Origin of the sequence: uncultured Arthrobacter sp. (assembly GCF_947495145.1) — a bacterium.
Classification (GTDB): Bacteria; Actinomycetota; Actinomycetes; order Actinomycetales; family Micrococcaceae; genus Arthrobacter_D.
The window spans coordinates 1-45650 of sequence record NZ_CANLXP010000026.1 but is presented as its reverse complement, the minus strand read 5'-3'; the positions used below and the strand labels follow the sequence as shown (position 1 = coordinate 45650).

The window sequence follows — 45650 nt, the reverse complement described above, 5'->3', positions numbered from 1 at the left end:
TTTTTCCTGATCAGACGGGCATTTCCCGTTTAAAACGCCGAGTGGCGCTCAACCCCACCGGTGGATTCAGGCTAAGCGACGGTCGAGGGCTTCACAGGTGCCGGGTGTGGGTGGACGGAACGTGGGCATCCACCGGGATTGCCGCTCGGGCTGAAATGGCGGTCGAGGAAGCACTGATGCGGGCCGCCGCCATCGTTCAGTTCTCGGCTGATTCAGCGCCTGGGCATGCCACCGCGACTAATCCGCCGCGCGGCGTTGCGCCCATGCTCACCTCCTCGAGGGACGAGATTCTCGCCTGGGCGGCAAAGCACCCGCACCGGATCGCATATCTCACACCGTCGGGCTCCGAATACTGGGGCCGGGTCGGGCTCTATCCGGTGGTGGCAACGTGGCTATAACCCAGAGCAACGTCCTGGAGCCGTCCCAGGATCTGAACGGCGTGCCGGAACCGGGCGCGTCAGGCGACGGCGACGTAATGGCCCTCTACTCGACCGGTGAGACGCGGATACCGGTGAACGGCGGGATCCTGTTCTGCCGAAGCGTGGGTTCCGAAATCCGAATTGGACCGTGGCTCCCCAACGGCGAATCAGGTTGCGCCGCCTGCATGGGCCTATGGCGCAAGGACACGAGCGGAATTGACGACGACGGCGCGCTCCCTCCCGATGGTCGGCACCTTTGCTGGCGCCACACCGCGGCCGGCCTGATCGAGTTTGCGCTTCGCGACCCGAAGAGTTTGCGGCTGCGATCGAAGATTCTTGAACTGGAAACAGGCATGGTGAGAATCAGTTCTTTTCTTCCTCATCCTCACTGCCCGGATTGTGCTTCACAGGAGCTATCGTCCAGTGCGGTCGCCTTGGATCTTGTGGCAGGTCAACCGACGGTCGGTGGAATGCTCCGCACCAGATCGTTTGACCGGTCAATGCTGCGGGAGGCACTTTTCGACTCCCGGTTTGGTCCTGTAGCTCACGCTTACCGGGACGAGGAATCACCGTTGTCTCTTGTAACCTGCGAGACGGTGGTTCCCGGCACCACACGTCGTGAGGGAGGATACGGGCGCTCCACCCGCTTCACTTCCAGTGAGATACCGGCCTACCTGGAAGGCTTCGAGCGTGTTCTCGGCGGTCACCGGATGCCTCAGACATCGACGGTCATTGGGAGCTACACCCAACTTGCAGCTGACGCGATAGATCCTGCCACCTTGGGCGGTCATGCAGAGGACGCGATGAACGATCCCAGGTTCCGTCTGCACCGTTATTCACCTGATCTGGTCACGTCATGGGTATGGGCGTGGTCAACCCGTCAGGATCGCCAGGTACTCATTCCAGAGCATGTTGCCTACTGGCATGGTGGACGGGGACATCCCAAGTTCCTCTACGAATCTTCCAATGGTTGTGCTGTGGGCGGGACGTTTGAGGAGGCTGCACTCTATGGTCTGTTCGAAGTTATTGAACGTGACGCGTTTCTGCTCGCTTGGTATTCGCAAACGAGATTACGGGAGATCCGGCTCGATACCGTGCCGGATGTAGGGCACATAAGTGACCTGATAACTGAACGCGGATTGACCCTCACGGTGCTGGATATGACCTCCGATTTTGGTGTTCCCACAGCGCTCTCGGTTATCACCGCACCGGAGGCGCTGGTGAATCAGGGACTGGCTCCTGCGTTGAGTCTTGCATCCGGTACACACCCCGACGGTCGAAAGGCCATCGGCGCCGCCATCGAAGAGGCTCTTACCAACGCGTTGATGTATCCCAAATGGGTATCGATGCGAGCATCGGTGAGCGTCGAGCGCTGTCGTCCAATGCTGCATGATTACGCACTGGTCGAGACGCTTGAGGACCACACCGGGATGCACGGACTGAGCGAGGCACGAGCTCTTTCGGAGTTCCTGCACCAGCCTTCAGGACAGATCGACGCCGATCAGTTCGCGGCTCCTTACGTGCAGCCGACCGAGCTCAGTGCCGAACTGGCTTTCAGGGTGAAGGCCGTCCACGATCTGGGACTGGACCTTCTGGTCGTGAACCAATCGGCGCCTTTTGCAAGCAGCACTTTGGGAATAAGCGCTGCGAAAGTGATTGTGCCTGGATCCATTCCGATGACCTTCGGGCACCTGAATCGAAGGCTTGAAGGCCTCCCCCGACTCGCCTCAGCGGCGACCCTCTTGAAAGGAGGCGTTCCATGGCAGCACGCAAGCCGGATTTCTCCCATCCCGCACCCCTTTCCGTAGCGCCCGCACAGGCTGCAGCAACATTGTTGCGCTTCTATTTGCAGTCCTTCGGCAAGAAAGTGTCGGTGGTCGAAACACTCTTTTCCGTGGCGGAGCCGCCGGAAGAGCTGTCGCCGCAGTCGGCTGGAAGCGTCAACGCGAGAGGTACATTGCTCGACTCGACCGCCTGCTCGGCTCTTAGGGTTGCGACCCCCGGACAAGTGACGGGCGCTGCTGACCCCGCTTTCTCGGACTCCGCCCTTATTCACGCCGCTGCACTGGAAGCGACGCGTATCCGCCGGATAGCAGCTGCCGACCGTTATCCCATACACCGCGCTTATCCGTCACCACGGGGGATGTTCGGCGCCGATGTCGAAGTGGCGATGCCCGGAAGCCCGGCCAGCTCTCATCGGTTGGACCCGGTATCCGAATCGCTGGTACCCATCCGATCAGAGACACCGGTTACGGCCCGTAGCCGGCCGACTCTCTCAGTCACCATACGGCCCGACCGGTATCCCGCTCCCTACGGAACACTGCGGCCGTCCCTGGCGCTGCTTGAAGCAGGACACCTATTGGCCACGCTCGGCCTGACGCTGCAACACGCCGGCTTCAGCATCGAAACCACGTTTGGTCCGCAGACACCCCAAGGAACTGCTGGCCACGCTTCGCGGACGGCAGGAAGCCTGAAAGCCCATGCGCGGCGTACCGGCGGCGCAGCTTCAGACAGTGCGTCGCCCACCGCGATGGCGATCAACAATTCCGCTGCTGCTACTCTCGCGGGCCTGGCGTCCCGGGGCGGACTGCTCGACCCGCGCGGGCTTCCCCCGGTCACTTTGAAGGAGTGGCTGGATCGCCGCTCCAGTGGATCCTCCAGACACAACCTGGTGACCAGCGGAGCGATCGAAGACGATCTGAATCAATTTGTCTGGGGACTGTTGAAGGAGTCACTTGCTCAGGTGGCGCATCTTCTCCCGCATCGCGCTGCGATCAGGCTGTTCCATTTGAGTCTTGAGAACAACGACATGTCCAGCAAGAAGGTTGTTGAAATATCCGATGATGGGCCTGCGCAGGCGAGGGGCGTCGGCGAATTCGATGCCCCTTTCAGTTCGGGCAGCGGATTCGTATGGTGTGTCGATTTCCCTGCGTGGGTGGAGCACTACGGTGCTGGCGCCGACGTCGTCGTACATACCTTATTGGGCTGGCTGTGCCAATGGGGATGTTTGGGCGCCGCGGCGGCGGGGCACACTGCCCGGCCGGCCCGAAACTTCGATGAAGCCGAATGGGCTGCTGCCCTGCGGCTTCCATTGAACGTTACTCCCGCTTACCAGCTCTGGATACGCCGGCCGGAGCTGCACGAAACACGCCGGAACGTTTGGACAATGCAAGGGAGCCCTCAGTGATCAACAAATGGTCCAGCACCTACTTCTACTGCCACCTTTCCGTGGAAGACACTGACTCACTGATTGCCCGGGAAGTCGGGCCGTTGGCTGATGCAATGGTGGCGCGCGGAGAAGCGGATGACTGGTTCTTCCTCCGGTACTGGCATGGAGGGCCACATCTGAGGATTCGCTTCCGCAATGTCAGCGAGCACGCGCTGCTGTCCTACGAGGAATCCCTCCAGGTAGCGCTGCGGCGCTCAGCGGCTGTTGATATTGATCCGGATCGCTTCGCATCGAACTTCGGCACCCAGGACCCAACCCGATGGCGGGCCCACGGCGAAGTGGTGCGGTCCGACTACGAACCCGAGATTGAGCGCTATGGGGGAACGCAGGGATTGGCCGTGTGCGAGAGGGTCTTCTCGCTGAGCAGCCGGATAGCGGTCGGGATACTCGCATCCACTGACCGGCGCCAGGCTCTGCTGATCGGACTCGACCTGCTCCTGATTGCGCTCGCCGTGTCGGAAGAGGAGGACCTGGACGCGGTCCGGTCCGTACGGGGCTACTTCGCTGCCTGGGATTTCCTGCAGGAATCGATTACCGACGGACAGGTTGCTCGCGCGCTGGCCGAAAAGCTCTACGCAGCCTCACCCAGTCGTTGGAACGCACGACGGGATCAACTGGATTCTGTAGCTGAGAATCAGCCGGAGTCAACCCACGGGCGCTGGAAAAGTGGGCTGCTCACCGCCTTGCAGCGCCTGCGCGAGCTGGAAACCGAAGGACTGCTGGTTACAGACCGGCGAAGAATCATGTGGTCCCTCGTACACATGATGAATAACCGGCTCGGACTGAGCGTGGCGGACGAGCGCACCATCAGTTGGCTCGCGTCGAAGGCCTTCCCCCGCTGGACAAGTGAGGCGGACTATTTCCCTATCGGGATTACTGCTTCGGATCATTCGTACCTGGAATCAAGCAAGTACATCAGGAGCGAGATGGGTGGCGGGCACGGTCCGCGGCAAGCGTCGGTCGCTCCTCTGCACCGCCGTGATAAGGGGGGGAGCCGGCCACCGGGAGCAGGCTCGGTGACGCTGCCTCCCGTTCAGAATCTGGAGGCGGGGCTGCACGATGCACTTCAAAACCGTCGGAGCGAATACGGCAACTACGGACAGACGTTAAACCTGAACGAGCTGGGTGCGCTGCTCGGAAACGCGGTTGGCATCGCGCCCGAAAGAAGGATCACCCTCCCGGACGGGCACCTCACCTTCCGCACTTACCCCAGCCCCAGCGGGGCCTATGCCACCGACGTACTGGTTTTCGCGTACGCGGTATCCGGGCTGGCGCCGGGTACCTACGCCTATGACGCCGTCAACCACTCTCTGCATTATGTTTCCCCTGGCTCCGGCCGGTCCCTTCTGGCCGCGGCATCTCCCTTCTTCGTCGAAGACCCCGCAGCGACGGCAGCGATCGTCGCAGATACGGTCCCCGCCGTCGTCGTGTTAGCAGCGGACATCGGCCGATTGCGACCCAAGTACGGCTTGCGTGCTCTGCGCCTGCTCCTTCTGGAGGCAGGCCACATGTCCCAGAACCTTGCGCTCTGCGCCGGGGTTCTCGGGCTCAAGTCGTTGCCGATCTCTGGTTACGCCGACGACGTTCTGAACGCCGAACTTCATCTGGATGGGGTGGACCGCATCGTAAGCGCAATGCTTCCGGTAGGAACCCGGTCCTCCGCCCTGATCGAAGACCCAACATCCATGTTCGAACAGCACGATGAGAGGAACAACAATGAAACACGAATACACAGCAGTTGAAGCGCGGTCCTACGAGCTCGCGGCGGTATCGGGAGCAGCCAGTGCAGTACTGGGGCTTGGCACAGGAATGCTCTTCAAGAATCCGGGTATCGGTGCGGTGATCGGCGCGGGTATTGGATTGCTGGTTCGAGCACTGGTGGTCAACAGGATGGTTCATGACCGCCGGTGAAGTACTTGCCCCATCACCAGCCGCCGGAACCGCCGCGCGGGGGGAAAGCCGGCGGCTGGTAGCGCAGGTATCGGGGAAGTACGTCGGACTGTACAAGAACCTGCATTCTTTACCGGAACCGTCCGGCAAGGAGTTCCGTACGGCCCGGACGGTCGCCGCTCGACTCCGCAATCTGGGGTTGCGGGTCCACGAGCGGGTGGGAGGTTCGGGCGTAGTGGGAATCCTTCAGAACGGACCGGGTCCCACGGTGGTGCTCGGGGCTGAACTTGATGCGTTGCCCTGCAAGGAGGCGACGAATCTGCCTTATGCTTCCACCCAGTCCGGCAGCGCCGTGGGGGATGGTGGAGTGATGCACGCTTGTGGGCACGACGCTCATATGGCAGCGCTATTGGGGGCAACCGAGGTCCTTGGCCGGTTGCGAACGACGTGGTCCGGAACGCTGGTGGTGCTTTTTCAACCGGAAGAGGAAACCGGGCGGGGAGCGCTCAGCATGATCCACGCCGGCGTTCTGGATCTGTTCCCGGCACCGACGGTGTTTCTTGCCCAGCACGTGAGCCCTATGCCTGCTGGTTCCATCACCTTGAAGCCTGGTCCAACCACTTCTGCAGGCAATGGATTGCGCGTGACTTTGCATGGAATCGGTGGCCACGCAGCCTTTCCTGAGCATGGACTGAACCCGCTGAGTACGGCTGCGCGCCTTGTCCTGAGCCCGGAAAAGCTTTCCCAGCGTCACGTGGGAACCAGCATCGTCAATATCGGGGCAGCCCATGCCGGAACGGTGGACAACCGCATCCCGGATTCAGCTGAGTTGCACCTCAGCATTCGGTCGCGCTCCGCCGCGGCACAGCAGGTGGTACTCGGTGAGGTGCGGGCGGCGGTGTCACTGGCCACGCAGGGCCAGCGAAGTCTGCCGGCGGAAGTAGTTGAAACCGCCGTATTCCCAATGCTGGAAAACTCTCCAGGCAGTACGAGTCGCCTTTACGAGGCTTTCTACCGGGCGGGGCTTCCGGTGTTCCAGCTGGAAGAAGCGTCGTGGGCCAGTGATGACTTCGGGGCGTTCGGCACGGCAGCGCAATGCCCTTCGGTGTACTGGTTCTGGGGAGCGAGTGATCCTGCGTTGTTCTCTTCCCACGATTTGGAACTTCTTCGAACAGGATCGCTGCCTGCCAATGTTCCGGTGAACCACTCGACGCGATTTGCTCCTGAACCGGTGCTGACCGTCAGCTCGGGAATCACGAATCTGGTGACCGCCGCGCTCGACTGGACGTCCGGTTGAGACAACCGATGCCTGTTACCGCTGCCCGTGCTGCGCCTCGCGAGATCGGAGCCATCGCTCCAGATCCCGCGGCCTGGTGAAGCGAAGGACGGGCAGCCCGGCGTCCTGGTACTCCCGGATCCTCCGGCGCTTGCCGGCGAAGGACGTGAAGTGCCAGCGGATGATCGAGTCGTGTGCGATGACCCGGCGGAAGCTCTCCGTGTTCCCGTTGCAGACCTCTTCCCGCAGGAGCATCCGCCGTAGAGTCCTGCGCACCAGACGGAAAAGTGAAATCCAGCGTGGGTAATCGAGGACGATGATGGCTTCCGCGCGTGGGATCAGGAGGTCCGACCATTTGCCGTAGAAGCTGTCCAGAACCCAGACGTCCCGGGCAGCGATTTCCTCGATCAAGCGGATCTGGTCGGCCTGGTCCCGCTCAACCCAGCCGGGCAGCCAGCCAATGTCGGAGTCGACGGATGTGAGGGGCAAGCCTGCCGCGGCCGCATAGCGCGCCGCCGCCGTCGACTTTCCGGACCCGGTGACACCAAAAAACACCACGCGTCGAGGGGCTGCGGGAATCACGTCACCATCTTTGCACCAGGCGGAGTCCACACCGGAGGATGGACCGTTTCTGCTGATCGGATGCGGGTGGAAGACTGGGGAGGTGGCACATCTTGACGTTTCGAACATTGACTATTTCCTTTCCGACGGCCGCCAGTTGCTCAACGGGGTCACCTTCAAGGTCGGCGAGGGCCACAAGACTGCCCTGATCGGCCCCAACGGCACCGGCAAGACCACCCTCCTGCGTATCGTCGCCGGTGATATCGCCGCGGACGAGGGAGCCGTCACGCGCTCCGGCAGCATGGGCATCATGCGCCAGTTCGTGGGCCAGGTCCGCGACGACACCACCGTCCGAGACCTGCTCGTCTCCGCTGCGCCACCGGTGCTCGCAGCGGCTGCGAAGAGGATCGATGACGCTGAGCTGGCCATGATGGAGCACGACGACGAACCCACCCAAATGCGCTATGCCCAGGCAATCGCTGACTGGGGAGACGCCGGCGGCTATGAGCTCGAGACCACCTGGGATGAAGTCACGATGGCTGCGTTGGGCGTTCCGTACGATCGCGCACAGTACCGCGCGGCGTCGTCGTTATCCGGAGGTGAGCAGAAGCGGCTCGTCCTGGAGGCGCTGTTCTCCGGCCCGGACGATCTGCTCCTCCTCGACGAGCCGGACAACTACCTCGACGTGCCCGGCAAACGCTGGCTTGAAGCGAAGCTCAACCAGTCCAGCAAGTCGGTACTTTTCGTCAGCCACGACCGTGAGCTGCTCGACAATGCGGCCACCCGTATTGTCACGCTGGAACCCGGCGCACTTGGCGCGTCGAGCTGGGTGCACGGCGGAGGTTTCAGCACTTACCTGCAGGCCCGGACCGACCGCAATGCACGCTTCGAGGAACTGCGGCGACGCTGGGATGAGGAGCACATCAAGCTCAAAGAGCTCGTGAACATGTACAAGAACAAGGCGGCGTTCCGCTCGGACATGGCCAATCGCTACCACGCTGCCCAGACCCGTCTGGCGAAGTTCCTGGAGGCCGGGCCGCCGGAAGCGATCCCGATCGAGCAGAACGTGAACATGCGGCTCAAGGGCGGACGCACAGCCAAGCGGGCCGTCGTCGCACAGAAGCTGGAGCTGACCGGGCTGATGAAGCCGTTCAGCACCGAGATCTGGTTCGGTGACCGCGTCGGAGTGCTGGGCTCCAACGGGTCCGGCAAATCGCATTTCCTTCGCCTCCTCGCCGCCGGCGGCACCGACCCGGACAAGGAACACGAGCCGGTGTCGGAGGTGAGCATCGCACCGGTGCCGCACGCCGGCGTCGTGAAGTTGGGTGCGCGCATCCGGCCCGGCTTCTTCGCCCAGACGCATGTGCGCCCTGATCTGCTGGGCCGGACGCTGCTCGACATCCTGCACCGCGGCGATGACCACCGGTCCGGACTGGGCAGGGAAGCGGCGTCGGGAGTATTGGACCGCTACGGGCTGGCCGGGCAGTCGGAGCAGCTGTACGACTCGCTTTCCGGCGGGCAGCAGGCACGGCTGCAAATCCTGCTGCTCGAATTGTCCGGCGCCACCCTGCTTCTGCTCGACGAACCCACCGACAACCTCGACCTCCACTCAGCGGAGGCGCTGGAACGCGCCATCGACGCTTTCGAGGGAACCGTGCTGGCCGTGACCCATGACCGTTGGTTCGCACGCAGCTTTGACCGCTTCCTCGTCTTTGGCGAGGACGGCAAAGTGTACGAGTCGGAAACTCCTGTGTGGGACGAAGGTCGGGTGCAGCGGTCCCGCTAGCTCCGGTATTCCCTCCGACTTGTCCACAGCGGTGGCGGGCGCTTGAAGCAGGCATAGTTGCAGGCGCCGCCGGTCGAGTATCCCTGTCACGTCCGTCACACCCGGCGCCGTTTGTAGACCGCGTCGATCCCGGGCACATACGGTTTAGAGGTGCAGAGCAAAGTCAATCCAGCCATGTGGGCAACCTTCGCAATTTTCGGGCTCAATGGCCTTGTCTTCGCCAGTTGGGCAGCCCGGATCCCTTCCGCGTCCGATTCATTGGGATTGAGCGACGGCGAGACGGGCGCGTTGTTGCTGGTTGCCGCGATCGGCTCCATGATTTCTCTACCGTTGTCCGGCGGTATAGCGGCGCGCATTGGGACCGCGAACACCGTCAGGGTGGGCGGAATCGCCGCCACCATCGCGGCGTCCACTATCGCCGGGGGGCTTGTTGCGGAGTCGGTGGCTCTGGCCGCAACCGGTCTGTTCATCTTCGGTCTGGGCATTGGGCTCTGGGACGTGGCGCAGAACCTTGAGGGCGCCGAGGTTGAACGCCGTCTTCTGCGCACCATCATGCCAAAATTCCATGCCGCCTTCAGCGGCGGTGCCTTCGTTGGAGCGCTCGCCGGAGCGGGCCTGGCCGCCGCGGGGGTCGAGCTCTCATCCCATCTCGCCGCAGTCGCGGTTCTGGTGCTGGTCATTTCGCTGTGGATTCCCCGCTACTTCCTGCCCGAGCAGGCCCATACCGAGAAGCACGACGACGACACCCCGGCACGTACCGGATTCGCCGCCTGGAAGGAGCCGAGAACGCTCCTCATCGGCTTGGTGGTGCTAGGCGCAGCGCTCACCGAAGGTGCAGCAAATGACTGGGTGGCGAAGGCAACGGTAGATGGTCTTGGCACCAGTGAGGCCGTCGGTGCGCTGATGTTCGGCGTCTTCGTCGCTTCAATGACACTTTTCCGCTTCATCGGCGGCGGATTCATCGACCGTTTCGGGCGGGTGCGGGTGCTGCAGGTGAGCCTGGCGTCGTCGTTGGCCGGATTGGTGCTCTTCGTCTTTGCTCCCAATGTGTTCCTCGCCGGCGTCGGAGCGGTTCTCTGGGGTACGGGTGCGGCACTGGGCTTCCCGATGGGCATGTCCGCCGCCGCAGACGAACCGCGCTTCGCGGCCGCCCGGGTATCTGTTGTGTCGACGGTCGGCTACATGGCGTTCCTTGCCGGGCCGCCGCTGCTCGGCTTTCTCGGCGATCAGGTGGGAATCCGCAATGCCCTCCTCGCCGTCGGGGTGGCCGTGCTGGCGTCGTTCCTCGTGGCACCGGCTGCGGCTGAGCGCCCGGCGGGTGAGCCGGAAGCAAGCCGCGCCCGGTCCTGAATGCTTTGTCTTCAGAGCGCTGAGGACCGACAGAGCGCTGAGGCCCGACGGAACGGAAGATGGGCGGACAGCTCCTAGGAGCCGCCCGCCCCGCTGTTAGTGACGACCGGAGCGGCCGGGATCGGCGTCATTCCTGTGGTCGGTATCGTTTCCCCGGTCCGCACCGCGCCGACGGTCGTTGTTCGACACCTCCGGATCAATCTCGTCTGCGTGCCGGGTGTGCTCGTCGGTTTCCCGACGCAAACCCTGTGCATCGGACTGGCGTTGCTCTGCTTCCTGGCGCAACCGTTCGGCGTCAACCTCGGCCTGCTGGGCGTCGGCGTCGGCGCGGGCTGCCCGCGCCTCCCTCTCCCGCGCTTCGAGGTCCTTGGCATGCGCTTCTTCACGAATCTCATTGGCCCGATCGTGATCCTTCCGGCGCTTCTCCTGATCGTGTGCGTGCTTGCGCTTCCGTCCGAGGAAAACGATCAATCCGATGATGAGCAGCACCACGAGGATCCCGATGATGATCCATACCCAAGTCATTGTGTCCATTGCCTTCGCCTTCCTAGAGAGGGGCTTCCATGTTTGTGCATGGCGAGCGGCGCCCGAAAGGGACGTCCTTTAGTAACTCTCGACCTGTGCATGAAGGTCGTCAAGGGCTGAGGCTGGAGGCGGAAGGCTTTCCCTGTCCCGCAGAGATACTCCCTCAGGACGACGTCTGCGAGCAGTCCGGTAGCTAGGCTCGATACCGCTGCCCTGCCTGCGGCGGCGGACAAGGGCACGAAGGAAAGAAGCAGATGAACCAGCCGATCGAACAGTTCTCAATAACCCAGAAGATCACCCTGATGGTGAACCGCTACGAGGTTCGGGCGGTCGACGGAAACGGGAAGCCCGGTGAACTCATGGCGCTTGCCCAGCAGAAGCGGGCTGCCTTCAAGGAGGAGGTCCGGTTCTTTTCTGACGAATCGAAGAAAACGGTTCTTTTCTCCTTCAAGGCCCGCCAGCGACTGGATCTGGGAGCAACCTATGACGTTCTCGATGCCCAGGGGAACCCGCTCGGCAGCTTCCGCAAGAGCTTCGGTGCTTCCCTCCTGCGCTCAACCTGGCATTTGGACGGCCCGGGCATCGAGGCGATCGGAAGCGAGCGCAGTCAGGGCGTCGCCATCGCCCGCCGAATCTGGGAGATGGTGCCTTTCCTTGACGCCATACCGGCGCCTTTTCTGTTTCACTTCGACTTCCGCGACCCGTCCGGCCAAATCGTCCTCACATCAGAGCGGCGCGCTTCGCTGCGGGACCGTTATGACGTGAGCGTTCCCGGCGCGCGGCTCGATTGGCGGGTTGCTGCGGCGATGGCTGTTGCGCTCGACGCCCTGCAGTCCCGGTAGCGGACAGGAACTGTCCGCAATCCTCTTTCTCCCGTACTTCCACAAACCTAGGGTTGACCCATGACGATCATCCAGGCCGAAGGCCTGAAAAAGACATACACATCGAAGAGCGGCCCGGTGCATGCACTCGCGGGTCTCAACCTTTCGGTCCCGCAGGGGACTGTGAAGGCTTTGCTCGGTCCCAACGGAGCGGGCAAGACAACGGCGGTCAAGGTACTCACCACCCTGATCAAGCCTGACGAAGGCAGGGCACATATCGACGGCATCGACGTCGTGAACAATCCGAAAGCTGCCCGGCGGATCATCGGAGCATCCGGCCAGTACGCAGCGGTTGACGAGAACCTCACCGGTTTCGAGAACCTGGAGATGGTGGGCAGGTTGTATCACCTGGGCGCGAAGACCGCACGCAAGCGGGCGCAGGAACTGATTGACCAGTTCGAGCTGACGGAAGCGGGCAACCGTCCGGTCAAGGGCTTTTCCGGTGGCATGCGCCGCCGCATTGACCTCGCCGGAGCCCTCGTCATCAATCCGAAGATCCTGTTCCTCGACGAACCGACTACCGGCCTGGATCCTCGCAGCAGGCTCGCCCTCTGGGAGATCATCACGCAGCTCGTCAATGACGGCACCACCCTCCTCCTCACCACGCAGTACCTGGAGGAAGCCGACCATCTGGCGGACAACATCGCCGTCATCGACGGCGGCAGGGTCATCGCTGAGGGCACGTCGGATGAGTTGAAGGCGCAGATCGGCGGTCATCGGGTGGTGGTCACGCTCGTGAACGAGGCCGACGCCGGATCGGCACGGGAAATTCTCGCCCGCCACGGTGACGGCGCTCCAACGGTGAACGACCGCACTCTGGAGGTTTCCGTCATTGAGGGCCCCCGCGCGCTGCAGTATGTGCTCTCGGACCTGGGACAGGCCGACATTCAGCTGCATGACGCCGGAATGCGCCGGCCAACACTTGATGACGTGTTCCTCACTCTCACCGGCCACAGAGCCGAAGACGAGCCCAGCACCAACGACTCCGAAATGGAGAAAGCCAAATGACCGCGCTCAGCCAACCCACCTATGAGAGCGTCGGTTCACCCTTCGCTCAGCTGCTCTCGGATGGCTGGATAGCAACGCGCCGCAACCTGATCAAGATCAAGCGCGTCCCCGAAATCCTCGTTTTCACCATCCTTCAACCCATCATGTTCGTGCTGCTGTTCAGCCAGGTGTACGCGGGCGCAATGAACGTACCCGACTACGTGAACTTCCTGATGGCCGGAATTTTCGCCCAGACCGTCATCTTCGGTTCGACGTTCTCGGGAGCTGCCATGGCACAGGACCTGAAGGACGGCATCATCGACCGCTTCCGCACTCTGCCCATGAGTCCGGCAGCTGTGCTGATCGGGCGCACCAACGGCGACCTCGTGATCAACAGCATCTCCATGATGATTATGATGGGAACCGGCTGGTTGGTGGGTTGGCGGGTCACCACCTCGGTGTGGGGTTTCCTGGGTGGCGTGGCGGTCCTGCTTCTGTTTTCCTACTCCTTCAGCTGGGTGATGGCCGTTCTCGGCATGAGCGTGCGCAGCCCGGAGGTCATAAACAACGCGTCCTTCATGATTCTGTTTCCGCTGACCTTCATCTCAAACGCCTTCGTCCCGATCCACACCATGCCGGAGGTGCTGAAGAACATAGCGGAGTGGAACCCGGTATCAGCCCTCGTCGAATCGGCGCGGATGCTGTTCGGAAACACCAACCCTGAGTTCCCTGAGCCAACCGCGTGGACTCTGCAGAACCCCATCATTACTGTGATCATCGGGATAGTCGTAATGCTTGCCATCTTCGTGCCGCTCTCGGTAACCAAGTTCAAGTCGATCAGCTCCCGCTAAGGCCAAACGACGACGGCGGCAGCGGCTTACGCTGCCGCCCCGCCGCGCGCGCGGGGCGACAATGGAGACATGCTCCGCCACGCCGCCGTCGTTCTTTGCCTGCTGTTTCTTCCGGCCTGCACAGCAGCGCCGGCCCCGGGCCCAACAAGTTCGGCACCCGCGCGCGCAGCTACAACCGCGGCCCCTGCCGCGCCCGCCTCCGCAGTTCCAACTGAGACCGCAGAGCCTACTGAGACTGCAACTCCGTCTCCGTCACCACAGGAAGCCTTGGTCCTCGCTACCGACGCGGCAGGAGCGGATCTTCTAGTCATCAATCCCGCAGACCCCGGCAGCCCTCTCGAGCAGCGGATCCCCGTCGGCGCCGCGCCCTGGGATGTCTACGTGGCGAGGAACCAGGCATTCGTCTCCACTGCGGTTGGGGTGGCCGTCGTCGACCTGGCTGAGCGGCGTCGTACTGCTCTGATTCCATACGCCAACCCTGCTGACCAGATCACGTATGGCGAGTACCGCGCCGGCGGCACGGGGATCGTCGCCAGCGCTGACGGAAGCACCGTCTATGTGGCAGTGCTGCGGACAGACGGCAGCTCGGTTCTGGAGAAAATGGATGTCACCGCAGGCCGGACCGTCGGCACTGTCGAAGTCGGATTGCGCCCCTTTGACATCCTGCTCTCCGCCGACGGCTCAGAGGTCTACACGATCGACCATGATTCGTTCTCGGTCCACGTGGTCAACGCTGAAACGCTCGCTGCGCGACGGATCGAGGTGGCGCCGTTCGGCACGCAGGGCGGCCTCGCCTCCTGGGAGAAGCCGCACTACGGCGCAATTGACGACGCCGGGAACCTTTTGCTGCCCTATCAGGGACTGGCGCTCGCCGTCGTTGATCCCGGGTCAGGTGTTGTCACTGTGGGGGACATGACCGCCAACTCGCATCAGCACGGAACAGCAGTTGTTGACAACACCCTGCTCGTGGTGGGGACTGGATTTTTCGGCAATGCGACCGGATCACCGAATCTGACCGTTCGAAACACCGAAACGAACGCTGAGCGAATCGTGCCGCTGGACCGGTTGCACGAAACAGTCGTGCCCTGGGTCGATCCTGAGTCGGACCGGACCTACGCTCTGCTCTCCGGCGGCTACACGCGGGAGGGCTTCTGGTCGGGGATCACCGTCGTAGACCTCGAAACGTTCGAGCAGCAGGAACTTGCTGTGCCTGGCAGACCTCAGTCGCTGGCCGTCATCGAAGAGTAATTGCTACTACGATTGTTCGAATGGGGCGTAGGGTCGGCTTCCTTCAGTGATTTGCCTGTTCAACGCAGTCAGTCGCCGGACAATCGCCTTGCTGTCCTGCGCAACCGACTTGGGCCAGCCATAACAAGCAGCCACCGCCTCGTCGAGTTGACGGTGCAGCTTCTTCAGGTCGGCGTAGGCGCCATCGTCCACTAGGTTGTAGAGCTTGGTGAGACCGAAGTTTTCAGCGGCGCAGATCGCCTGACGGCGAGCGATAATGTGACGGCTGAGGTCTGCGACAGCTTCTCGCCGTTCGGCGGTAACAGGATCAGGCCACGGAAAGGTCGCGAACACCGACGTCGGTGTGTATCGAAGGCGGGTTTCGAGCGTCGACGACTGGTGCCAAGCCCAGGCATCATGAACGCGGGATGTCAGTACACCCATCGAATAGTCGTCGTCGAATGCGAAGACGTTAGTCAGGTCGCTCGGGCACGTCCATGGTTCTTGCCATGTGAAGAGCGTTCGCTTGCCGACTCGGACTCCAGCGGCCCAGCGGCACTTCACCGAGAGTAGCGCGCGCATCTCCCCTCGGGCGCGGCCGAAAAGCCACCACTTTTCCCGGAAGCCTTTGTCACGATTGCCATCACGCTCCGGTTTTACCCTTTCCCGGACGATTCTGAACGCCCCCGGATATTTGCTCGCGTGTTCCAGCGGCATGACACCGAAGTCGATGATCCAGCGGCGCGGTCCTTGTGCAGGGTCTTCGGTAATGTCGTCGCCGGTTAAGTAGGGCCGCACAACGTCGCGATAGCCGGCTTCCGAAGAGGCAAGCAGCGCCTTCGCTTCATCGTTCGAGATGATGAAACCCGCCCCGACAGGGATGGGCCCCTGAAAACACTTGCCCTTATTCGCGTGAAGAGCTTTCGGCTCCCATCCACCAGCCGCTTCTTCACGTAACGACGGGTTAATGCCGATCACCGGCTCGCCATCGAGATTGAACCCCGCCACCGGCTCGTCGGGCTGCTTGACCCAACTAACGATGCTCACATGCACCTTGGCATCGCCGGGCCACTTCTGGCTCGACACCGCATCAGTGATCACGCCGCCGTTTGCGACAACGTACTCGAGGGATGCTGACCGAGCGCGGTTCTGCGACACCGAGTTCGTTCCGACCAAACCAGCCCGTTGACCAGGCAAAAGATGATCCTGCGCTTTGCGGTACCAGTACACGCACAGGTCCTTGATACCGATCCGGAATCTTTTCTCCAACCACTTCAGGTACTCGTCGCCTAGAGCTGACCGTAGATGTTGAGATCCATAGAACGGCGGATTACCAATGATGACGTCCACCTCTGGCCACTCCACAGCAAGCGCGTCCGCACGCTTCACCGTCGACATATCAACCAGCGGCAACGGATTCTCTGCTGGCCCGTAAAGGTCGATCATCTGACGCTGACCCATCCAGAGCGTCAACCGGGCAATAAGCACCGCGATGCCCTCAATATCCAGCCCGTACAGATTACCGAGCGGGTAATAGGGCAGGGCACCGGTAGGTTTTGGCAGTCCGGTGGCTTGCGCCGTCGTCGTGATCCTGTCTTTCAGGGCCCTCTCAAGGCCACGGAGTTCACGGTAAGCGACGTACAGGAAGTTGCCGCATCCACAGGCAGGATCGAGCACCTTGAAGGCACAGAGCTCGTCGAGAAGTTCAACTCCCTCGCTTGGCGTAGCTACCGCTTCAATCCGCTCCCGCCAGGGCCGGATGATGGTTGGCGTGACTATCTTCATGATGTCCGCTTCGTGGGTGTAATGCGCGCCGAGTTCTGACCTGCGTTCCTCGCCAAGCACGCCCTCCAGGAGGGATCCGAAAATGGTGGGATCGACCTTGCGCCAGTCGAACTGCGCGGCGTTGTCCAGCATGACCAGTTCGTCGCGATTCAAAGACACTGAGGCAGGTTTCGCAAACAGATCGCCATTGACGTAGCGCGTTCCCGCGAGGTCGCCGGTGCGGTTGTGATTGCCCTTCTGGTTCAGGACGTTGAACAGGTACCCCAATTCGGCCGCTGAATTCCGACCGGGAGCCGCGATGAGTCCCTTCACGATCTTCTGCAGCGGATAGCCCTCGATCATGCCAAGGTCTTCTGCGAAGAGACACCAGATCGACTGCAGTACAAAGCGCTGAATCTCATCGATCGGGGCGGCGCTGCGGTCTGCCAGCGACGTGAAAAGGGACGCGACGTGTTGCGCGGCTTCCCGGGTCAGCTGGCGGTGATGTTCGGCAAAGACCGGCTCAACACTGGTGTCCGCGAGGAACAGGAGGGAATCATATTTGTCGGGGAGTTCCGCGAGGGCAAGCTTCAGGCGCGGTTTCGCCGGAAACCGGCCCGGCTCCCAGATCTCGAACTCGTGGAAATTGCTGATGACCACCCACCGCGCTGCCGGCACGCCGGCGTCGTCGTCAGCTGACTCAAGCCAGTATTTCTGGACCTGCTCGCGGGCTGATTGCACCGCAATGCCGGGTTTCTTCATCTCGACAATGAGGGTGGCCGGCCAGTGCAGATCCATAAATCCGGCGGAGCTCTTGAAGTCCTCAAACTTCGCTCCGGCAGTCTGGCGGTTGGAGCCGTAGCACTCGAACAGCTCATTCAAGAAGGTTTGGGCTTCGGCTTTTTCACTGCCCAGGTAGGTGCTCCACCTGGCCGAGAACTGAACCAGTGCCGCCCGTATTTCTTCACCGCTGCGCACTCAAGCGCCCCCAATCGCCGTCGCTGTTTAGATTGTGTGCCTGAAGCCCTACAGAAGCCTTAGCGCATCCTGCCGGTAATAGGCGTCCTGCATAAGCCGCTTGCGTGTCTTTTCGAGAGCAGCGATTGCATCATCCAACGCGAGCTTCGAGTTGGACTCCGCCTCATGCTTGGCAGCCACGGCGCGGGCCTTCTTGGCGCGCGACAGAGAATGTTCGATGTTCAGCAGGACGTCTGAGACCTCGCTCATCACCTGTTCGTGGGCAGCCTCTTCGTGAGAACGGTGAGCGTTTGCTGCGGAGCCGTTGGCCATGCTCTGGTTACCTCTCCAGTCACTTACAGGTACATCGGAAAATCGACGTTTGTGTTGTTCCAGCATAGGCGGTGCAGGGCCGAGAAAACCGGCTTGTCCACAGATCGATCCGGGTCCGGTCTCCAACAGCCCCTCATCCTTTCGACGTACCAGCGCAGCGGGAAGATCATCCCACTGGTCGGCGCCGTGGGGCCGGAATCTCCGTAGTGTTGAAGTATTCCGAAACCCTCCCCTTCCCCAAGGACGCCCATCATGATTGAGGCAGTAGAACTGTCCAAACGCTATGGCGCAAAGACTGCCGTAGACGGTATCTCGTTCAGCGTTAAGCCCGGCCGTGTCACCGGATTCCTCGGTCCCAACGGCGCAGGCAAGTCCACCACCATGCGTATGATCGTCGGACTCGACAACCCTTCGGGCGGCGACGTGCGTGTCAATGGCAAGCATTACGCTCAGCATTCGGCCCCACTCCGCGAGGTAGGCGCCCTGCTCGATGCGAAAGCGGTCCACACCAAGCGCTCGGCCTATAACCACCTTCGCGCGATGGCTGCCACCCACGGCATTCCCAACAGCCGCGTCAAGGAAGTCATCGACATGACCGGCCTCGGACCGGTTGCCAAGAAGCGCGTCGGTGGCTTCTCGCTCGGCATGGGCCAGCGGCTCGGCATTGCGTGCGCACTGCTTGGCGATCCGCACACTGTCATCCTCGACGAGCCGGTTAACGGACTCGATCCGGAGGGCGTGCAGTGGGTACGGCACCTCGCGAAGGGCCTCGCATCCGAGGGCCGCACCGTGTTCCTTTCCTCCCATTTGATGTCTGAAATGGCTCTCACGGCCGACCATCTCATCGTCATCGGGCGAGGCCGGATCATCGCCGACGCCCCGATCAGCGAAATCCTCGACGGGCATGGTCACAGCCGCGCCCGCGTACGCACCGACCGGCCGGGGGAGCTGGTGAGGGCACTGGCCGCCGACGGCGTTTCCAGCCAGCACCTTGAGCCGGAACTCCTCGAAATCACCGGGGCAGACTCCCGCAGAATCGCGGAAGTGGCCCTCGCCCGCCAGATCCTCATCTATGAGCTGACACCCTTGCAGGCCTCGCTTGAGGACGCCTACATGCAACTCACCAGCGACGAGGTCGAGTACCACTCGCACACCCTGACGCAGACTTCTGACACGGCCGGCTCCAAGGAAGGAAAGTAACCATGGCACACACAGCCACTGCACCGGCTCCCGGGAACGCCGAAACTCCCCACGGCACTACCCGCGGTTCCGGCGTGAACTTCGGGCGCGTGCTCAAGTCGGAGTGGATCAAGGTCACCACTGTCCCGTCGACCGTGATCCTGCTGTCCTGCACGCTGATCGTCATGGTGGGCCTCGCAGCGCTCGCCGCCTGGGGCATCAGCACTGCTCAAGGCTCAATGGCGGCAATGGCAGAGCAGGACCCGCAAATGGCGGCCCAAATGGAGGCCCAGGGCGGAATGGACGCTGCTGCCCTGACCGTTCCGTCGTCCGGCTTCATCTTCGGCCAGCTCCTGATTGCTTCCCTGGCGGTAGTCCTGATCGCCTCCGAGTGGGCAACCGGGATGATCCGCTCCACCATGGTTGCAGTCCCCAAGCGGATCCCGGCCCTGTTGGCGAAGAACCTGGTGATCGCCGTCATCGCGTTCGTTATCGGCACCGCTTCGGCTTTCATCTCCTACTTCATCTCGCAGCCCATCCTTGCGGTTGAGGATTTGGACTTCGCGATCACTACGGACGGCGTGCTGCTCAGCATCATCAACACCGGCGCGGCACTTGCCCTTATCGCTGTCCTGGCCATGTCGATCGGGACCCTGCTGCGCAATACGGCCGGCAGCATCGTGACGATCATCGGCTTCCTGTTCGTCCTGCCGATCCTCATCGTGACCCTGTTGTCCAACCTCGCCGACTGGATTCCGGACGCCGCCCGGTTCCTTCCCGACGCCGGTGCCACGCAGATGATCGCCCCCGAAATCGCTGACGACGCCTTCAACCAGTGGCAGGGTGCCCTCGTACTGGGGGGCTGGGCATTGGTTCTCCTGGTGATCTCGCTCATCGTCACGAAGCAGCGCGACGTTTAGCCGGCTGCTGCAACGCGCCCAATAAACTCACTCCATGAGTGAAAAAACCTTGGTGAAGGAGATGGCGGAACGAACGGCCGCCGTCTCCTTCACCGAGATCAACGCCCGGCGTCTCGGCCCAATTCGCCGGTACTTCCGGGAGCATCCACGGGTCATGGATGCCGTGGTAGTCCTGGTCTTCCTTGCCACCACGCTGCCCAACGTGGTGTTCGCCGCGCAGCTGCCGAGCGGCTGGTGGAGCCTGGCACCCGCTGCGGTGGCTGCCCTTGCCCTGTTCTTCCGCCGGACCAACCCTCTGGTGGTTGTGGCGCTGATAACGCTGCAGGAACCGGTCATCCTCCTGATTTCGGAGGGCCGGGGAAGTGTTGGCATTGCCATCTTCTTCGCGCTGTATACGGTGGCCGTTAAGTTTCCCCTGCGGGTAGCCGTCTGGACTCTTGCGGGAGCAGCAGTAATTTCGATTGTTCCCATGTGGTTCGCGATGGGAGACCTCCTTCCCGACGAAGCTCCGTTCCTGATCTGGGTAATCACGGCATTCGTCATCACCTGGTACGTCGTGGCCGTCGGCGTGGGATTGACCATCCGGCGCGAACGGCTGCACGAAAATGAGCTGCGCGAGTGGGCCGAGCGGAATGCGGAACTCGCCTCCGCCAATGAGCGGAACCGGATCGCCCGCGAGATGCACGACGTCGTTGCCCACTCGCTGTCGGTGATGATCGCGCTGTCCGACGGTGCCGCCGTCGTCGTGAAGCGCGATCAGGACCGTGCGCGGGAGGTCCTGACAGAGCTTTCCGCCACCGGGCGAACAGCGCTCGCTGACATGCGCAGGGTGTTGGGAGTCCTCCGCGAAGGGCCTGACGCCGCGCCGCTGGCGCCGCTGCCGGCCGGTGGTTCACTCGCCGGCCTCCTCGAGGGTTTCCACGCCGCCGGGCTGCCCATCCGGGTGCAGCTGAGCGGGCCCGGCCTGCCCGAGGACGCCGCCTTCCAGATGACCATCCACCGCATTGTCCAGGAGTCGCTGACCAACGTGCTGCGCTACGCAAAGGCAGTGACCACGGTTGACGTTTCGATCGCCCGGTTGGGCAACACTGTGAGGGTGCGCGTATCCGACGACGGCCGGGGAGCCATGGAAACGGTGCCTTCAGTAGGCACGGGGCAGGGGATTGCGGGCATGCGTGAGCGCGCAGCCATCTACGGCGGTACGGTGAGTTGCGGACCGGGACCGTCCGGCGGCTGGATTGTTACCGCCGAAGTGCAGATTCCCGTTGAAAACCGTCAGGAGACATCCGCGTGAGCGAACCGACCAAGGTCCTTTTGGTGGATGACCAGCCGCTGCTGCGCATGGGATTCCGGCTGATCCTCGAAGGTGAGGCGGACATGCACATCATCGGCGAGGCTTCCGACGGCGCCGAAGGGGCGCGCCTGGCTGAGCGGTTGGCGCCCGACGTCGTCCTCATGGATGTGCGCATGCCGGTGATGGACGGAATTGAAGCGACGCGACGGATCATCGCCTCGGGTGCGTGCGCCCGTATCATCATCCTCACCACCTTCGACCTCGACGAGTACGCTTTCGCCGGTCTGCGGGCAGGCGCATCGGCTTTTCTCCTCAAGGATGTCGCGCCCGATGAACTCGTGCATGCAGTCCGGGTTGTTGCCAGCGGCGACGCCGTTGTTGCGCCGCGCATCACCCAGCGGCTGCTCGAGGAGTATGTGCGCTCCCGCCCCGACACTCCGAAGCCTCCGCGCGACCCCCTGCTGCAGGATCTGACGCCGCGTGAACTGGAGGTTCTTGGCGCCATCGCGGAAGGCTTGTCCAACGCCGAACTCGCGCACAGGTTCTTCCTGTCCGAGGCCACCGTCAAAACCCATGTGCGCCGAATCCTCACCAAACTGCACCTGCGCGACCGCGTCCAGGCTGTGGTCTACTCCTACGAGACGGGCCTGGTAACGCCGAGTCAGGGACTCGATTTCTGAGCTTCCCGGCTGGTGGCCGCCTTCGGTCCTCTCCAGCCGGATGCCGGCGCTTTGCGCGGCACCTGCGGCCAGTAGGCTTGCAGTCATGACTGCCGCTCACGCCCACATTGCAGACCTCGGCTCCTACGTCAGCGCCTCGCCCTCCAGCTTCCACGCAGCCCATGAGGGCGGCATGCGCCTGCAGGCGGCGGGATTCACCCGGCTGCACGAGGAGGAGGCCTGGGCCGGTGGGCCGGGCCGGTTCTACGTGATCCGCGACGGCGCGCTGATCGCCTGGATCACTCCGCCCACCGCAACGGAGACCACCGGTTTCCACATCCTCGGCGCGCATACTGACTCACCCTCCTTCAAGCTGAAGCCCAAGCCAACCATCGGACGCCACGGCTGGCTGCAGGCCGGCGTCGAAGTCTACGGCGGTCCGCTGCTGAACTCCTGGCTGGACCGTGAGCTGGCGCTCGCGGGCCGGTTGGTAACTCACGACGGCGCGGAGCACCTCGTACACACCGGGCCCCTCCTGCGCTTCCCCCAGCTGGCCATCCATCTCGACCGCGCCGTCAACGACGGCCTGAAGCTCGACAAGCAGCAGCACATGAACCCGGTCTGGGGCCTTGGAGATCCGGGCCGCGCGGACCTCCTGCAGCTCCTCGCCGTTGATGCCGACCTCGAAGCGGCGGAGATCGGCGGCTTCGACGTTGTGGTTGCAGACACCCAGCAGCCCCGGGTGTTCGGCGCGGACGGCGAGTTCTTCGCCTCCGGAAGGCTGGATAACCTCTCCTCTGTCCACGCCGGGCTCACTGCCTTGATTCACGCGACAAACAACGACGCCGGCAACGCGCCCATTGCTGTGCTGGCCGCCTTTGATCATGAGGAAGTCGGAAGCGGGTCCCGTTCGGGAGCGAGCGGACCGTTCCTTGAGGACATCCTGCACCGCGTCTCGGCGGGTCTCGGCGCCGGTGAAGAGCAGCGGCGGCGGGCCTTTGCGTCGTCGTTCTGCGTGTCAGCAGACGCCGGTCACGCCGTTCATCCCAATTATGCGGAGCGCCATGACCCGGCGAACCACCCGGTCCTGAATGGCGGACCGCTGCTGAAGATCAACGCGAATCAGCGGTACACCACTGATGCTCCCGGCGCTGCCTACTGGGCGCGGCTGTGCAGGGATGCCGATGCTCCCTACCAGGAATTCGTGTCCAACAACGTGATGCCGTGCGGATCCACTATCGGGCCACTGACCGCGACGCGGCTTGGGATCAGGACGGTGGACGTCGGAGTTCCGCTGCTGTCCATGCATTCCGCCCGTGAGCTGTGCGGCGTCGAGGATCCGTACCAGCTCACCCGGGCCGTGCAGCGGTTTTTCACCGTTTCCTGACCCGCGCGGGTTGTCCACAGGCGGTTCGGAGGCACGTTGTATGTCCGGTAGTATTGATGAGTCCGTGTCGACGTGGAACCGCTGGGAATTGGCGGATCCCGCGGGCGGATCAACGCTAGAGAACCTCCTGTTGCGGAAAGACCGCGACCGTTTAGCCCAGAGGAGGTGGGTTCACAAATGCGTGCATATGAACTGATGGTAATCATCGACCCCGATGTCGAGGAACGTACCGTTGAGCCAACACTTGAGAAGTTCCTGAACGTCGTTCGTAACCGCGAAGGAACTGTGGACAAGGTAGACATCTGGGGACGTCGCCGCCTTGCCTATGAAATCAAGAAGAAGGCCGAAGGCATTTACGCCGTCGTCAACTTCACCGCTACCCCGGCTATTGCAGCTGAACTTGATCGCCAGCTTGGTCTGAACGAGACCATCATGCGCACCAAGATCATCCGCCCCGAGGAGCAGAAGGTTTCCGCCGAGTAATTTCGGCTATCAAACCAGGCCCGCTTCGGTGGGCACGTGACCGTAGGAGGCACCATGGCAGGCGAGACCACTATCACGGTCGTCGGTAATCTCACCAGCGACCCGGAACTTCGTTTCACCCCGTCAGGCTCTGCAGTGGCTAATTTCACCATTGCGTCAACGCCGCGGACCTTCGACCGTCAGTCCAGCGAGTGGAAGGACGGCGAAACGCTGTTCCTCCGGGCGTCGGTCTGGCGTGAAGCGGCTGAGAACGTCGCGGAAACCCTCACCAAGGGAACCCGTGTTGTTGCTCAGGGCCGCCTCAAGTCACGTACTTATGACACCAAGGAAGGCGAGAAGCGCACCGTCATGGAGTTGGAGGTGGACGAAATCGGTCCATCCCTGCGCTACGCATCCGCCAAGGTAAGCCGTACCCAGCGCTCCGGCGGTGGGGGCGGCGGATTCGGTGGAGACAGCGGCGGCGGCTTCGGCGGCGGTGGCGGCTCAAACCAGGGTTGGAACGGCGGCGGTGGAGGTCAGCAGACCCAGCAGCCGGCACAAGATCCCTGGGGCGCACCGGCCGGCGGAAACTCGTCCGGTTGGGGCAACGGCCCGGATTCATCCGAACCGCCCTTCTAACCTTCAGGGAGCGTCGCCGCAGTGGAGACGCTTCCCATCATGTAATTCCCATCCCGCAGAACCGTTCTGCGGGCTCCACCAGACATAAGGAGCACCACGATGGCTAAGGCTGAACTTCGTAAGCCCAAACCAAAGTCCAACCCCTTGAAGGCCGCTGACGTCACCGTCATCGACTACAAGGACGTAGCACTGCTGCGTAAGTTCATTTCCGACCGCGGAAAGATCCGTGCGCGCCGCGTTACCGGCGTGACCGTGCAGGAACAGCGCAAGATCGCCCAGGCAATCAAGAACGCCCGCGAAGTTGCTCTCCTGCCTTACTCCGGCGCAGGCCGCGGCTAAGGAAAGGAACACACCATGGCAAAGCTTATTCTGACCCAGGAAGTCACCGGTCTGGGAACCGCAGGTGATGTTGTCGAGGTGAAGAACGGTTACGCACGTAACTACCTTCTGCCCCGCGGCTTCGCTCTCACCTGGACCAAGGGTGCCGAAAAGCAGGTGGAGTCGATCAAGGCTGCACGTACTGCCCGCGAGCACGCTTCACTGGAGGACGCTCAGCGTCAGGCTGCGGCCCTCCAGGCGAAGCCTGTGAAGCTGACCGTCAAGGCCGGCGAGTCCGGTCGTCTCTTCGGAACCGTCAAGGCCGATGATGTCGCCAAGGCTGTCGAGGCCGCTGGTCTCGGCGCCATCGACAAGCGCAAGGTTGAACTGCCGGCACACATCAAGTCGGTTGGCAGCTACCAGGCAAACGTTCGTCTGCACGAGGATGTTGCTGCTGTCATCGATCTGGACGTCGTCGCAAGCTAAGTAGCCAGGGGTCCCCGGACGAGCGGAGCGAGTTTGGGGAAGGCAACTTAGCGCTAGCACTGCTGATGAGGCCCTCGTTCCCTCGCGGGAGCGGGGGCCTTTCGCGTGCCCGAATCAGGCCTGTGTGAAGTTCTCGCTCACCATGTAGCGGTGACCCAGATTGATGAGCTGTTCGAGGACATCAAGGTCGACGTCGTCGAGTTTGTTGATGTAAAGGCACGCAGCGCCGGTCTTGTGCTGTCCGAGCTTCCCCAAAAGCTCATCCGCTCCCGGGGCGTAGGTGAGTCCGTAGAGCGCGAGGTTGGCACTTCGTGGGGAGAAGCCGACGGCGAGGGCATCTCCTTCGCGACCGGTCGCGTACTTGTAGTGGTAACTCCCGAAGCCGACCATCGAGGGTCCCCACATCACAGCCTCCTCCCCGGTGATGCGCCCCATCAGTGCCAGGAGATGCTCACCATCCTGCCGCCGTCGTTCGTTGCCTACTGAGTCGATGTAATTCGCGGGGGAAGCGGTAGTGGGCGCAGTCTTGTTATCAGCCATGTACGGAAGTATCTCAGGAGCGTCTGCGCGGTGGAGCGTTGCTCAGGCGGCATATCTTCCTCGAGTGGAGTATTCCCTGTGGCGTACGTTGGCCCGCGGTCCATCAGGCACCCGGCATAGAGGGCCGTCACTACTTCTATTCGCCGTGACGTACGCCATAGCTGAGCCACTCCTTGCTGTGGATAGAGGGTGCATAAAGGCGCCGCCGTAGGGCCAAAATCCCCTCCTGTCAACACGAAAGCAGGGGGTGAACGTTGGGCCGAGAAAGTTTTTCTCCACAGGCTGTTTGGAACGTCTTGCCTAGTCAGACCATGGTTACGGTGGTGAATCGTCGCGAATCCACATAGATATCCCCAGTGTCTTCACACAACACGCCGGACAAATGCCTATTTATACACACCCCCTGTGGATAACTCACTTGGCAGCGGGGTCGACGAGCATTACCGTTGCGGGGTATCCCATACCGCAAAGACTGTCGGTGGCGGCTGGTACCTATGGTTATTCAGCTCGGATCCACCGTCTGCCCTACAGGCGCTCGGTGTGGGGTTCGTGAAAGTTTCGGGAAGGAAGGCCGCACCAGTGTCTTTGGCTCATGCGGATTCATCACAGGACACTCGCTCGCCTGAGTTCTCTCGAACTCCTCCCCAGGATCTGGTCGCGGAGCAGTCCGTCCTTGGTGGAATGATGCTGTCCAAGGACGCTATTGCGGATTGCGTCGAGGTGCTGCGGGGTGTGGATTTTTACCGCCCCGCCCACGAGAGCATCTATGAGTCGATCATCGATCTCTATGGGCGCGGTGAGCCTGCTGATGCTGTCACCGTCTCGGACGAGCTCACCAAGCGCGGAGAGATTTCCCGCATCGGTGGTCCGGCTTACCTTCACACACTGATCCAGTCCGTTCCTACTGCTGCCAACGCCGGCTTCTATGCGGAGATCGTGCGGGAGCGTGCTGTCCTGCGCCGTCTGGTTGATGCCGGGACCAAGATCGTCCAGCTCGGGTACTCCAATGACGGCGAGGTGGATGACATTGTCAACGCCGCCCAGGCCGAGGTTTATGCGGTAGCGGAGCGTCGTACGGCCGAAGATTATGTGCCGCTCAAGGACATCATCGAGGGCACGGTCGACGAGATTGAGTCTGCCGGGCACCGCGGTGAGGGTATGACCGGGGTACCGACAGGTTTCTACGAGTTCGATGAACTCACCCAGGGTTTGCACGGCGGACAGATGATTGTCATCGCAGCCCGGCCGGCAATGGGCAAGGCGCTGGCTCTTGATACCCCGCTGCCGACGCCTACGGGCTGGACAACGATGGGGGACATATCGGTAGGCGATCATGTAATCGCCGCTGATGGCACCCCGACGAAGGTCGTGGCAGCTACCGAGATAATGCAGGGCCACCCGTGTTTCGTCGTCACTTTCGACGACGGCTCCACAATCATTGCCGACGAAGAACACCAGTGGCTGACAGATACTCGAGCGTCGCGTAAGTCCGCTCAAGCGGCGTCCGTTGGTCACCGCGGCGTTCGTAACCAGCGGATCTTCCCCGCAGTTCGGACCACAAAGGAGATCGCGGACACGCTCCGGTGTAACACCGGCGACAAGCGGCTCAACCACTCAGTGCGCAACACCCGTCCGCTGGACTTGCCCCACACCGAGCTCCCGATTGGTCCGTACACGCTGGGGGCGTGGCTCGGAGACGGAGCATCCGCGACCGCTCGGATTACCACCACCGATGACGAGGTGCTCCTCCGTATCGGCGGCGAGGGATACGTGACCAAGCAGATCACGGACATCACCTACTCTGTACGCCTTCCTGAGCAGTACATTTTCCATGGTGTTTGTGTCGTTTGCAGCCGCCCGTTTGAAAACAAGGTTCGCCATGTTCGAACCTGCTCACGCTCGTGCGGTGCTCGAGCAAGTGCTGTATCGGACCCGGTTCCTCCTAGCGTTTGCATGGATTGCGGTGTGCAATGTGCTGGCGGTTTGCGTTGTATGGCGTGCCGTAACGGCAACGGATCTTTGCAAGCCCAGCTGCGCACGCTCGGAGTGCTCGGGAACAAGCACATCCCCGCCCAGTACCTTCGAGCCAGCGAGGCACAGCGGCGCGCTCTTTTGGCCGGTCTGTTGGATACGGACGGCACCATTACCGCGAATGGCTGCGTGCAGTTCGCGGTCACACACGAACGCTTAGCGAAGGATTTCCGCGAGCTTGCCCTTAGCCTTGGCTATCGGACCGGCTGGTGGGAGAAGCCGGTTAAGGGTCGTAGCGCTTCGTCATCGACGTGCTTTGTCATCACGTTTTCAACTGATGACACGGTGTTTGGACTCACCCGCAAGCAGATTCTGCACAAAGAGCGAGACTGCCGGTCCACGCCGAAGCGGACTCAGCGGTTCATCACCTCGGTGGAACGCGTCAAGTCGGTCCCCGTTCGGTGCATACAGGTAGCGAATGAGGAGCACCTATATTTGGCGGGCCGCTCCTTCATACCTACGCATAACTCGACGTTCGCCTTGGACTGGGCCCGTTCGGCTGCCATCAAACACAACATGACGACGGTGTTCTTCTCCCTGGAAATGGGCCGGAACGAGATTGCCATGCGCTTGCTGTCGGCTGAGGCCACGATCGGGCTGCAGGACCTGCGCAAGGGCACCGTGAAGGACGAACAGTGGGGCAAGATCGCGACCACGATGGGCCGTATGAATGATGCCCCGCTCTTCATCGATGACAGCCCGAATATGTCCCTGATGGAGATCCGGGCGAAATGCCGTCGCCTGAAGCAGCGGCATGATCTGAAGCTCGTTGTCCTGGATTACCTGCAGCTGATGTCGTCTGGAAAACGAGTCGAGTCCCGCCAGCAGGAAGTTTCGGAGTTCTCACGCGCACTGAAGCTGCTGGCCAAGGAGCTGAACGTTCCGGTCGTTGCTCTGTCACAGCTCAACCGTGGCTCTGAACAGCGCACGGACAAGCGGCCGATGGTTTCGGATCTTCGCGAATCGGGCTGCCTCACTGCGGATACGCGAGTGCTGCGTTCGGATACCGGTGCTGAAACCACCATGGGTGAGCTGTTCAGGTCCGGCGCCCGGGATGTCCCGGTTTGGTCCTTGGATGACAGCCTTCGATATGTCGAGCGCCACCTGACTCACGTATTCTCTACCGGGATCAAGGAGGTCTACCGTCTAACGCTTGCCTCCGGTAAGACGATACGAGCCACCTCAAACCACCCATTCTTCACATACGACGGCTGGCGTGCACTGGGTCATCTGAAGGTCGGCAACCGACTGGGCGTTCCCCGCCATGTCAACGGGCCTTCGGAGCGGACGCATTGGGACGATTCTCAAGTCATCCTGCTCGCCGGTAGCGTGGGCGAGTTTCTTCCGGAAGAAGTCTTCGCTCTGCCCAAAGCGCAGATCTCCCTTTTCCTGAAACACCTGTGGGCGACCGACGGCTCGGTCACCGCGAACAGGGCCGGTACCGGAGGGCGCATTTATTATGCGTCCACCTCACGTCGGCTCATTGACGACGTCGCCCGGCTGCTCCTCCGCTTCGGTATCAGTGCGAGGGTGAAAACGGCGACGGCAAAGGGCAACTACCGCCCGGGCTATACGCTCGTTGTCTCCGGCGGCGATGATCAGCGCCGGTTCCTTCAGGAGATTGGGGTTCATGGTGCTCGTGCTGCATCTTGCGACCGGCTGCTGGAGATCATTCGGGACAAAACGGCCAACACCAACGTGGACACCGTTCCACTGGAGGTCTGGGACGATGTGAAGTCTATTCTCGCCGAGAAGGATATGACGCACCGCGAGTTCCAAGCTGCCCTTGGGACCCAATACTGCGGATCGACGCTCTATAAGGCCGCTCCCTCCCGGCAGCGATTGGCAAGAGTCGCGGCTGTCTTGGACTCAGCAGACCTTGACGTCATGGCCGTCAACGATCTCCTTTGGGATAGCGTCGTCAGCATCGAACCGGACGGTGAGGAAGAGGTCTTCGACGCGACGGTCCTTGGAAACCACAACTTCGTCGCCAATGGGATCGCCGTTCACAACTCGATCGAGCAGGATGCGGATATGGTCATCCTGCTTCACCGCGATGACGTCTACGACAAGGAGTCACCGCGGGCGGGCGAGGCTGACGTGATCGTCGCGAAGCACCGTAACGGTCCCACGAAGACACTGGTGGTCGGGTTCCAGGGGCACTACTCACGGTTCAACAACATGGCGGCAGATACCGGCGGTTTCTAGGACCCGCACCGGCCATTAGGGGAGACGACTGGGCTTCAGCCGGTGAGGAACGCCGGCTTGTGCCGGATCGAGTTCCACGGGACTCACGAGGACTGCTGGGCCCCGGTGGAGAACACCTGAAGTGAGCGGCTGGCACCGCACGCCGCCACGGCCGCGCATCGCCGCATGGGCTCCGGGAGCGAGCATCCTGTCCATCCACACAGAGGGGTGGGCAGGCCTGCCGCCGCGCAGCGTTACCTGGTCTCCACCGGACTCGAGCGTGAACTCCTGGCCGACAAGCGGAGCAAGTTGCGCACCCCTCAGGATGACGTTGCGCCGCGTCAGCAACGGATCAAAAGAATCCTCGCCCAGTTCCGCTGCGATCGCTTCCAGTGCTTCAACCGAGAATACGGTTACGGCAGCGTCCATATGCGCCGCCTTGCCAAAGAACCGGTCCCCGACGATGCCCTTGCCTGCCACAACTTCGACCTGCCCAGCATCCGATGTTGGCACGTCTGCTGCGCCATCACGGGCGCGACCGAAGTAGGCATGCTGGCCAGACACGAGTAGGTGCAGGATCTCGACGTCGTACCGGTAGACGCTCATTCACTCAAACTAATGCCTCCAGCAGCTGGGCGCAGCCCGCCTAGCCACCAGCCACCGACTGGATGATCATCACCTCTGACCCCGGGGTCACGAGTGTGGAAAGACCGTCCGCCCGCCGCACATCCTCGCCGTCCACGTAAACATTCACATAGCGGCGCAGCGCTCCGGTCTCATCGCGGATCCGGCGGGCAAGGACCGGCCGCCCGTCGGCCAGCGTGTCCAGCACCGCAGACACCGGAGCGGACGCAGCCAACGGAATCTCCACCAGGGACCGGTCCTCAACCAGCGGCCGCAGCAGCGTAGGAATCAGTACCGTAACAGGGCTCATTGTGTTCCTACCGGCGCAGGAGAACCGACGACGACGGCGGCACGCACACACAGTACGTCCGGCAGATGCGCTGCCACTTCAGTAAAGGATTCCCCCTCATCCGCGCTGGCATAGACAGAGCCGCCGCGAGTCCCGAAGTAGACGCCGACGGGATCCGCGGTATCCACGCTTGCGGCATCGCGCAGGACTGCGTTGAATTCGGCGGAAGGCAGGCCGTTGTCGAGGCGGGACCAGGTGGCGCCGGCGTCGTCCGTTCGGTGCACGGCGAGCCGGGCATCCGGCGGGATGCGTTCCCCGTCGGCCTTCAGGGGGATAACCCAGGCTGTACCGCCGCGCCGGGGGTGCGTCAGCATGACGAAACCAAAATCGGCAGGCAGCCCGTCCGCGATTGATTCCCACGTCTCCGCGCCGTCGTCGCTCCGGTAGACACCGTGATGATTCTGCGCGTAGAGGCGCTGCGGGTTCTCTGAATCCCGCGCAATCTTGTGAACGCATTGACCGAATTCCGGGTTGGGGTCGGGCATGAAGTACGCCGAAATGCCCTTGTTTCGCGGCTCCCAGGACTGCCCGCCGTCTGTGGAGCGGTAAACGCCACCGGTACTCATCGCTACGTGCACCGTGTCATCAAGCGGGCTCGGTATGACGGTGTGGGCGGCCGCTCCGCCGAAACCGGCACCCCACTCGGATCGATGGGGGTGGTCCCAGAGCCCACGGTTGAGCTCAAAGTGCTGGCCGCCGTCGGTCGATTTCCAGACGGAGATGGGCTCGCAGCCGGCCCAAACCACTCCCGGCCTGTCCTCTGAATCCGGCTGCAGCTGCCAGATCCGACCCAGAGCCGTTTCATCCGATTCGGCGAATTTGATTGCGCCCTGCTCCGGTTCGGACCAGGTGGCGCCGAGGTCGTCCGAGTAGACGACGGCGGGGCCCCAGTGCCAGTCCATCATGCCAACCAGGATTCGCGTTTTCCCGTTCCGGGTATCAATCCCGACGCTCGGGATCTCGGACATGAGGTGGTGGGGTTGTGAAAGCGTCCAGTTCTGCCGGTCGGTGCTGGTTGCGAGCCACAAGCCCTTTTTGGTGCCGATGGCAATGAGGGTGGTTTCCATGGGTACTCGATTCGCGAAGTGAGAGAACGCGGTTGCCGAGCCACACCGGACACAGACGGCACCGCATGTAAACACTGTAAACAATGGCACAGCACTCCCCGGCTGTACAGGGGTTTGCTGGGTATGCTTCTGTGCCATGGCCGTGTACATCGATCCTCCGCTCTGGCCGGCGCATGGCACGGTTTTCTCCCATCTGATCTCGGACGTCTCACTGGATGAGCTGCACACCTTCGCCGCCCGCGCCGGCATCTCCGAACGCGCCTTCGATCTGGATCACTACGACGTCCCTGCCCGGCGATACCGCCAGCTCGTTGACCTCGGCGCCCGGGAGGTCGACGGCGGAACGCTGGTGCGCGTACTGGTTGCGAGCGGACTTCGTGTGCCTGCACGACGCCGCCCGGACAGCCTTCGCCGGGCGCTTCAGGCGCGGTGGGATCAGACCCTGCCCGGCGCCGCCGGGCTGGGTAGAGAGCTGCTGAACCGGTGGTCGGAACCGCACCGCCGCTATCACACCCTTGAACACCTGCTCGATGTCCTGGAGGCCCTCGATTCCCTGTTCAGCGAGGACGACGACGGCGACACCCGCCTGCTGGTCCGTCTCGCCGCATGGTTCCACGACGCCGTATACGACTGCCGGGCGGGGGAAGACGAGGAAGCATCGGCGGTGCTCGCCGGAGCTGCTCTAGAAAGTCTCATCGAGCACCCCGACGAGGTGCGGCGGCTGGTATTGCTCACCGCTTCGCACCTCCCTGAGCAGGGCGATCGGGCAGGGGAGCTGCTGTGCGACGCCGATCTGGCCGTGTTGGGTCGCGCTCCGCATGGGTATCGCCGCTACCTGACGGCGGTCCGACAGGAGTACGCCCACGTGCCGGAATCCGATTTCGCGCGAGGCAGGGCCGCCGTCGTCAACCGTCTATTGGACCTGGATCCGCTCTACCGCACAGCTGAGGGAAGGCGCCTGTGGGCGGCCAATGCCCGGCACAATCTGCAAGCCGAGGCAGCTTCCCGGAGCTGAGTCGACGTACGGCCGGGTCATCGTGGCACAATTTGTTGACAGTGTTCACATTTGTCCCGCCGGTCAAAACGTGAGGAGGGAAAGTGGCGCAGCGCAGTACCTATCGTCACGGAGACCTGCATCGCGCACTGGTGGCCGCCGGCACTGAACTGGCCCGCGAGGGCGGGCCGTCCGCCGTCGTGCTCCGCGAGGTCACACGCCGCACCGGCGTCACTCCCAATGCCGCGTACCGGCACTTCGCGGACAAGCGGGCACTCCTGCACGCGGTATCGATGGCGGCGCAGGCGGAACTCGCGCGCTCAATTGAGGATGAGCAGTCGACAATCAACCAGAACGACGACGACGGCGTGGTTGCCAAAGCGCGCCTCCGCGCCGTGGGTGCCGGGTATCTGCGTTTCGCCCAGACCCAACCGGGTCTTTTCCGGACGGCGTTCGCGGAGCATGCGGACCTGAGGGATGCGGCTGTTTCTGACTCGGCGGGGGAGAGCGGGTTGACCCCTTTCCAGTTGCTGTCGGCGGCGCTGGACGGTCTGGTGGAGGCGGGCGTGCTTTCGGCGGAGCGGCGTTTGGGTGCTGAGTTCCTGGCGTGGTCGTCGGTGCACGGGCTCGCCATGCTGGTCATCGATGGTCCGCTTCGGGGTCTTGACGTGGAGCAGCGGACCTTCGCAGCTCGCCGGCTGCTGGAAATGGTGGAGAAGGGACTGTGACCCTGCGGGGGGCGCTTCAGCCTTCCTGCCCCCGGCGGGCAGCACGAGCACGAGTCCGATACCGCAACACGTGTCCCCGGGCCAGCAGGGCGATGGCGATCACCACGATCACAGCGCCGATGATCAGCAGCACCACTGAACCCTGGTCGACGGACTCACCGCGAGCTGCCGACCTGGAAAAACCGGAAATTCCCTGTGGCACGAAAAGGGTGCTGAGAAGTAGGAGCACACCGCCGGCGATGAAATGCTTGACCTCAGCCTTCACGGACATCTCCTCATCTCGTTGAACAGGTATCCAGCCTAGCTTTTCAGAGCCAGGACCGGACTATCCCATTCTGTCTGACGCAGCGCCTACGCTGGTTCCGTGGCAACCACCGTCCCCGACCGCCGGCAGCTCGGCCGCTCCATTCTCCGGCTGGCTGTACCTGCGCTCGGCGCGCTCATTGCCGAGCCGCTCTTCCTCCTGGCAGACTCCGCAATCGTCGGACACCTTGGGGTGAACGAGTTGGCTGGACTGGGCCTTGCCTCAACGGTGCTTCAGACCGCCGTCGGGCTCATGGTTTTCCTCGCCTACTCGACCACGCCTGCGGTTGCGCGGTTCCTCGGCGCCGGCCGGATGCAGGATGCGCTCGCAGCAGGACGCGACGGCGTTGGGCTGGCTTTCCTGCTGGGAGTCGCCCTATCGGTTCTCGGCTGGATTCTGGCACCGGCGCTCGCCGCCGGAATGGGCGCCGAGGGCGAGGTGCACCGGTTCGCCGTGGACTACCTCCGGTTTTCGATGCCCGGGCTCACCGCAATGCTCGTCGTCCTGGCGGCGACGGGCGTCTTGCGGGGCCTGCAGGACACCAAGACACCGCTGGTGGTTGCGGGTGCAGGCTTCGGGGCCAACATCGTCCTCAACTATCTTCTCGTCTACGGCGCGGGGCTTTCGGTTGCCGGTTCCGCACTGGGAACGAGCATTGCGCAATGGGGCATGGCCACCGTCTATCTGGTGATCATCTACCGTTTCTCGCGCATGAATTCGGTCACGCTACGCCCCACCTGGCGTGGAGTCCGGGCCACCGCACGGGTGGGATCGTGGCTCATGCTGCGGACCGCCAGTCTCCGCTTCGCAATTCTTGCCACTGTGGTGGTTGCGACATCGCAGGGCCCGGTGTCACTTGCGGCCCACCAGTTGGTGATGACAATTTTCACCTTCCTTGCGTTCGCGCTGGACGCCCTCGCCATCGCGGCGCAGGCGCTCATTGGGAAGGAGCTCGGTGCCGGCAACCGGGCGCTCGCCCACGCGCTGACACGGACCATGATTCGATGGGGCGTGGCGTTCGGCGTCCTGACGGGGCTTCTGCTTGCCGCCGCCGCACCGTTCCTTGACTGGATCTTCACGGCCGACGAGGGCGTGCAGGCCGCGTTCACGGTGGGTCTCTGGGTGCTCGCGGCAGCGCAGCCCATCTGCGGGTACGTTTTTGTTTTGGATGGTGTGCTCATCGGGGCAGGCGATGCGAAGTATCTGGCGATTGCCGGCGTCGTGAATCTTGTCTTGTATGTTCCCCTGCTGGTGCTCGTGTTCGCCGCCGGGCTGACGGGCCTGCCAGGAATTGTCTGGCTGTGGGCGGCATTCGGAGTGGGTTACATGCTGGCGCGGGCGCTGACCCTCGGATGGCGGGTGCGGAACGACCGCTGGATGGTTACCGGTGTCGCCTAGGACTAAACTTGCATCGTCCGGCAGGTCCACAGGAGGCAGTATATGAGCGCAGAAACGGCAGGCATGACCGCGATGCCCGCACTCTGGCGCGCTTTCCTGGTGCATGTTGCTGTAGCAGGCGCATTCGGCCTGTTGACGATCTTCTGGGGGCAGCCCTCGGTTCACGTGATGTCCGTTGCAGGAGGCCTTTACTTCCTCGGGTTGGCGGTTGCCGTCTACCTCACCGAGCAGAGCCTCCGCGTGCAGGGCGCGATGCCCGCCTGGCTCACCCGGACAGTGCCGGTGTTCCTCGCAGTCGCCGGTCTGCTGAATCTGTGGATCCATCGTGACAGCATGTTCGCCCAGACCGGTGCGCTGGCGCTGATCCTGATGGGTGTGGTGTACCTGATCGTCTGGGCCAGGAACCGCCGGAAACATCCCGCTGCCCGGGATTTCCTTCTGGTCGGTATCGTGACCACGCTTACCGGCGTACTGCTGCCGCTGTTTCAAGCTCTTGGGGCGCACGCCCTGCTGGGGGTGGCAGGCGGCGGCGCGGTGATCAGCGCCGTCGTGCTTGTTCTTGCGGCGCTCAGCTATCGGCACGATGCCCGCGAGACCGCCGGTCCGGTGTCTCAGGCCAAGCCGGTAAACTAGATTTCTACCATTCGTAGAAGATATTGAGGAGAAGGAACCGTGTCCAAGCAGGTCAAGGGCGTCAAGGGTCCTCTCATTTTTTCGGCCGTTCTTGCGGCGATTGCCGGTATTGCGACCATGGTCTTCTCCACCGGCGGGGGCACGCGTGAGTTACGCGTTGACCTGGGCCTTACCGCCGCGGGTATCGCTTTCATTGCTTCCCTTGTGATCAGTGCGCTGTTGCTGATGACCGAAAAGCCCAACGACGACCACCTCGGGAAGGGCACCGGGATCAACCGGTCGTCATCGAAAATTCCCGGTGGATCAGCCAACGTCGACGAACACGGCAACCCCCGCGGCGCCAAGCCGAAAACCGACGACGACCCGCGTTAACCTGAGGAGACCACCATGGCTGTTCCCGAGATCAACGTCCTGGCCGTCATCATCGCCACGCTCTCAACCATGGTAGTGGGCACCATCTGGTACACCCCCAAAGTGTTCGGGAACTACTGGATGCGAACCGCGAAGGTGACTCCGAGCGGAGACGGCAAGGATGCCGTCAAGCCGATCCTGATCACTCTGGTTGTCAGCTTCATCAGCGCCTGGGTGCTGGCTGGCAGCGCCGCAATTGCCCAGGAGTTCTACGGCGGCAATTTCCTGGTCAACACGCTCATTACCGCGGTCATCCTGTGGGCCGGGTTCACCGCTTCGCGGTTTGCCACGCATGACGCCTTCGAGGGCCGTCCCGCCGGGTTGACCATACTCAACAGCGTCCACGAGCTGGTTACCTTCGTGGTGATGGCACTCGTGATTGGTCTCTTCGGTATCAGCGGCGCCTAGGGCCGGCACAATCTGTACCGCTGATCGTTAACATGGACGCATGGCGCCACAGATAAACATCACCGGTGACAGCGAGGCCGATCAGCTGCTGTCCAATGATCCGCTCGCCCTCCTGGTAGGGATGCTCCTCGACCAGCAGGTCGCCATGGAAACGGCTTTCGCCGGGCCGGCCAAGATCAAGAGCCGGCTGGGTGCTTTTGATGCCGGCACCATCGCAGATTACGACGCCGACGCTTTCGTTGAGCTGTGCCGCACCCCTCCGGCGGTGCACCGCTATCCCGGAAACATGGCGGGCCGGATCCAGACACTCTGCCGCACTGTAGTGGAAGAGTGGGGCGGTGATGCCTCGCAGATCTGGATGCGCGGCGAACCGGACGGTCCAGAGGTACTGCGGAGGCTGAAAGGCCTGCCGGGCTTTGGGGTCCAGAAGGCGCAGATCTTCCTTGCACTGCTGGGGGAGCGCTGTGGTTTCGAAGGCTCCGGCTGGCGGGAGGCAGCAGGTTCCTATGGTGAAAGCGGCTGCTTCCGGTCCGTGGCGAACATTGTGGACGCGGAATCCCTCGCGAAGGTGCGCGAGACCAAGCGCGCCGCCAAGGCTGCCGCCAAGCAGAAGTCATGACCGTAAGCCTTATTGACTCATAACGGACTACCGGCGTAGCGTCATCACCGTAGAGCTACTTTGGTTGTGACGTGATGAGGAGATCCATGAGAAGCGGTACAGCTACGGGACTGTGGTTCGCGCTTCTGTCGGCCGCTTCCTTCGGGGTCTCCGGACCTTTCGCGAAATCACTGCTGGAGATCGGCTGGAGCCCTGGCGCCGCCGTCGGGGTCCGTATCGGTGGTGCCGCCCTGGTGCTGCTCGTCCCCGTAGCGATCGCGCTGCGCGGACGTTGGGGAACCGTGCGCCGAAATGCACTGACGCTGATCATCTACGGCGCAACGGCCATCGCGTTCTGCCAGTTCTTCTACTTCAGCGCAGTACAGCGCATGTCCGTCGGCGTCTCACTGCTGCTCGAGTACCTTGCACCCGTGCTCATTGTGGGATGGCTGTGGGTTCGCTCCGGCAGGCCCCCGAGCAGGCTGACTATTGGCGGTTCCGCCATCGCCATGCTCGGGCTGCTTCTGGTTCTCGACCTCACCGGTGATCAGCGGCTCGATCCCATCGGAGTTCTGTATGGACTCGGTGCCGCTGTCTGCCTCGCCGTGTTTTTTGTGATGTCAGCAAAGGCCGACGACGACCTGCCGCCCCTGATCATGGCCGGCGGGGGCATGCTGGTCGGCGCTCTCACGATCTTGATTCTCGGGCTCATCGGCGTGATGCCCTTCGCGTTCGAGTTTCGCGACGTGAACCTCGCGGGTTGGCAGACTTCCTGGCTGGTCCCGGTGCTGGCGCTGGTCCTGATCGCTACGGTGCTCGCCTACGTCACCGGGATCTTCGCCGCGCGCGGGCTCGGTTCGAAAGTGGCGTCCTTCGTCGGACTCACTGAAGTCATGTTCGCGGTGCTGTCGTCGTGGCTGATTCTCAGCGAACTACCCTCGCTCATCCAGTTGCTCGGCGGGGCACTGATTGTCGGGGGAGTGATCCTTGTCCGTATCGATGAATTGCGACGGTCGAAGGACTCCGAAGATGCGCTCGACCAGCCCAACGTCGTCGAACCGGTGCCTACAAATCCCACGGTATGAAACCGCACCCACCCGGGCTGACAAGCCGCGTCACGGGTAGACACCGCTCTTGCGTCTCCGACACACTGATGCTCAGGGTACTCCCGGACACATCGGTGAAGGGAATCAATGGAGCACCTCAGGAGGTTCGCCTCCGAGCTCTTTAAGTCACTGGGCAACCTGCTGCCGATCGTGGCGGTGGTGCTCCTCTTTCAGGTGTTCGTTTTCCGGACCGTTCCTGACAATCCCCTGGCCCTTGCCGGCGGGCTGGCCATCGTCGCGGTAGGCATCGCGCTATTCCTGCACGGTCTGGACCTGAGCATCTTTCCGGTCGGGAAGAACCTCTCCAACCAGTTTGTGCGCCGCGGGTCGTTGGGTCTTCTGTTGCCGTTCGGGTTTGCCATCGGGTTCGCCGCTTCCATCGCCGAGCCCGCTGTGATCGCGGTCGCGGAGCAGGCGCAGCTAGTGAGTGACGGCCGGATCAACGCCCTCGTCCTCCGCTTCGTCATTGCCATCTCCGTGGGACTGGTGCTTGTGATCGGCGTCCTTCGGGTCCTGCGGGGGTGGGCGGTCTACAAGGTGCTGATCACCGGTTACATCCTGGCTCTGACGCTGACTTTCTTTGCGCCACCGGAAATTATCGGCCTTGCCTACGATTCCGGCGGGGTGACCACCAACATTGTCAGCGTCCCCCTCATTGCCGCAATCGGACTTGGTCTCGCCAATTCGATACGCGGACGCAGCGTACTCAGCGACGGGTTCGGGCTGGTGGCCCTGTGCGTCATGGTTCCCGTCATCGGGGTACAGCTTTACGGCATCTGGGTCTACAACTTCGGGGGCGCGGTAGCAGGAGCGCCGGTCGCGGAATCTCCGGAAGACCCGTCAGCCTGGGTTCTCGGCATGATCTTCGGCCTGGCAGCAATAATCCGTGATGTGCTGCCGATCGTCGTCGTCGTCCTGTTCTTCCAGTTCGTCGCCCTTCGGCGCAGGCTGGCGCACCCGCTGAGGGTCGCCGTCGGGTTTGTCATGGTCCTCGTCGGGCTGTACGCCTTCGTGGTCGGGCTCAAGATCGGGCTCTTCCCGCTCGGAACGCTCATGGCGCAGCAGCTGATCACGCAGGGCGCGCCGGTTCTCATCCTGCTGTTCGCGTTTCTCATCGGATTCGCGGTCACCATGGCGGAGCCTGCCCTCCTGGCAATCGGCGAACAGGCCCAGGACGCTGCTCCCGGTCGAATCAGCGCGTTCGCCATGCGGGTGATCGTGGCCCTCGGCGTTGCCGTCGGTATCGGATGCGGGACGTACCGCATCATCTTCGGCGGACCCTTCCACTACTTCATCATGGCCGCTTATGTGACTGCGATCGTGCTCGTATTCTTCGCCCCGAAATACATCGTTGCGTTGGCATTCGACCTTGGCGGGGTGACGACGTCGGAGATCACCGTCCCGCTGGTCACCGCCCTGGGGATCGGTTTGGCTACCGCCATCGAGGGCCGCAATGAATTAATCGACGGGTTTGGACTGATTGCCTATGCGTCCATCTTCCCAGTGATATCCGTCATGGTGTATGCCATGGTGATGGAGCATTTTCCCCGCCTGCGGAAGGAAACGCCGTGAAGTTCACCGCCATCGTCGTGATCGCCTCCGATGACCTTGAGGACAGGATCATCAGGCACGCCCAGCGGACAGGAGCCACCGGCGTGACAATCCTGCACGGGAAAGGCATCAGCGGCGAAGCAAGGACCACCTTTTTCGGCCTGACCTTCGAAGGAACCCAGTCGGTGCTGCTGATGGTTGTCGGAAACCACCTCACCGCACCGATCCTGAAGGAACTGCACGGCATCCTCGTGCACGGCACCAGATCGCGGGGGCTTGCTTTCGCCATTCCGATCGACCATCTGACGGGTATTGACCTGCGCCAGGTGGTGCGGTTCGAGGAGCATCTCCGGCACGAGGAGAGTTGAAGCTGATCAAGCAGTCAGGAAGAGGAACAATGCTCACCGTCAAAGACGTCATGGTCCCGGAGGTTGTGACAATCTCGCCGTACAGCACGCTGCGCGACGCGCTGTCGGCGATGAAGGAGCGGCAGGTGAAAAGTCTGGTGGTGGAGCGGCAACATGCCCATGACGCCTACGGAATGCTGAGCTACCGCGAGCTGCTGCAGACTGTCGTTGCGGAGGAGGGGGACATTGACCTGCTCAACGTCTACGATGCCGCCACCATCCCGTCGATCACGGTCAACGAGGACCTTTCGGTGCGCCAGGCCGCGGCTTTGATGAGCCGGTATGAGCTCAGCCGCCTCGTGGTGGTGGAGGGCAATGAGCTGGTTGGCCTGCTTGCGATGAACGACATCCTGGCCAGGCTGATGGATGACCTCATCTAGGGCGTCGTCCATTGCCTGGCCAGGAGCTTACTTCCCGAACCGGCGCAGCCGTAGGGAGTTGGCCACCACCAGAACGGAACTCGCCGCCATGGCCGCGCCGGCAACCATTGGGTTCAGCATGCCCAGAGCGGCGACAGGGATGCCGATCGTGTTGTAGAAGAACGCCCAGAACAGGTTCGTCTTGATCGTGCCGAGCGTCTTCCGCGACAGTTCAATCGCCTGCGCCACCTGCTCCAGGCTGTTGCCCATCACGGTGAGGTCAGCGGCTTCGATTGCGACGTCGGTACCGGAGCCCATAGCGATGCCAAGGTCAGCCTGCGCCAGCGCAGCGGCGTCGTTCACGCCGTCGCCGGCCATCGCGACGGTGGCACCCTCGGACTGGAGCCGTTTCACGGCGTCGACCTTGCCCTCAGGAAGCACATCGGCCATGACGTCCTCGGGAGCAATGCCTACTTCCGCTGCGATTTTCCGTGCAACGGCAGCGTTGTCGCCGGTGAGGAGCATAGGCCGCAGCCCCAGCTGCTTCAGCCGTTCGATAGCTGCGGCGGAGGATTCCTTGACGGTATCCTGCAGGCTGATCAGCCCGGCAACCTCGCTGTCCACGGCCACCCAGATGGCGGTGGAACCGGCTTCCTGCTCCGCGGCAAGGGCTGAACGATGTGCATCGGTGATAACGACGTCGTTCTCCTCCAGCCAACCGGCGCGCCCCGCGAGCACCGTAAGGCCATCAACCGTGCCACGCACTCCGCCCCCGGCGGAGCTGACGAAGTCGCTCACCCTCGGGTGCCCCGGCGCTGCCGCCGCAATGGCCTGGGCGATGGGGTGCTCACTGGCTGACTCCACGGCCGCCGCGAGGGACAGCACCTCATCCCGGCTGCGTGATCCAAGTACGACGACGTCCGTCACCGACAGCCGACCGCTGGTCACCGTGCCGGTCTTGTCCAGAACGATGGTGTCGACCGTCCGGGTGTCTTCCAGGACCTGGGGACCGCGGATGAGGATGCCCAGCTGGGCGCCCCGACCTGTACCGGTGAGCAGCGCCGTCGGCGTTGCCAGTCCCAGCGCACACGGGCAGGCGATCACGAGGACGGCCACCGCAGCGGTGAATGCTGCCTCAACGTCGCCGCTGAATACCAGCCACGCAACGAAGGTAAGCACAGCGATGACGAGAACCACCGGCACAAACACTGAACTGATGCGGTCGGCCAGTCGTGCAATCGGCGCCTTTCCGCTTTGGGCCTGGCTGACCAGTCTGCCCATTTGGGCGAGGGTGGTCTCGCTGCCGACGCGGGTGGCACGGACAACCAGGCGGCCGGAGGTGTTGATGGTTGCACCTGTGACGGTGCTGTCCGGACCGACTTCGACGGGGACTGACTCGCCGGTGATCAGCGAGGTGTCCACTGCGCTGCGCCCCTCGACGACGAAGCCGTCGGTTGCGATCTTCTCGCCCGGCCGGACAACGAACTCGTCCCCATGCACCAGCGACGACGCCGGCACCTTTACCTCGACGCGCTCGCCGCCCTGTTCGCGCAGCACGGTGGCATCCTTCGCTCCGAGATTGAGAAGGGACTTCAGCGCGTCCCCGGCACGCTGTTTGGCGTTGGCTTCCAGGTACCGCCCGAGCAGCAGGAAGGTCACGACGACGGCGGCGACCTCAAAGTAGAGCGCGTGCCCTCCCATGTCCATACCGACGTGCGCTGTGACCATCGGGTCAGCGATGAGTTGACCCAGCGAGAATAAATACGCCGCTGTGACACCGATGGACACGAGGGTGTCCATCGTGGAGGAGAAGTGCCGGGCATTGATGGCAGCAGCCTTGTGGAAGGACCAGGCGGACCACGTGACCACCGGTGTGCTGAGCGCCAGCACCACCCAGCCCCAGTGCGGGAACTGGAGCGCCGGGATCATCGAAATGAGGAACACCGGCAGGGTGAGGACCGCGGCAGTGATCAGACGGGGGCGCAACTGCGATGCAGCACCTCCGTGTGACATGTGATGGGAACCGTCGTGGCCGTCAGCCTCGAGACCATCTGCTGCCGGCTCGCCTTCCGAGGACGGCCCGGGCTCTTGATGCGCCTTCTTCAGCTGGGCGGTGTAGCCGGTGGCGTTCACCGTGTTGACGATGTCCTCATCCGAGACGTGCGCGGGAACCGTCACCACTGCTGATTCCAGGGGCAGGTTCACACTCGCCTCGACGCCGTCCAGCTTGCCGAGCTTGCGCTCCACCCGGCCGACGCAGGAGGCACAGGTCATCCCCTGGATGTCCAGCTCAACGATTCGGGTGGTGTTCGCAGTTTCTGCAATGTCCGGTTCAGTGGTCATGATGGTCCTTCCAGGCCGGCTGGGCGCCGGCTGCCTGTCGGCGTGTTGCTACGCGTCGTTGGAGACGACGACGTAGCCGGCTTCGGCTACTGCTTCGCCGATCTGCTCTGGTTTGATGTCACCCTCTGAGGTGACGGTTGCGGTGGAGATTCCGCCCTTGTTGAGGTCCACGGTGACGTTCTGGACGCCGTCGATGGCTGAGATCTCTTCGGTAACCGAGCTGACGCAGTGACCGCAGGTCATGCCCGAGATGTTGACGGTAGTGGTGCTCATGATTGCTCTCCTTCAGTAGATGTGCGGAACTAGCGCAACAGCCGGCTGATCGCAGCTGTTGCTTCCTGCACTTTTTCGTTGACCGCCCGGGGGTCCCCGGAGGCCTGGGATTCATTGGCGGCACCCACGACGCAGTGTGCAATGTGCTCTTCGAGGAGCCCGATGCTGACGGCATGCAGCGCCTTGTTGACCGCCGAAACTTGGGTGAGGACATCAATGCAGTATTTGTCCTCCTCGACCATTCGCGCGATTCCACGCACCTGGCCCTCGATGCGCTTGAGCCGGCGGAGGTAGGCCTCCTTGTCAGCGGTGTATCCGTGTTCGGTGATTGTCTGCGTCATGGTTCCTCCCGGGGTTGCTATTCAAAGGTATACCCATAGGGGGTATGTTGCAAGTACCCCTAGGGGGTACCGGTTGGGAACGTTCAGGCAGGTGCCCTACGTTAGATAGCAAGATACGAAAGGCGACCTTGATGACCCTCAATCTTGAGGCGTGGCAAAAGCGCGTCCTCCTCATCCTCGGGCTTATTGCGGTGGCGAGCCTCTTTGCCCTTGCTTTCACTGCAGGGCGGGTGGCTGCTGCACCGCAAAACCCGGGCAACGAAAGCGCCGATGCTGGATTCGCGCGCGACATGCAGGTCCACCATTCGCAGGCCGTGGAGATGTCACGGATCGTGCGTGACGGGACTGACGACGTCGTAATCCGCACCATCGCTTATGACATCGCGATGACACAGCAACACCAGATCGGTCAGATGTATGCGTGGCTGGAGGAGTGGGGGTTGCCGCAGAGCACTGATGCGGCCCGCATGGCCTGGATGGCGGGCAGCGGCCACGAGCACACCGGCACGGACGCAGACGACGGCGCCGGCACAGGTGACGGCGGCACTGTCGCCGCGGACGGCCTGATGCCCGGTATGGCAACACCGGAAGAGATGGCAGCGCTCGCCGAAGCCACCGGCCAGGACGCTGAGCGGTTGTATCTTGAGCTTATGATTGACCACCACACGGCCGGCGTCGATATGGCTCAGGCGGGCGTGGAGTTGACAGAGGAACCAGAAGTCCGGGAGCTTGCCCAAAAGATGGCGGCGTCACAGGCCACCGAAATTGCCGCAATGGAAGACCTCCTGGCGCGGTTGTAGCGGTATCGCCCGGTAAGTTAGACCTGAACCCCTTGAGAGAACAGAAGGAATCAGCGCGTTGAACAAGAAGCGAGCCCAGGAGAATGCGGACCGCCAGGCGCGGTTGGCGGCTATCCAGTCCCAGCAGCGTGCCATTGAGCGTAAGCGGAACAGCCTGATTTTCGGCGGAATTGCGCTGGTGATCGTCGCCATCATCGTGGCTGTGACCATCGTGATCGTGCAGCAGGTCCAGGAGAACAACCGGATCGATGCGCTCGCCAGCCAGGAAATCGAGGGCGTTGAAACCTTCGAGGATCTCTCGGCCACTCACGTCGACACCGCAGTGGAATACGAACAGAAGCCTCCGATTGGCGGTAATCACAGCGCTATCTGGACCAACTGCGGGGTGTATACCGAACCCCTGCCGAACGAGAATACCGTTCACTCTATGGAGCACGGCGCGGTCTGGATTACCTATCAGCCCGACCTTGCACAGGCCGAGATCGACGCCCTGACCGAGCTCGTGGGTGACCGCACCCACGTTGTTTTGAGCCCCTATGAGGAGATTGAATCACCGATCGTCGCCTCTGCCTGGGGTCTGCAGCTCAGCCTCGACTCAGCTGACGATGAGCGCCTCACGGCATTCCTCGCCAAGTACGTCGAGGGTGAGCAGACGCCGGAGTCGGGTGCACCCTGCACGGGCGGCATCGACCCCTCCGCCTAACTTTCTCGTTGAATTGGCAGGACACGCCCCTTATCCCTCGGCGAAGTCAAGTAGTGGGGGCAACGCTGGGGTTCATGCCGCTGTGAGCAGCTGGTTCAGCCGGGTGGCTGGGGTC

At 62.6% G+C, this 45650-nt stretch carries 47 protein-coding genes; 35 read left to right on the top strand and 12 right to left on the bottom strand.

The annotated features are described in order from the left end of the window. The 6 genes from Q0877_RS15400 to Q0877_RS15375 all read left to right on the top strand — a co-directional run. The coding region (locus Q0877_RS15400; RefSeq protein WP_299169418.1) for a hypothetical protein at nucleotides 1-398 on the top strand (398 nt) is incomplete at its 5' end. After that, nucleotides 389-2227 (top strand): TOMM precursor leader peptide-binding protein, encoded by a 1839-nt coding sequence (locus Q0877_RS15395; protein ID WP_299169416.1) that lies wholly within the window; start codon nucleotides 389-391, stop codon nucleotides 2225-2227. The genes Q0877_RS15400 and Q0877_RS15395, both read left to right, overlap by 10 nt. Further along, nucleotides 2179-3606 (top strand): hypothetical protein, encoded by a 1428-nt coding sequence (locus Q0877_RS15390; RefSeq protein ID WP_299169414.1) that lies wholly within the window; start codon nucleotides 2179-2181, stop codon nucleotides 3604-3606. The genes Q0877_RS15395 and Q0877_RS15390 overlap by 49 nt, the downstream gene beginning before the upstream one ends. Further along, nucleotides 3603-5390 (top strand): thiopeptide-type bacteriocin biosynthesis protein, encoded by a 1788-nt coding sequence (locus Q0877_RS15385; protein WP_299169412.1) that lies wholly within the window; start codon nucleotides 3603-3605, stop codon nucleotides 5388-5390. The genes Q0877_RS15390 and Q0877_RS15385 overlap by 4 nt, the downstream gene beginning before the upstream one ends. Beyond that, complete coding sequence (locus Q0877_RS15380; protein WP_299169411.1) at nucleotides 5365-5559, top strand: hypothetical protein; 195 nt, start codon at nucleotides 5365-5367, stop codon at nucleotides 5557-5559. The genes Q0877_RS15385 and Q0877_RS15380 overlap by 26 nt, the downstream gene beginning before the upstream one ends. Then, a complete protein-coding gene (locus Q0877_RS15375; RefSeq protein WP_299169409.1) occupies nucleotides 5546-6835 on the top strand; it encodes an amidohydrolase in 1290 nt (429 codons plus the stop codon). The genes Q0877_RS15380 and Q0877_RS15375 overlap by 14 nt, the downstream gene beginning before the upstream one ends. Nucleotides 6836-6850: 15 nt before the next feature. Here the strand turns inward: Q0877_RS15375 and Q0877_RS15370 are convergent, their stop codons facing one another. After that, entirely contained in the window at nucleotides 6851-7396 is a 546-nt protein-coding gene (locus tag Q0877_RS15370) for an adenylate kinase (protein WP_299169407.1), read from the bottom strand. A gap of 82 nt (nucleotides 7397-7478) precedes the next feature. Between Q0877_RS15370 and Q0877_RS15365 the strand changes: the two genes are divergently transcribed. Continuing rightward, nucleotides 7479-9161 carry an ABC-F family ATP-binding cassette domain-containing protein gene (locus tag Q0877_RS15365; RefSeq protein ID WP_299169405.1) on the top strand — a complete coding sequence of 561 codons (1683 nt, stop codon included), beginning with the start codon at nucleotides 7479-7481 and terminating at the stop codon, nucleotides 9159-9161. Between the two features lie 174 nt (nucleotides 9162-9335). Continuing rightward, nucleotides 9336-10511 (top strand): MFS transporter, encoded by a 1176-nt coding sequence (locus Q0877_RS15360; RefSeq protein WP_299169420.1) that lies wholly within the window; start codon nucleotides 9336-9338, stop codon nucleotides 10509-10511. Nucleotides 10512-10607: 96 nt separating this feature from the next. On the opposite strand, the gene Q0877_RS15355 is transcribed toward Q0877_RS15360, so the two are convergent. Then, complete coding sequence (locus tag Q0877_RS15355) at nucleotides 10608-11045, bottom strand: LPXTG cell wall anchor domain-containing protein (protein ID WP_299169402.1); 438 nt, start codon at nucleotides 11043-11045, stop codon at nucleotides 10608-10610. A 245-nt stretch (nucleotides 11046-11290) separates the two neighbouring features. Between Q0877_RS15355 and Q0877_RS15350 the strand changes: the two genes are divergently transcribed. From Q0877_RS15350 to Q0877_RS15335, 4 genes are all read left to right on the top strand, one after another. Beyond that, a complete protein-coding gene (locus Q0877_RS15350; protein ID WP_299169399.1) occupies nucleotides 11291-11878 on the top strand; it encodes a hypothetical protein in 588 nt (195 codons plus the stop codon). A gap of 60 nt (nucleotides 11879-11938) precedes the next feature. Further along, on the top strand, nucleotides 11939-12925 hold the full coding sequence (locus Q0877_RS15345; protein WP_299169396.1) for an ATP-binding cassette domain-containing protein: 987 nt from the start codon (nucleotides 11939-11941) through the stop codon (nucleotides 12923-12925). Continuing rightward, nucleotides 12922-13755, top strand: coding sequence for an ABC transporter permease (locus Q0877_RS15340; RefSeq protein ID WP_299169393.1), 834 nt, complete (start codon nucleotides 12922-12924; stop codon nucleotides 13753-13755). The genes Q0877_RS15345 and Q0877_RS15340 overlap by 4 nt, the downstream gene beginning before the upstream one ends. Before the next feature lie 267 nt (nucleotides 13756-14022). Further along, nucleotides 14023-15003, top strand: coding sequence for a YncE family protein (locus Q0877_RS15335; RefSeq protein ID WP_299169390.1), 981 nt, complete (start codon nucleotides 14023-14025; stop codon nucleotides 15001-15003). Nucleotides 15004-15009: 6 nt separating this feature from the next. Here Q0877_RS15335 and Q0877_RS15330 read toward each other — a convergent pair whose 3' ends face one another. Continuing rightward, nucleotides 15010-17724 (bottom strand): DNA methyltransferase, encoded by a 2715-nt coding sequence (locus tag Q0877_RS15330; protein WP_299169388.1) that lies wholly within the window; start codon nucleotides 17722-17724, stop codon nucleotides 15010-15012. 48 nt (nucleotides 17725-17772) lie between these two features. Beyond that, nucleotides 17773-17973 carry a hypothetical protein gene (locus Q0877_RS15325; RefSeq protein WP_299169386.1) on the bottom strand — a complete coding sequence of 67 codons (201 nt, stop codon included), beginning with the start codon at nucleotides 17971-17973 and terminating at the stop codon, nucleotides 17773-17775. A 315-nt stretch (nucleotides 17974-18288) separates the two neighbouring features. Between Q0877_RS15325 and Q0877_RS15320 the strand changes: the two genes are divergently transcribed. The 9 genes from Q0877_RS15320 to rplI all read left to right on the top strand — a co-directional run bounded on the left by Q0877_RS15320 (nucleotide 18289) and on the right by rplI (nucleotide 25380). Beyond that, nucleotides 18289-19236, top strand: coding sequence for an ABC transporter ATP-binding protein (locus tag Q0877_RS15320; protein ID WP_299169384.1), 948 nt, complete (start codon nucleotides 18289-18291; stop codon nucleotides 19234-19236). A 2-nt stretch (nucleotides 19237-19238) separates the two neighbouring features. Next, nucleotides 19239-20135 (top strand): ABC transporter permease subunit, encoded by an 897-nt coding sequence (locus Q0877_RS15315; protein ID WP_299169383.1) that lies wholly within the window; start codon nucleotides 19239-19241, stop codon nucleotides 20133-20135. Nucleotides 20136-20169: 34 nt separating this feature from the next. Further along, nucleotides 20170-21429, top strand: a complete 1260-nt coding sequence (locus Q0877_RS15310; protein ID WP_299169381.1) for a sensor histidine kinase — start codon at nucleotides 20170-20172, stop codon at nucleotides 21427-21429. Continuing rightward, a complete protein-coding gene (locus tag Q0877_RS15305) occupies nucleotides 21426-22109 on the top strand; it encodes a response regulator transcription factor (protein WP_299169379.1) in 684 nt (227 codons plus the stop codon). The genes Q0877_RS15310 and Q0877_RS15305 overlap by 4 nt, the downstream gene beginning before the upstream one ends. An 85-nt stretch (nucleotides 22110-22194) precedes the next feature. After that, a complete protein-coding gene (locus Q0877_RS15300; protein WP_299169378.1) occupies nucleotides 22195-23475 on the top strand; it encodes a M18 family aminopeptidase in 1281 nt (426 codons plus the stop codon). Between the two features lie 177 nt (nucleotides 23476-23652). Continuing rightward, on the top strand, nucleotides 23653-23958 hold the full coding sequence (gene rpsF / locus Q0877_RS15295; protein ID WP_299169376.1) for a 30S ribosomal protein S6: 306 nt from the start codon (nucleotides 23653-23655) through the stop codon (nucleotides 23956-23958). Nucleotides 23959-24012: 54 nt separating this feature from the next. After that, complete coding sequence (locus Q0877_RS15290; protein WP_299169375.1) at nucleotides 24013-24576, top strand: single-stranded DNA-binding protein; 564 nt, start codon at nucleotides 24013-24015, stop codon at nucleotides 24574-24576. Nucleotides 24577-24675: 99 nt separating this feature from the next. Continuing rightward, nucleotides 24676-24915: a 30S ribosomal protein S18 gene (gene rpsR / locus Q0877_RS15285; protein WP_005273147.1), complete on the top strand. Its 240-nt coding sequence runs from the start codon at nucleotides 24676-24678 to the stop codon at nucleotides 24913-24915. 15 nt (nucleotides 24916-24930) lie between these two features. Continuing rightward, nucleotides 24931-25380, top strand: coding sequence for a 50S ribosomal protein L9 (gene rplI, locus Q0877_RS15280; protein WP_299169373.1), 450 nt, complete (start codon nucleotides 24931-24933; stop codon nucleotides 25378-25380). A gap of 114 nt (nucleotides 25381-25494) precedes the next feature. On the opposite strand, the gene Q0877_RS15275 is transcribed toward rplI, so the two are convergent. Continuing rightward, nucleotides 25495-25920 carry a DUF1801 domain-containing protein gene (locus tag Q0877_RS15275; RefSeq protein ID WP_299169371.1) on the bottom strand — a complete coding sequence of 142 codons (426 nt, stop codon included), beginning with the start codon at nucleotides 25918-25920 and terminating at the stop codon, nucleotides 25495-25497. A gap of 579 nt (nucleotides 25921-26499) precedes the next feature. Between Q0877_RS15275 and dnaB the strand changes: the two genes are divergently transcribed. Next, entirely contained in the window at nucleotides 26500-30159 is a 3660-nt protein-coding gene (gene dnaB, locus Q0877_RS15270; protein WP_299169369.1) for a replicative DNA helicase, read from the top strand. A 15-nt stretch (nucleotides 30160-30174) separates the two neighbouring features. Here dnaB and Q0877_RS15265 read toward each other — a convergent pair whose 3' ends face one another. From Q0877_RS15265 to Q0877_RS15255, 3 genes are read right to left on the bottom strand one after another with little or no spacing between them, the layout of a single operon-like run. Then, nucleotides 30175-30744, bottom strand: a complete 570-nt coding sequence (locus tag Q0877_RS15265; RefSeq protein WP_299169368.1) for an MOSC domain-containing protein — start codon at nucleotides 30742-30744, stop codon at nucleotides 30175-30177. Nucleotides 30745-30784: 40 nt separating this feature from the next. After that, nucleotides 30785-31072, bottom strand: coding sequence for a MoaD/ThiS family protein (locus Q0877_RS15260; RefSeq protein WP_299169367.1), 288 nt, complete (start codon nucleotides 31070-31072; stop codon nucleotides 30785-30787). Next, nucleotides 31069-32178, bottom strand: a complete 1110-nt coding sequence (locus Q0877_RS15255; protein ID WP_299169366.1) for a sialidase family protein — start codon at nucleotides 32176-32178, stop codon at nucleotides 31069-31071. The genes Q0877_RS15260 and Q0877_RS15255 overlap by 4 nt, the downstream gene beginning before the upstream one ends. A gap of 136 nt (nucleotides 32179-32314) precedes the next feature. Between Q0877_RS15255 and Q0877_RS15250 the strand changes: the two genes are divergently transcribed. Together Q0877_RS15250 and Q0877_RS15245 are read left to right on the top strand one after the other, a co-directional pair. Continuing rightward, nucleotides 32315-33193 (top strand): DUF4031 domain-containing protein, encoded by an 879-nt coding sequence (locus Q0877_RS15250; protein ID WP_299169364.1) that lies wholly within the window; start codon nucleotides 32315-32317, stop codon nucleotides 33191-33193. A gap of 83 nt (nucleotides 33194-33276) precedes the next feature. Continuing rightward, entirely contained in the window at nucleotides 33277-33900 is a 624-nt protein-coding gene (locus tag Q0877_RS15245) for a TetR/AcrR family transcriptional regulator (protein ID WP_299169362.1), read from the top strand. Between the two features lie 16 nt (nucleotides 33901-33916). Here Q0877_RS15245 and Q0877_RS15240 read toward each other — a convergent pair whose 3' ends face one another. Beyond that, entirely contained in the window at nucleotides 33917-34165 is a 249-nt protein-coding gene (locus Q0877_RS15240; RefSeq protein ID WP_299169360.1) for a hypothetical protein, read from the bottom strand. Between the two features lie 99 nt (nucleotides 34166-34264). Between Q0877_RS15240 and Q0877_RS15235 the strand changes: the two genes are divergently transcribed. From Q0877_RS15235 to Q0877_RS15195, 9 genes are all read left to right on the top strand, one after another. Further along, nucleotides 34265-35602 (top strand): MATE family efflux transporter, encoded by a 1338-nt coding sequence (locus Q0877_RS15235; protein ID WP_299169359.1) that lies wholly within the window; start codon nucleotides 34265-34267, stop codon nucleotides 35600-35602. A gap of 42 nt (nucleotides 35603-35644) precedes the next feature. Further along, nucleotides 35645-36235, top strand: coding sequence for a hypothetical protein (locus Q0877_RS15230; protein WP_299169358.1), 591 nt, complete (start codon nucleotides 35645-35647; stop codon nucleotides 36233-36235). Nucleotides 36236-36274: 39 nt separating this feature from the next. Next, a complete protein-coding gene (locus Q0877_RS15225; RefSeq protein ID WP_299169355.1) occupies nucleotides 36275-36607 on the top strand; it encodes a hypothetical protein in 333 nt (110 codons plus the stop codon). Nucleotides 36608-36622: 15 nt separating this feature from the next. Further along, nucleotides 36623-37054, top strand: coding sequence for a DUF1761 domain-containing protein (locus Q0877_RS15220; RefSeq protein ID WP_299169353.1), 432 nt, complete (start codon nucleotides 36623-36625; stop codon nucleotides 37052-37054). 40 nt (nucleotides 37055-37094) lie between these two features. Further along, a complete protein-coding gene (locus Q0877_RS15215) occupies nucleotides 37095-37673 on the top strand; it encodes an HhH-GPD-type base excision DNA repair protein (RefSeq protein WP_299169351.1) in 579 nt (192 codons plus the stop codon). Between the two features lie 86 nt (nucleotides 37674-37759). Beyond that, the gene (locus tag Q0877_RS15210) at nucleotides 37760-38737 is read left to right on the top strand and encodes a DMT family transporter (protein ID WP_299169349.1); all 978 of its coding nucleotides are present in this window, start codon (nucleotides 37760-37762) and stop codon (nucleotides 38735-38737) included. Between the two features lie 108 nt (nucleotides 38738-38845). Continuing rightward, complete coding sequence (locus tag Q0877_RS15205) at nucleotides 38846-40330, top strand: DUF1538 domain-containing protein (RefSeq protein WP_299169347.1); 1485 nt, start codon at nucleotides 38846-38848, stop codon at nucleotides 40328-40330. Then, a complete protein-coding gene (locus Q0877_RS15200) occupies nucleotides 40327-40677 on the top strand; it encodes a transcriptional regulator (RefSeq protein ID WP_299169344.1) in 351 nt (116 codons plus the stop codon). The genes Q0877_RS15205 and Q0877_RS15200 overlap by 4 nt, the downstream gene beginning before the upstream one ends. A 29-nt stretch (nucleotides 40678-40706) precedes the next feature. After that, on the top strand, nucleotides 40707-41096 hold the full coding sequence (locus Q0877_RS15195) for a CBS domain-containing protein (RefSeq protein ID WP_299169342.1): 390 nt from the start codon (nucleotides 40707-40709) through the stop codon (nucleotides 41094-41096). 27 nt (nucleotides 41097-41123) lie between these two features. On the opposite strand, the gene Q0877_RS15190 is transcribed toward Q0877_RS15195, so the two are convergent. The 3 genes from Q0877_RS15190 to Q0877_RS15180 are packed head-to-tail and all read right to left on the bottom strand — an operon-like array spanning nucleotide 41124 to nucleotide 44032. Next, a complete protein-coding gene (locus Q0877_RS15190) occupies nucleotides 41124-43418 on the bottom strand; it encodes a cation-translocating P-type ATPase (RefSeq protein WP_299169340.1) in 2295 nt (764 codons plus the stop codon). A 48-nt stretch (nucleotides 43419-43466) separates the two neighbouring features. Then, nucleotides 43467-43691: a heavy-metal-associated domain-containing protein gene (locus Q0877_RS15185; RefSeq protein WP_299169338.1), complete on the bottom strand. Its 225-nt coding sequence runs from the start codon at nucleotides 43689-43691 to the stop codon at nucleotides 43467-43469. Between the two features lie 29 nt (nucleotides 43692-43720). Next, on the bottom strand, nucleotides 43721-44032 hold the full coding sequence (locus tag Q0877_RS15180; protein ID WP_299169333.1) for a metal-sensitive transcriptional regulator: 312 nt from the start codon (nucleotides 44030-44032) through the stop codon (nucleotides 43721-43723). Nucleotides 44033-44163: 131 nt separating this feature from the next. Here Q0877_RS15180 and Q0877_RS15175 point away from each other — a divergent pair, with 131 nt between their 5' ends. Both Q0877_RS15175 and Q0877_RS15170 read left to right on the top strand, forming a co-directional pair. Next, nucleotides 44164-44832: a DUF305 domain-containing protein gene (locus Q0877_RS15175; RefSeq protein WP_299169330.1), complete on the top strand. Its 669-nt coding sequence runs from the start codon at nucleotides 44164-44166 to the stop codon at nucleotides 44830-44832. A 58-nt stretch (nucleotides 44833-44890) separates the two neighbouring features. Further along, entirely contained in the window at nucleotides 44891-45535 is a 645-nt protein-coding gene (locus Q0877_RS15170; RefSeq protein WP_299169329.1) for a DUF3105 domain-containing protein, read from the top strand. Nucleotides 45536-45650: the final 115 nt, after the last annotated feature.

What these genes read in the sequence shown, in the direction of transcription:
- Q0877_RS15380 (WP_299169411.1), top strand. Translation starts at nt 5,365, where the DNA reads ATGAAACACGAATACACAGCAGTTGAAGCGCGGTCCTACGAGCTCGCG.
- Q0877_RS15320 (WP_299169384.1), top strand. Translation starts at nt 18,289, where the DNA reads ATGATTGAGGCAGTAGAACTGTCCAAACGCTATGGCGCAAAGACTGCC.
- Q0877_RS15205 (WP_299169347.1), top strand. Translation starts at nt 38,846, where the DNA reads ATGGAGCACCTCAGGAGGTTCGCCTCCGAGCTCTTTAAGTCACTGGGC.
- Q0877_RS15230 (WP_299169358.1), top strand. Translation starts at nt 35,645, where the DNA reads ATGAGCGCAGAAACGGCAGGCATGACCGCGATGCCCGCACTCTGGCGC.
- Q0877_RS15260 (WP_299169367.1), bottom strand. Translation starts at nt 31,072, where the DNA reads ATGAGCCCTGTTACGGTACTGATTCCTACGCTGCTGCGGCCGCTGGTT.
- rplI (WP_299169373.1), top strand. Translation starts at nt 24,931, where the DNA reads ATGGCAAAGCTTATTCTGACCCAGGAAGTCACCGGTCTGGGAACCGCA.
- Q0877_RS15185 (WP_299169338.1), bottom strand. Translation starts at nt 43,691, where the DNA reads ATGAGCACCACTACCGTCAACATCTCGGGCATGACCTGCGGTCACTGC.
- Q0877_RS15350 (WP_299169399.1), top strand. Translation starts at nt 11,291, where the DNA reads ATGAACCAGCCGATCGAACAGTTCTCAATAACCCAGAAGATCACCCTG.
- Q0877_RS15175 (WP_299169330.1), top strand. Translation starts at nt 44,164, where the DNA reads ATGACCCTCAATCTTGAGGCGTGGCAAAAGCGCGTCCTCCTCATCCTC.
- Q0877_RS15315 (WP_299169383.1), top strand. Translation starts at nt 19,239, where the DNA reads ATGGCACACACAGCCACTGCACCGGCTCCCGGGAACGCCGAAACTCCC.
- rpsR (WP_005273147.1), top strand. Translation starts at nt 24,676, where the DNA reads ATGGCTAAGGCTGAACTTCGTAAGCCCAAACCAAAGTCCAACCCCTTG.
- Q0877_RS15190 (WP_299169340.1), bottom strand. Translation starts at nt 43,418, where the DNA reads ATGACCACTGAACCGGACATTGCAGAAACTGCGAACACCACCCGAATC.
- Q0877_RS15265 (WP_299169368.1), bottom strand. Translation starts at nt 30,744, where the DNA reads ATGAGCGTCTACCGGTACGACGTCGAGATCCTGCACCTACTCGTGTCT.
- Q0877_RS15215 (WP_299169351.1), top strand. Translation starts at nt 37,095, where the DNA reads ATGGCGCCACAGATAAACATCACCGGTGACAGCGAGGCCGATCAGCTG.
- Q0877_RS15300 (WP_299169378.1), top strand. Translation starts at nt 22,195, where the DNA reads ATGACTGCCGCTCACGCCCACATTGCAGACCTCGGCTCCTACGTCAGC.
- Q0877_RS15220 (WP_299169353.1), top strand. Translation starts at nt 36,623, where the DNA reads ATGGCTGTTCCCGAGATCAACGTCCTGGCCGTCATCATCGCCACGCTC.
- Q0877_RS15180 (WP_299169333.1), bottom strand. Translation starts at nt 44,032, where the DNA reads ATGACGCAGACAATCACCGAACACGGATACACCGCTGACAAGGAGGCC.
- rpsF (WP_299169376.1), top strand. Translation starts at nt 23,653, where the DNA reads ATGCGTGCATATGAACTGATGGTAATCATCGACCCCGATGTCGAGGAA.
- Q0877_RS15210 (WP_299169349.1), top strand. Translation starts at nt 37,760, where the DNA reads ATGAGAAGCGGTACAGCTACGGGACTGTGGTTCGCGCTTCTGTCGGCC.
- Q0877_RS15325 (WP_299169386.1), bottom strand. Translation starts at nt 17,973, where the DNA reads ATGAGCGAGGTCTCAGACGTCCTGCTGAACATCGAACATTCTCTGTCG.
- Q0877_RS15355 (WP_299169402.1), bottom strand. Translation starts at nt 11,045, where the DNA reads ATGGACACAATGACTTGGGTATGGATCATCATCGGGATCCTCGTGGTG.
- Q0877_RS15290 (WP_299169375.1), top strand. Translation starts at nt 24,013, where the DNA reads ATGGCAGGCGAGACCACTATCACGGTCGTCGGTAATCTCACCAGCGAC.
- Q0877_RS15375 (WP_299169409.1), top strand. Translation starts at nt 5,546, where the DNA reads ATGACCGCCGGTGAAGTACTTGCCCCATCACCAGCCGCCGGAACCGCC.
- Q0877_RS15340 (WP_299169393.1), top strand. Translation starts at nt 12,922, where the DNA reads ATGACCGCGCTCAGCCAACCCACCTATGAGAGCGTCGGTTCACCCTTC.
- Q0877_RS15250 (WP_299169364.1), top strand. Translation starts at nt 32,315, where the DNA reads ATGGCCGTGTACATCGATCCTCCGCTCTGGCCGGCGCATGGCACGGTT.
- Q0877_RS15255 (WP_299169366.1), bottom strand. Translation starts at nt 32,178, where the DNA reads ATGGAAACCACCCTCATTGCCATCGGCACCAAAAAGGGCTTGTGGCTC.
- Q0877_RS15360 (WP_299169420.1), top strand. Translation starts at nt 9,336, where the DNA reads ATGTGGGCAACCTTCGCAATTTTCGGGCTCAATGGCCTTGTCTTCGCC.
- Q0877_RS15195 (WP_299169342.1), top strand. Translation starts at nt 40,707, where the DNA reads ATGCTCACCGTCAAAGACGTCATGGTCCCGGAGGTTGTGACAATCTCG.
- Q0877_RS15345 (WP_299169396.1), top strand. Translation starts at nt 11,939, where the DNA reads ATGACGATCATCCAGGCCGAAGGCCTGAAAAAGACATACACATCGAAG.
- Q0877_RS15390 (WP_299169414.1), top strand. Translation starts at nt 2,179, where the DNA reads ATGGCAGCACGCAAGCCGGATTTCTCCCATCCCGCACCCCTTTCCGTA.
- Q0877_RS15310 (WP_299169381.1), top strand. Translation starts at nt 20,170, where the DNA reads ATGAGTGAAAAAACCTTGGTGAAGGAGATGGCGGAACGAACGGCCGCC.
- Q0877_RS15275 (WP_299169371.1), bottom strand. Translation starts at nt 25,920, where the DNA reads ATGGCTGATAACAAGACTGCGCCCACTACCGCTTCCCCCGCGAATTAC.